General features: G+C 67.4%; 56 protein-coding genes, 1 tRNA gene and 1 pseudogene (1 of these 58 cut by a window edge). 31 read left to right on the top strand and 27 right to left on the bottom strand.

All coding sequences use genetic code 11. The features are described 5' to 3' along the window. From A5752_RS14150 to A5752_RS14135, 4 genes and pseudogenes are all read right to left on the bottom strand, one after another. Window positions 1-468 (bottom strand): annotated as a pseudogene (locus tag A5752_RS14150) (hypothetical protein); the annotation flags it as partial. A gap of 184 nt (window positions 469-652) precedes the next feature. Next, a complete protein-coding gene (locus A5752_RS14145; RefSeq protein ID WP_067086449.1) occupies window positions 653-1267 on the bottom strand; it encodes a pyridoxamine 5'-phosphate oxidase family protein in 615 nt (204 codons plus the stop codon). Window positions 1268-1312: 45 nt separating this feature from the next. Further along, window positions 1313-2413 carry an o-succinylbenzoate--CoA ligase gene (menE, locus tag A5752_RS14140; RefSeq protein WP_286159389.1) on the bottom strand — a complete coding sequence of 367 codons (1101 nt, stop codon included), beginning with the start codon at window positions 2411-2413 and terminating at the stop codon, window positions 1313-1315. Window positions 2414-2463: 50 nt separating this feature from the next. Continuing rightward, window positions 2464-2766: a DUF3349 domain-containing protein gene (locus tag A5752_RS14135; RefSeq protein WP_067086400.1), complete on the bottom strand. Its 303-nt coding sequence runs from the start codon at window positions 2764-2766 to the stop codon at window positions 2464-2466. Window positions 2767-2989: 223 nt separating this feature from the next. On the opposite strand from A5752_RS14135, the gene A5752_RS14130 reads away from it, so the two are divergent. Genes A5752_RS14130 through A5752_RS14120 form a run of 3 tightly spaced genes read left to right on the top strand, consistent with a single transcriptional unit; the run spans window position 2990 to window position 4872 of the window. Then, window positions 2990-4249 (top strand): inorganic phosphate transporter, encoded by a 1260-nt coding sequence (locus A5752_RS14130; protein WP_067086399.1) that lies wholly within the window; start codon window positions 2990-2992, stop codon window positions 4247-4249. Window positions 4250-4268: 19 nt separating this feature from the next. Further along, window positions 4269-4553, top strand: coding sequence for a hypothetical protein (locus tag A5752_RS14125; RefSeq protein WP_067086358.1), 285 nt, complete (start codon window positions 4269-4271; stop codon window positions 4551-4553). 13 nt (window positions 4554-4566) lie between these two features. Beyond that, entirely contained in the window at window positions 4567-4872 is a 306-nt protein-coding gene (locus A5752_RS14120) for a DUF3349 domain-containing protein (protein WP_067086442.1), read from the top strand. Window positions 4873-4876: 4 nt separating this feature from the next. On the opposite strand, the gene A5752_RS14115 is transcribed toward A5752_RS14120, so the two are convergent. The 4 genes from A5752_RS14115 to A5752_RS14100 all read right to left on the bottom strand — a co-directional run bounded on the left by A5752_RS14115 (window position 4877) and on the right by A5752_RS14100 (window position 8336). Next, the gene (locus tag A5752_RS14115) at window positions 4877-5248 is read right to left on the bottom strand and encodes a VOC family protein (protein ID WP_067086355.1); all 372 of its coding nucleotides are present in this window, start codon (window positions 5246-5248) and stop codon (window positions 4877-4879) included. Window positions 5249-5271: 23 nt separating this feature from the next. After that, window positions 5272-6813: a long-chain-fatty-acid--CoA ligase gene (locus tag A5752_RS14110; protein WP_067086352.1), complete on the bottom strand. Its 1542-nt coding sequence runs from the start codon at window positions 6811-6813 to the stop codon at window positions 5272-5274. Window position 6814: 1 nt separating this feature from the next. After that, complete coding sequence (locus tag A5752_RS14105; protein ID WP_067086350.1) at window positions 6815-7699, bottom strand: SDR family oxidoreductase; 885 nt, start codon at window positions 7697-7699, stop codon at window positions 6815-6817. A gap of 70 nt (window positions 7700-7769) precedes the next feature. Continuing rightward, the gene (locus A5752_RS14100) at window positions 7770-8336 is read right to left on the bottom strand and encodes a TetR/AcrR family transcriptional regulator (RefSeq protein ID WP_067086347.1); all 567 of its coding nucleotides are present in this window, start codon (window positions 8334-8336) and stop codon (window positions 7770-7772) included. A gap of 146 nt (window positions 8337-8482) precedes the next feature. Between A5752_RS14100 and A5752_RS14095 the strand changes: the two genes are divergently transcribed. Continuing rightward, window positions 8483-9433 carry an oxygenase MpaB family protein gene (locus A5752_RS14095; RefSeq protein WP_067086345.1) on the top strand — a complete coding sequence of 317 codons (951 nt, stop codon included), beginning with the start codon at window positions 8483-8485 and terminating at the stop codon, window positions 9431-9433. Here the strand turns inward: A5752_RS14095 and A5752_RS14090 are convergent. The 4 genes from A5752_RS14090 to A5752_RS14075 form a co-directional block, all read right to left on the bottom strand. After that, complete coding sequence (locus A5752_RS14090) at window positions 9430-10341, bottom strand: 1,4-dihydroxy-2-naphthoyl-CoA synthase (RefSeq protein WP_067086342.1); 912 nt, start codon at window positions 10339-10341, stop codon at window positions 9430-9432. The two genes, A5752_RS14095 and A5752_RS14090, sit on opposite strands and share 4 nt — an antisense overlap. Beyond that, window positions 10338-10787 carry a nitroreductase family deazaflavin-dependent oxidoreductase gene (locus tag A5752_RS14085; RefSeq protein ID WP_067086340.1) on the bottom strand — a complete coding sequence of 150 codons (450 nt, stop codon included), beginning with the start codon at window positions 10785-10787 and terminating at the stop codon, window positions 10338-10340. Before A5752_RS14085 ends, A5752_RS14090 begins: the two co-directional genes overlap by 4 nt. Window positions 10788-10848: 61 nt before the next feature. Next, complete coding sequence (locus tag A5752_RS14080; RefSeq protein ID WP_067086338.1) at window positions 10849-11535, bottom strand: HAD family hydrolase; 687 nt, start codon at window positions 11533-11535, stop codon at window positions 10849-10851. Window positions 11536-11545: 10 nt separating this feature from the next. Next, window positions 11546-12748, bottom strand: coding sequence for an RNA polymerase sigma factor (locus A5752_RS14075; protein WP_067086439.1), 1203 nt, complete (start codon window positions 12746-12748; stop codon window positions 11546-11548). A gap of 129 nt (window positions 12749-12877) precedes the next feature. Between A5752_RS14075 and A5752_RS14070 the strand changes: the two genes are divergently transcribed. After that, on the top strand, window positions 12878-13087 hold the full coding sequence (locus A5752_RS14070; protein ID WP_067086333.1) for a hypothetical protein: 210 nt from the start codon (window positions 12878-12880) through the stop codon (window positions 13085-13087). Continuing rightward, window positions 13071-13673 (top strand): nucleoside/nucleotide kinase family protein, encoded by a 603-nt coding sequence (locus tag A5752_RS14065; RefSeq protein ID WP_067086330.1) that lies wholly within the window; start codon window positions 13071-13073, stop codon window positions 13671-13673. Before A5752_RS14070 ends, A5752_RS14065 begins: the two co-directional genes overlap by 17 nt. 80 nt (window positions 13674-13753) lie before the next feature. Here the strand turns inward: A5752_RS14065 and fadD8 are convergent, their stop codons facing one another. Next, window positions 13754-15355, bottom strand: coding sequence for a fatty-acid--CoA ligase FadD8 (gene fadD8 / locus A5752_RS14060; protein ID WP_067086327.1), 1602 nt, complete (start codon window positions 15353-15355; stop codon window positions 13754-13756). Window positions 15356-15447: 92 nt separating this feature from the next. On the opposite strand from fadD8, the gene A5752_RS14055 reads away from it, so the two are divergent. Then, on the top strand, window positions 15448-15696 hold the full coding sequence (locus A5752_RS14055; RefSeq protein ID WP_067086436.1) for a DUF3253 domain-containing protein: 249 nt from the start codon (window positions 15448-15450) through the stop codon (window positions 15694-15696). 6 nt (window positions 15697-15702) lie between these two features. Here A5752_RS14055 and A5752_RS14050 read toward each other — a convergent pair whose 3' ends face one another. Continuing rightward, the gene (locus A5752_RS14050; RefSeq protein WP_067086324.1) at window positions 15703-16167 is read right to left on the bottom strand and encodes a YciI family protein; all 465 of its coding nucleotides are present in this window, start codon (window positions 16165-16167) and stop codon (window positions 15703-15705) included. A gap of 173 nt (window positions 16168-16340) precedes the next feature. Between A5752_RS14050 and A5752_RS14045 the strand changes: the two genes are divergently transcribed. Genes A5752_RS14045 through A5752_RS27510 form a run of 3 tightly spaced genes read left to right on the top strand, consistent with a single transcriptional unit; the run spans window position 16341 to window position 20709 of the window. After that, on the top strand, window positions 16341-17519 hold the full coding sequence (locus A5752_RS14045; protein WP_067086322.1) for a PA2928 family protein: 1179 nt from the start codon (window positions 16341-16343) through the stop codon (window positions 17517-17519). Continuing rightward, a complete protein-coding gene (locus tag A5752_RS27515) occupies window positions 17509-19113 on the top strand; it encodes an amidohydrolase (protein ID WP_067086320.1) in 1605 nt (534 codons plus the stop codon). Before A5752_RS14045 ends, A5752_RS27515 begins: the two co-directional genes overlap by 11 nt. 30 nt (window positions 19114-19143) lie before the next feature. Next, window positions 19144-20709, top strand: coding sequence for a long-chain-fatty-acid--CoA ligase (locus A5752_RS27510; protein ID WP_067086317.1), 1566 nt, complete (start codon window positions 19144-19146; stop codon window positions 20707-20709). On the opposite strand, the gene A5752_RS14030 is transcribed toward A5752_RS27510, so the two are convergent. Beyond that, the gene (locus A5752_RS14030) at window positions 20706-21329 is read right to left on the bottom strand and encodes an SOUL family heme-binding protein (protein WP_067086315.1); all 624 of its coding nucleotides are present in this window, start codon (window positions 21327-21329) and stop codon (window positions 20706-20708) included. The two genes, A5752_RS27510 and A5752_RS14030, sit on opposite strands and share 4 nt — an antisense overlap. After that, window positions 21326-21811 carry a TspO/MBR family protein gene (locus A5752_RS14025; protein ID WP_067086308.1) on the bottom strand — a complete coding sequence of 162 codons (486 nt, stop codon included), beginning with the start codon at window positions 21809-21811 and terminating at the stop codon, window positions 21326-21328. The genes A5752_RS14030 and A5752_RS14025 overlap by 4 nt, the downstream gene beginning before the upstream one ends. 101 nt (window positions 21812-21912) lie before the next feature. On the opposite strand from A5752_RS14025, the gene A5752_RS14020 reads away from it, so the two are divergent. The 5 genes from A5752_RS14020 (at window position 21913) to A5752_RS14000 (ending at window position 26367) form a co-directional block, all read left to right on the top strand. Next, window positions 21913-22869, top strand: coding sequence for an o-succinylbenzoate synthase (locus tag A5752_RS14020; RefSeq protein ID WP_502686730.1), 957 nt, complete (start codon window positions 21913-21915; stop codon window positions 22867-22869). Window positions 22870-22942: 73 nt separating this feature from the next. Beyond that, window positions 22943-24064, top strand: coding sequence for an LLM class flavin-dependent oxidoreductase (locus tag A5752_RS14015; protein WP_067086434.1), 1122 nt, complete (start codon window positions 22943-22945; stop codon window positions 24062-24064). A gap of 68 nt (window positions 24065-24132) precedes the next feature. After that, the gene (locus tag A5752_RS14010) at window positions 24133-25092 is read left to right on the top strand and encodes a GlxA family transcriptional regulator (protein ID WP_067086431.1); all 960 of its coding nucleotides are present in this window, start codon (window positions 24133-24135) and stop codon (window positions 25090-25092) included. 14 nt (window positions 25093-25106) lie between these two features. Beyond that, on the top strand, window positions 25107-25832 hold the full coding sequence (locus tag A5752_RS14005) for a DJ-1/PfpI family protein (protein WP_067086303.1): 726 nt from the start codon (window positions 25107-25109) through the stop codon (window positions 25830-25832). Window positions 25833-25863: 31 nt separating this feature from the next. Beyond that, window positions 25864-26367: a nitroreductase family deazaflavin-dependent oxidoreductase gene (locus tag A5752_RS14000; protein WP_067086296.1), complete on the top strand. Its 504-nt coding sequence runs from the start codon at window positions 25864-25866 to the stop codon at window positions 26365-26367. 3 nt (window positions 26368-26370) lie between these two features. Here the strand turns inward: A5752_RS14000 and A5752_RS13995 are convergent, their stop codons facing one another. Both A5752_RS13995 and A5752_RS13990 read right to left on the bottom strand, forming a co-directional pair. Further along, window positions 26371-26889, bottom strand: a complete 519-nt coding sequence (locus A5752_RS13995) for a MarR family winged helix-turn-helix transcriptional regulator (protein WP_231983407.1) — start codon at window positions 26887-26889, stop codon at window positions 26371-26373. Window positions 26890-26891: 2 nt separating this feature from the next. Beyond that, window positions 26892-28091, bottom strand: a complete 1200-nt coding sequence (locus tag A5752_RS13990; protein WP_067086293.1) for an FAD-binding domain — start codon at window positions 28089-28091, stop codon at window positions 26892-26894. A 141-nt stretch (window positions 28092-28232) separates the two neighbouring features. Between A5752_RS13990 and A5752_RS13985 the strand changes: the two genes are divergently transcribed. The 3 genes from A5752_RS13985 to A5752_RS13975 all read left to right on the top strand — a co-directional run bounded on the left by A5752_RS13985 (window position 28233) and on the right by A5752_RS13975 (window position 31278). Beyond that, a complete protein-coding gene (locus tag A5752_RS13985; protein WP_067086291.1) occupies window positions 28233-29015 on the top strand; it encodes an alpha/beta fold hydrolase in 783 nt (260 codons plus the stop codon). A 2-nt stretch (window positions 29016-29017) separates the two neighbouring features. After that, window positions 29018-30643, top strand: coding sequence for a 2-succinyl-5-enolpyruvyl-6-hydroxy-3-cyclohexene-1-carboxylic-acid synthase (gene menD / locus A5752_RS13980; protein WP_067086425.1), 1626 nt, complete (start codon window positions 29018-29020; stop codon window positions 30641-30643). A 134-nt stretch (window positions 30644-30777) separates the two neighbouring features. Then, complete coding sequence (locus A5752_RS13975; protein ID WP_502686731.1) at window positions 30778-31278, top strand: DUF3592 domain-containing protein; 501 nt, start codon at window positions 30778-30780, stop codon at window positions 31276-31278. On the opposite strand, the gene A5752_RS13970 is transcribed toward A5752_RS13975, so the two are convergent. After that, window positions 31265-31936 (bottom strand): DsbA family protein, encoded by a 672-nt coding sequence (locus A5752_RS13970; RefSeq protein WP_067086290.1) that lies wholly within the window; start codon window positions 31934-31936, stop codon window positions 31265-31267. The genes A5752_RS13975 and A5752_RS13970 overlap by 14 nt on opposite strands. 133 nt (window positions 31937-32069) lie before the next feature. On the opposite strand from A5752_RS13970, the gene A5752_RS13965 reads away from it, so the two are divergent. Further along, the gene (locus A5752_RS13965) at window positions 32070-33197 is read left to right on the top strand and encodes a glycosyltransferase family 4 protein (protein ID WP_067086288.1); all 1128 of its coding nucleotides are present in this window, start codon (window positions 32070-32072) and stop codon (window positions 33195-33197) included. 111 nt (window positions 33198-33308) lie between these two features. On the opposite strand, the gene A5752_RS13960 is transcribed toward A5752_RS13965, so the two are convergent. Continuing rightward, window positions 33309-34133: an SDR family oxidoreductase gene (locus tag A5752_RS13960; RefSeq protein WP_067086284.1), complete on the bottom strand. Its 825-nt coding sequence runs from the start codon at window positions 34131-34133 to the stop codon at window positions 33309-33311. Window positions 34134-34201: 68 nt separating this feature from the next. On the opposite strand from A5752_RS13960, the gene A5752_RS13955 reads away from it, so the two are divergent. Then, window positions 34202-34894, top strand: coding sequence for a demethylmenaquinone methyltransferase (locus A5752_RS13955; protein WP_067086282.1), 693 nt, complete (start codon window positions 34202-34204; stop codon window positions 34892-34894). Window positions 34895-34934: 40 nt separating this feature from the next. Continuing rightward, entirely contained in the window at window positions 34935-35990 is a 1056-nt protein-coding gene (locus A5752_RS13950; RefSeq protein ID WP_067086280.1) for an alpha/beta hydrolase fold domain-containing protein, read from the top strand. Here the strand turns inward: A5752_RS13950 and A5752_RS13945 are convergent. Continuing rightward, window positions 35987-36244, bottom strand: coding sequence for a hypothetical protein (locus tag A5752_RS13945; RefSeq protein WP_067086274.1), 258 nt, complete (start codon window positions 36242-36244; stop codon window positions 35987-35989). The genes A5752_RS13950 and A5752_RS13945 overlap by 4 nt on opposite strands. Window positions 36245-36351: 107 nt before the next feature. Further along, complete coding sequence (locus A5752_RS13940; RefSeq protein WP_067086271.1) at window positions 36352-36792, bottom strand: hypothetical protein; 441 nt, start codon at window positions 36790-36792, stop codon at window positions 36352-36354. Between the two features lie 21 nt (window positions 36793-36813). Here A5752_RS13940 and A5752_RS13935 point away from each other — a divergent pair, with 21 nt between their 5' ends. Continuing rightward, window positions 36814-37059 (top strand): hypothetical protein, encoded by a 246-nt coding sequence (locus A5752_RS13935; protein ID WP_067086269.1) that lies wholly within the window; start codon window positions 36814-36816, stop codon window positions 37057-37059. Here the strand turns inward: A5752_RS13935 and menJ are convergent. Further along, window positions 37056-38276, bottom strand: a complete 1221-nt coding sequence (gene menJ / locus A5752_RS13930; protein WP_067086267.1) for a menaquinone reductase MenJ — start codon at window positions 38274-38276, stop codon at window positions 37056-37058. The genes A5752_RS13935 and menJ overlap by 4 nt on opposite strands. Before the next feature lie 21 nt (window positions 38277-38297). On the opposite strand from menJ, the gene grcC1 reads away from it, so the two are divergent. From grcC1 to A5752_RS13915, 3 genes are all read left to right on the top strand, one after another. Beyond that, window positions 38298-39305 carry a nonaprenyl/(2E,6E)-farnesyl/geranylgeranyl diphosphat synthase gene (gene grcC1, locus A5752_RS13925; RefSeq protein ID WP_197500615.1) on the top strand — a complete coding sequence of 336 codons (1008 nt, stop codon included), beginning with the start codon at window positions 38298-38300 and terminating at the stop codon, window positions 39303-39305. Between the two features lie 69 nt (window positions 39306-39374). After that, a complete protein-coding gene (htpX, locus tag A5752_RS13920) occupies window positions 39375-40256 on the top strand; it encodes a zinc metalloprotease HtpX (RefSeq protein ID WP_067086263.1) in 882 nt (293 codons plus the stop codon). Between the two features lie 99 nt (window positions 40257-40355). Then, window positions 40356-40892 carry a hypothetical protein gene (locus tag A5752_RS13915; RefSeq protein WP_067086420.1) on the top strand — a complete coding sequence of 179 codons (537 nt, stop codon included), beginning with the start codon at window positions 40356-40358 and terminating at the stop codon, window positions 40890-40892. A 25-nt stretch (window positions 40893-40917) separates the two neighbouring features. Here the strand turns inward: A5752_RS13915 and A5752_RS13910 are convergent, their stop codons facing one another. Together A5752_RS13910 and A5752_RS13905 are read right to left on the bottom strand one after the other, a co-directional pair. Further along, window positions 40918-41943 (bottom strand): NAD(P)H-dependent glycerol-3-phosphate dehydrogenase, encoded by a 1026-nt coding sequence (locus A5752_RS13910; RefSeq protein WP_067086261.1) that lies wholly within the window; start codon window positions 41941-41943, stop codon window positions 40918-40920. 141 nt (window positions 41944-42084) lie between these two features. Further along, window positions 42085-42576 (bottom strand): YajQ family cyclic di-GMP-binding protein, encoded by a 492-nt coding sequence (locus A5752_RS13905; RefSeq protein ID WP_067086258.1) that lies wholly within the window; start codon window positions 42574-42576, stop codon window positions 42085-42087. A 106-nt stretch (window positions 42577-42682) separates the two neighbouring features. On the opposite strand from A5752_RS13905, the gene A5752_RS13900 reads away from it, so the two are divergent. Beyond that, window positions 42683-42768, top strand: a tRNA-Tyr gene (locus tag A5752_RS13900). A 538-nt stretch (window positions 42769-43306) separates the two neighbouring features. On the opposite strand, the gene A5752_RS13895 is transcribed toward A5752_RS13900, so the two are convergent. Next, on the bottom strand, window positions 43307-43879 hold the full coding sequence (locus A5752_RS13895; RefSeq protein ID WP_082963888.1) for a TetR/AcrR family transcriptional regulator: 573 nt from the start codon (window positions 43877-43879) through the stop codon (window positions 43307-43309). Window positions 43880-43958: 79 nt separating this feature from the next. On the opposite strand from A5752_RS13895, the gene A5752_RS13890 reads away from it, so the two are divergent. Further along, window positions 43959-45473, top strand: coding sequence for a carotenoid oxygenase family protein (locus A5752_RS13890; RefSeq protein WP_231983406.1), 1515 nt, complete (start codon window positions 43959-43961; stop codon window positions 45471-45473). Window positions 45474-45639: 166 nt separating this feature from the next. Next, the gene (locus A5752_RS13885; protein ID WP_067086251.1) at window positions 45640-46494 is read left to right on the top strand and encodes a phytanoyl-CoA dioxygenase family protein; all 855 of its coding nucleotides are present in this window, start codon (window positions 45640-45642) and stop codon (window positions 46492-46494) included. Window positions 46495-46509: 15 nt separating this feature from the next. Here A5752_RS13885 and A5752_RS13880 read toward each other — a convergent pair whose 3' ends face one another. Then, on the bottom strand, window positions 46510-47241 hold the full coding sequence (locus tag A5752_RS13880; protein ID WP_502686729.1) for a hypothetical protein: 732 nt from the start codon (window positions 47239-47241) through the stop codon (window positions 46510-46512). Window positions 47242-47359: 118 nt separating this feature from the next. Between A5752_RS13880 and A5752_RS13875 the strand changes: the two genes are divergently transcribed. The 3 genes from A5752_RS13875 to A5752_RS13865 form a co-directional block, all read left to right on the top strand. Further along, complete coding sequence (locus A5752_RS13875; protein ID WP_231983405.1) at window positions 47360-48211, top strand: class I SAM-dependent methyltransferase; 852 nt, start codon at window positions 47360-47362, stop codon at window positions 48209-48211. Window positions 48212-48387: 176 nt separating this feature from the next. Continuing rightward, window positions 48388-48609, top strand: a complete 222-nt coding sequence (locus tag A5752_RS13870; RefSeq protein ID WP_067086413.1) for an MbtH family NRPS accessory protein — start codon at window positions 48388-48390, stop codon at window positions 48607-48609. 39 nt (window positions 48610-48648) lie between these two features. Beyond that, a protein-coding gene (locus A5752_RS13865; RefSeq protein WP_067086249.1) for a non-ribosomal peptide synthetase crosses the window boundary here: on the top strand, window positions 48649-50616 show its 5' end (the start). It continues 28047 nt past the right edge of the window; the window shows 1968 of its 30015 coding nt (coding positions 1-1968); its start codon is at window positions 48649-48651; the stop codon falls past the right edge of the window.

The raw sequence follows: 50616 nt of genomic DNA, 5'->3' as shown, positions 1-50616 counted from the left end.
GGTGATCCACGAATCCGGTTGATAGTCAAGGATTCTGTCCGAGAAGGTCCGTAGGGCATGCGGTATGTCGGTGACGGTGGGGACCTGTCGCAGATATTCGTGGCGGGCGGCCAGGCGCCCGGCGAAACCGCGCTGCCAACCGTCGATCATCGCCAGCGAGAACGCCCACGCGCAGGCCGTCGCCCATGTCGCCCAGGGCACGGCGCGCCACACCAGGCGTTGTGCGACCGTGGGTCCCCACAACACCGCGGCTGCGCCGATCACGACCGCCGGGACCGTGCCCCACCCGACGTGCGTGTTCCACCACCCGAAGATCGGCGCGGTGTCCGCGAACTGGTGGAAGCGCGCAGACGTGGCGTTGATCAGCGGTGTGACGATGCCCAGGTTCAGGTGCGGCACGACGAACGCGGCGACCACCAGCACCACGCCGATGGCGACCGCCACGATCTCCTTGCGACTGGCCCGCATTCCGTCACCCTATTCGCCGCGTCGACCCTAAGGTGACCTCCGATGAGCGTTCAAGATCAGCCGCTGTTCGCCGGCACGCCGCTGGCCGATCGCCTCGAACGCGCCGAGACCCAACTCATCAGCGCGGTCACACATTCGTCATCCCCGTCGCCGGTGGCATCAACCAGATCTGAACGGTGCGCGGTCAGTACAAGCGCTCGCGCGTCTTGGCCTCGCTGTAGTAGTCCTCGAGTTCGGCATCGCTCCAGTCGTACCGGAGCGCCTTGAGTAGCTGCGCGACACTCGGCAATGCCGATGGGTTCCAGGTCGACGGATCCCAGGCATCCGAACGCAGAAAAGCCTTGGCGCAGTGGAAGAACACCTCTTCGATCGCGATTTCGAGCGCGAGGATCGGACGCTTGCCCTTGACGGCGAGACCATCGAAATAGTCGGCGTCCGAGAGGATCTTCGCCGTGCCGTTTATGCGCAACGTGTCGCCGCGACCGGGGATCAGAAACAGCGTGCCGACATGCGGGTTCTGCAGCACGTTGAGATAGCCGTCAACCCGCTTGTTGCCGGGCCGCTCGGGGATCGCGATCGTGGTGGCGTCGATGACGTGGACGAATCCGGGTGGATCGCCCTTCGGTGACACGTCGACGCGACCGCGCGCATCCGTCGTCGCGACCAAACATAGCGGCGAGTGCGCGATCCAGTCACGCTGTACCGGTGACAGGCGGTCCTTGACCTTGTTGGCGACGTAGTGGTCGGGTTGCCCGACGACGGCCCGTAACTGGTCGACGGTGCTGACTTCGCAACGCATGGGTCCATCATGCTCGACGTCGTCCACGCCGACGCCGCAACGGTCTCAAGCGTGCGGGTCGGTGAACCGCGCCGTCAGCGCTCGCCGGTCGATCTTGCCGATCCCGCGCCGCGGCAGTTCGTCGACAATGTGAACCTCGCGCGGTGCTGCCGTGGCGTCGAGCGCCGCGGCCACGTGCTCGCGTAGCTCGGCGGGCGTGGGCGCGACGCGACCAGCCGTGAGCACGACGGCGGCGACCACCCGCTGACCCAGCCGCTCATCGGGCACACCGAACACCGCGCACTCGGCGATCGCATCGTGGGTCGCCAGCACGCCCTCCACTATCTGCGGCATCACCGTCAGCCCGCCGCTGCTGATCGCGTCGTCGATACGGCCGAGCACCGTCAACCGTCCCGCGGAGTCGAGCGCGCCCACATCGCCGGTGCGGAACCACCCGGCATCGGCGAACGGGTCCCGGTCGGTGGGATTGCGGTACCCCTTCGCAAGCGTTCGACCGCCCAACATGATCCGGCCACCGTCGACGATGCGGACCCGCACCCCGTCCAACGGCACGCCGTCATAGACACAGCCGCCGGCCGTCTCGCTCATCCCGTAGGTGCGCACCACCGGAATGCCCGCCACCGCAGCGCGTTCGGCGAGCCCGGCCGGCATCGGACCGCCCCCGATGAGAACCGCGTCCAGCGTGGCCAGCGCCTCCGCGGCCCGGTCGTCCCGCAACGCCTTGTCCAGTTGCACGGCCACCAGCGACGCGTAACGGCGGCCCGATCCCAATGCGTCGATCGCAGAGGGCAATTCGGATGGCTCGAACGTCGGCGCCAGCGTCACTGGTGTGGTGCCCGCGACGACGCTGCGAACCAGCACCTGGAGCCCGGCGATGTGGTGGGCCGCCAACGCCAGCAGCCAGCTGCCCGGCCCGCCGAGCCGGTGGTGTGTCGACTCGGCGCTGGCGGTCAGCGCGGCGGCGGTCAGCAACGCGCCCTTGGGAATTCCGGTGGTGCCGGATGTCGGCACCACCACCGCCACGTCGTCGTCGATGTCGGCCCCGGCGCGCAATGACGTTGTCAGAAGCGAGGCTTCGCGCTCGTCGTCAGCGGGCACCGGCAAGACGGACACGCGGCCGGCCAGCATGTCGTGCACGACGGGCACGAACTCCAACGCCGCGGCACCGGACCCGACGGGGACCGGCCGCAGGACGGCTATGAGTCCCCCTCGGCGTCACGCGGATCGTCGAGCGGCCATCCGCGAACCGCCAGCCGTTTGCGCACCCGTTCGACGTCCTCCGAGGTCGGCAGCGCATCGGTGATCTGGGTGATGAGCACACCGATGTCGGCGTCGTCGAACTCGCCGTTGCGTTTAAGCTCCACCGCGACGGTTCGGACCTCATCCTCGGTGAGGCGCCGGCGCAGAAGCGAGATCAAGGGAACCCGGTCCGGACCGGGCACTCCTTCGGGGTAACCCGCTGTGATCCACGCGACAATTTTGGCCAGAAACTTCGTCACTGTGCCCTCCCGCGTGTCGCATCGGGTCTACCCACTCTCAATTGGATGATGCTAGTGCGCGACCCGAATAAGACGAGTTTGGCGCTGGTGGGAAACGCTCGACCGCCGGCGGGTGAACAATGGATGAACACATTGCCCGAGACGGCAAAAGGCCTGATGACACACCGGTCGAATGTGGCCGAGAATTAGGTGAAACGACCGCTATGGCCGCAGAATTAGCGCTGTGAGCGCTGAGTTGATCGTCCTCGTGCTGTTGATCACAACCGCACTGGCATTCGACTTCACCAACGGCTTCCACGACACCGGTAACGCGATGGCCACCTCGATCGCCACCGGCGCCCTCAAACCCAAGACCGCGGTCCTGTTGGCCGGCGTGCTCAACCTCGTCGGTGCGTTCCTGTCCGTCGAGGTCGCGGTCACCGTCACCACCTCGGTGCTCAAGCTCCAGGACGGCAAGACCGGCGCCCTGCTGCCGTCGATCGACGCGTCTACCGGTCTGACGATCATCTTCGCCGGGCTGATCGGCGGCATCCTGTGGAACCTGCTCACCTGGTTGTTCGGCATCCCGTCGAGTTCGTCGCACGCGCTGTTCGGCGGGCTGATCGGCGCAGGCCTCGCCGCGATGGGCACCGCGGGCGTCAACTGGGGCGGCATCAGCCAGAAGGTGCTCATTCCCGCCGTCGCCGCGCCCGTCATCGCCGGACTGGTCGCGGGGTGCGGCACCTGGCTGGTCTACCGGATCACCCGCAACGTGGTGGAGAGCCGCCGCCGCGAGGGCTTCCGCTGGGGCCAGGTAGCGACCGCTTCGCTGGTTGCGTTGTCGCACGGCACCAACGATGCCCAGAAGACGATGGGCGTCATCGCGCTCGCGCTGATCACCACCGGCCACCTGACCGGCGACGTCAAGGAGAACGGCCTGCCGTTCTGGGTCGTCTTCAGCTGCGCGGTGGCCATCGGCCTGGGCACCTATCTCGGCGGCTGGCGAGTCATCCGCACGCTGGGTAAGGGGCTCGTCGAGATCCAGTCGCCTCAGGGCTTCGCCGCCGAAGCATCGTCGGCCGCAATCATTCTCAGCTCGAGCGCCGCGGGCATGGCCCTGTCGACCACCCACGTCGCCACCGGCTCGATCCTCGGCAGTGGCGTCGGCAAGACCGGTGCTGAGGTCCGCTGGGCGGTCGCCGGTCGGATGGCCGTTGCCTGGCTGGTCACCCTGCCGGCTGCGGGACTCGTTGGCGCGCTGTCGTTCTGGCTGTCCCACGGCATCGAGGTGCTCACCGGCTCCGACCTGGCGGGTGACAGTCTCATCTTCCTCGTGCTCGTCGGCCTGTCGTTCTACATGTGGAGGCGCGCACAGCAGCAGAAGGTCGACCACAACAACGTCAACGCCGAATGGGACGACGCCACCAATTCCGTGGTGCCCGCAGAGCTGCGGGCGGCCATCGAGGAAGCGATGCCCGAACCCAAGCCGGCCGCGACGGTTTGAGGCCGAGAAGGAACATTCGATGATTCATCTGGAGAGCATCGTCAAGGTGCTGGTGGTCGGGCTGCTGCTCGGTGCGGGCCTTCCCGCACTGTTCGCGGCGGGGCTGATGGCCTTCTCCAGCGGCGCGGGCGGCGAGGCGGCCGACGGCACCGTGACGGCGCCGAACCCGGTTCGCAAATACCTCGGTGTAGCGCTCTTCGTGTTCGTCGGGTGGGTGATCGTCACCGCGGTGCTCTGGATCACCAGGGCCACGATCATTCACCACACGGGAATCGACTTGTTTCCCTTCATGCCCCGGAAATGAGTTGCGCGACATCATGAACGAGAACCGCAACGTCTTGGACAGCGTGCTCAACTGGCTGCGCCGCGGATATCCGGAGGGCGTTCCTCCCACCGACTACTTCCCGCTGCTCGCGCTCCTCAAGCGCTCGCTGGCCGAGGACGAGGTGATCAGCGCTGCGCAGGCGGTGCTGAAGGGCGCGACCTCCGACACCGTGACCGAAGACGATATCCGCGCGGCGATTCATCGGGTCACCGCCCAGGAGCCGAATCCCGAAGAGATGCACCAGGTTGCGTCGCGGCTGGCGTCGGTCGGCTGGCCGCTGGCCAGCCCCGCACGCTGATCCGTCACTGCCGGGTGTCGCGACGCAGCGGGTGGGTCTCAGGCACCTGAACGAAAATCAGCAGCACCCCGTCGGGGTCGTTGACGTGCATCTCGTGCAGACCCCACGGCTCCTCGCGGGCCTCCCGCGCGATCGGCACGCCGCGACCCCTCAGTTCCTCCTCGGTGGCGTAGACGTCGCGTACCTGCAGCCACATCGTGCCGCCCGCGCGCGGTCCGCCGTGCCCGGCGAGTTCGATCAGTGACTGGCCGGCGTAGAACACCGTGCCCGCACCGTAGTCGCGGGCTATCGCCAACCCGAGCTCGTCGCGGTAGAACCGCAGCGAGCGCTGGTAGTCCGCCGGCCGAATGAGCATCCGGCTGGCCAGAATCTCCATGCCCTCGTGTCTATCACGCCGGTTCAGCCGATCCGCCGCCCGACACCTTCCCAGTACGGCTCGCGCAGTGCTCGCTTGAGGATCTTGCCGCTGGGGGTGCGGGGCAGGTCGTCGGCGAAGGACACCGACTTCGGCAGCTTGAAGCCCGCGAGCCGGCGGCGTGCGTAGGCGATGAGGTCGGCCTCACCGGGGGAGGAGTCGGCGGCGGGAACGACGATCGCCTTGACCGCCTCGCCCCACGCCGGGTCCGGCACACCGATCACCGCGACGTCGGCGACGTCCGGATGCGTCATCAGCACGTTCTCGATCTCGGTGGGGTACACGTTCTCGCCGCCGGAGACGATCATGTCCTTGACGCGGTCGTGCAGGTACACATAGCCCTCGCGGTCGACGTAGCCGGCGTCGCCGGTCTTCAGCCATCCGTCCGGCGTGATGGTGGCGGCCGTCGCGGCGGAGTTGTTCCAGTAGCCGCGCATGTTCTGCCGCGAGCGGGTCCACAGTTCACCGACCGTGCCCGTCGGCACATCGCGTCCGTCGTCGTCGACGATGCGCACCTCGACCCACGGAAACGGCTTACCGCAGGAGCGCAACAGCTCCGGGTCGTGGCGGTCGAGTTGCGTGATGGAGCCGGTAGTTTCGGTCTGCCCGTAGACCTGCAGCAGATCGCAGTCGAACCGCTCCAGCGCGCGGACCAGGACGTCGTCGGTGATCGGCGATGCGCCGTAGACGATCGCGCGCAGCGCGGAGAAGTCGGTCACCTCGACACCGGGGGTGTTCAGCAGGCGCTGGATCACCACCGGTACCAGCAGCATGTTGGTGATGCCGTGCCGCGCAACGGCATCGAGCACCGCGGCGGGGTCCACGTCGCGCAGCACGACCGTGCGCGCACCTTCGCACAACCCGACGAAAGCCCAACCCGAGCCCGCCATGTGGAACATCGGCATCACGGCCAGGCTCACACTGTCGGCGTCGAAGCGCCATTTGTCGGCGATTCCGGTGGCCTTGCAGAAATAGTTGTCGTTGGTCAGCATGACGCCCTTGGGCGACCCAGTGGTGCCTGAGGTGTACATCAGGAAGGCGAGGTCGTCGGGTTGCGTTGTGACACAGGGGTCTTCGGCCGGGTAGTTCGCCGTCCACTCGCCGAACGCGGGCCAGCGTGGGTGCGCACCCACGGCGACGAGGGTGGCGGTCAATCGATCCTCGATGGCTTCGACGTGACCGAAGAACTCGGTGCCGACGATCACCACCCGCGCGCCGGAGTCGTCGATGATGTGCAGCATCTCCGGTGGTGCCAGCCGCCAGTTGACGGGCACCACGACCGCACCGAGTTTCGACAGCGCGCAGGCGACTTCGAAGAACTCGATGCCGTTCTTCTCGATGAACGCGACCCGGTCGCCGAACCCCACGCCGGCGGCGCGCAACGCCTGGGCGACCCGGTTGGACCGGGCGTCGAGTTCGGCGAACGTCGCGGTGCGCTCACCGGCGATCAACGCGGTCGCGTCCGGGCGTTCGGTGCCGAAGACGCGTGCGATGTCCGCGACGGTCGCGATGTCGGGGTGCGGCATCTTACTTGTTCGGTTGCACGCGTTGACGTTTCATCACCGCATCGACCACCGCGGGTGCGAAGCTGTTGAGCACCTGGGCGCTGACAGCCATTCGCGGAGCGATCCGCACGGGCCGCGTCTTGGCGGCGGTGACCATCCAGTCGGCGGCCTCGTCGGCGGTCAGACCGGGCAGTCCGTCGTAGGCGCGGGTAGGCGCGATCATCGGTGTGCGCACCAGCGGGTAGAACAGCGTCGTCGAATGCACTCCGTCGGAGCTCCATTCGGTTTCGATGACGCGGCTCACCGCGGTCAGCGCGGCCTTCGACGCGTTGTACACCGAGAACAGCGGCGACGACTCGCTGAGCACACCCCATGTGGACACGTTGATGATGTGGCCGTCGCGTCGCTCGCGCATACCCGGCGCCAGGCCGCGGATCAGCCGCAGCGGCCCGTAGTAGTTGAGCGCCATGGTTCGTTCGACGTCGTGCCAGCGATCCAGCGACTCGGCCAGGGGTCTGCGGATCGACTTGCCGGCGTTGTTGATCAGGATGTCGACGCCGCCGAGTTCTTCGGTGACCCGTTCGGCGAGGCCGTCGACCGCGTCGAGGTCCGACAGATCGCACGCGTGGGCCCAGGCGTCCCCGCCGTTCTCGGTGATCCGGTCGACCAGCGCGTCGAGCAGTTCCTGTCGCCGCGCCGCCACGACGACGGTGGCCCCGCGGCGGGCGAACTTCTCCGCGGCCGCCTCGCCGATGCCCGATGACGCTCCGGTGAGCAGGATCCGCTTACCCCGCAGGTCGACGACGTCGCGGCCGGGCTGATACTGCAGCAACTCGGGGACGACGGGGGGACGCATAGTGGTCAGGACGAGTTGGTCGGCCAACCGCCGTAACGGGCTCTTGCTCACGAGCGGAGTCTAGGTGAGCGGTTTGCGAGTGAAAACGTTCGCTCACCGATCGAAATCACTCACAAATCGCTCAGTCGCGGCCGCCGGCCAGCAGGCCCAACGAGGCGAACTTCAGCCCGGCTCGCAGCTCGTCGAGCCGGATCGGGTCGTCGGACTCGATATAGCGCAGCGTCGTGGCCACTGCCATGTTGAAGAACAACCACGCCAACGCTTTTGGGCTGAGTTCATTGCGGTACTGGTCGTGGTAGTGGTTCATGTGCAGCGTCGACATCGCGACCAGCGTCGCGTTCAGGCCTGAGATGTTTTCGAACGTGCGCACGTGATCGGGGCGTTCGGCCAGATAGCGGAGCAGGCCTCGGTTGGCGATCGTCACGTCGATGAGGATGTCGATGGAGGCCGCCATCGCCTCGGCGGGTTCGGCGAGCGTCACGGTCCGCAACCGTTCCTCCAGCGCAGGGGCCTGCGTCAGCGCGAGGTGTTCGATGGCGGCGCCAAGGATCTCCTCCTTGTCGGAGAAGTACTGGTAGATCGACCCTTTGCTGACACCCGCCCGATCGGCGATCAGGTTCGTGGTCACCTGAGCGGGGTCCGTCGTCAGCAACAGGCCTGCCGTCGTCTCGACGATTTTTGCGACCATGGCACGAGACCGTTGTTGCTGCGGCGCTTTCCTACGCTCTGAACTGCGGTTATTTGTGCTCACAGCTGTCCCTTATGCGACTTGAATGCGACCTGACGGTCATATTAACCTCGCCGCACTACCTGGATAGGAGGTGGGCGCCGCCCATGACCGCCACTTCGGACATCGATCTCTCGTCGCCGATCGACGACGGACCGATCGAACTGGTCCCGCCGGATTCGCTGACCGCCGAGCACACCGGACGGTGGACGTTCCTGATCTTTGAGGGCGCGGCGTTCATGATGCAGGCGATGCACCCCGTCATCGCCGAGGTCACCGGCCGCTATTCCGCGGCGTTCCACGGTGATCCGGGCGGACGGGCGATCCGGTCCATCGACTCGGTGCTGCAGTGGACGTACGGCGGCACGGAAGCCGCGGCCGAGGGGAATCGGGTCAGGGCCATGCACCGGCCGATGACGATGAAGAGCGAGACGACCGGAAAACAGGTCAGCGCGCTGAATCCCGAGGCGTACCAGTGGGTCATCTGCACCGGGTACATCGTCAACGTCCACGGCGCGCGCCTGCTGATCGGCCGTGACTTCACCGACGACGAGAAGGCGCAGGTGCTGCGCGACAACCGCCGACTGGCGCGACTGCTGCACGTGCCGATGCGCGACTATCCCGAGACGGATCAGGAGATGACCGACTACTTCGAGTCGATGATCGACAAGCTCGAGGCCACGCCGCAGGCGCAGAAGCTGATGGACGACCTGATCACCGGCACGATGGAGATGCCGCCGTCGGTGCCCAAGCCGTTCTATCCGCTGATCAAGGCCATGCTGCGGCCCGTGCTTCGGTTGAACTACCTGTCGATCGTCGGCCTGCTCGACCCCCGTCTACGCACCAAGCTCGGCGTGAGTTGGAGCCCGGAGGAGCAACGTCAGCTCAACCGCCTCTACAAGGCGATCCGCATCGCCTACCGCGTGCTTCCCGACCGGCTGACGTACTTCCCGCTGGCGTACCACGCCCGCAAGCACCACCAGTGCCTGGAGAAGATGAAGGAGCGGCAGAAGAAGTCGTTCGCGTACCGCGTCCCGGGCGCCGTCTCCCCGTCTTAGAAGTAGCGCGGGAAAGAGCTCCAGTCCGGGTCGCGCTTCTCCAGGAAGGCGTCGCGGCCCTCGACCGCTTCGTCGGTCATGTACGCCAACCGCGTCGCCTCACCGGCGAACAACTGCTGGCCCACCAGCCCGTCGTCGGTGAGGTTGAACGCGTACTTGAGCATCCGAATCGCTTGCGGCGACTTGCCGTTGATCTCCGACGCCCACTGCAGCGCAACCGTCTCGAGCTCGGCGTGGTCGACGACCGCGTTGACCGCACCCATCGCGTGCATCTGCTCGGCGGTGTAGGGCCTGCCGAGGAAGAAGATCTCGCGGGCGAACTTTTGACCGACCTGCTTGGCCAGATACGCGCTGCCGTACCCGCCGTCAAAGCTGCCGACATCGGCGTCGGTTTGCTTGAACTTGGCGTGCTCGCGGCTGGCCAGCGTCAGATCGCACACGGCGTGCAGGCTGTGCCCGCCGCCGGCGGCCCACCCGTTGACCAGACAAATCACGGGTTTCGGCATGAACCGGATCAGCCGTTGCACCTCGAGGATGTGCAGGCGTCCGGCACGTGCGGGGTCGACGGTCTCGGCGGTCTCGCCCGATGCGTACTGGTAGCCGCTGCGTCCGCGGATCCGCTGGTCGCCTCCGGAGCAGAACGCCCATCCGCCGTCCTTCGGTGATGGCCCGTTACCGGTCAGCAGCACGACGCCGACGTCCGATGACATCCGGGCGTGGTCGAGGACCCGGTACAGCTCGTCGACGGTGTGCGGACGAAAAGCGTTGCGCACCTCCGGCCGATCGAACGCCACCCGCACCGTCGGCTGCCGTACGCCGTCGACGACGTGGCGGTGGTAGGTGATGTCGGTCAGGTCGAAACCGTCGACGGATTGCCACTGCGACGGGTCAAAGGGGTTGTCACTCACGGGGATACCTTATCGATGCGGAAAACGGGGCACCGCCCCGCGAGGGCCTCGAACTCGTCGGGGTTGGGCCCGGTGACCAGTCCGGCGTTCTTGATGAAGTCGACGCCCGTGGGCACCTTGGTCGGGAACTGCCGCAGCAGCGGGCGTGCCTCCTCGGTGGACATCTCGACCATCCGCACCCGCTCGCCGCGGCGGCCGATGTGCAGCGTGGCCTCGCCGGCGGCCCGCACGTTGGCGGCCCAGTCGGAGCCGGGCACGCCGCCGACCACGTAGCGCTGCCCGTCGACCTCCATCGGCGTCACCGGGGTCTTGCGCGGTTTGCCGGTCTTGCGGCCGGCAACCTCGAGCACGACGGGGCCCTTCTCGCCGAGGACGCCGAGCGTCTGCAGACCGATCATCACCTTGTTGACGTACTTGAGCCACCACGGCAGGCGAATGTCGGACATGCTCGAAACGCTACGTGATCGCCTCGACGCGGAACACCGGCGGCCGCGCGGTGGGCCCGGCTCAGACCGTGACGCCGAACTCCGACAGTGCGGTGCGCAGGCCGTCTGGCCGCTCGGTCGTCGGCAGCGGATCGACCAGCGCAAAGCCGCACCCCACCGCGCGGGCGCCGCCGTCGGCCTCGTCGCTGTCACCGATCATCAGCGCCGACTCGGCGGCCACGCCCAGGCGGCTCAGGGCGGTCTCGAAGATGGCCGGGTCGGGCTTCACCGCACCGACTTCAAAGGACAGCACGAATTCGTCGACGAACTCGGCAGCACCGATCGACGTGAACGCCGGCCGCACGTCGAAGGCGATGTTGGAGACGACCGCGGTCCTGATGTGCTGGCGTTGCAGGCCGCGCAGGACGTCGGTGGTGTCCGGATACGGCGTCCAGTTCAGCGGGTCGATCAGCAGCCCGTACAGCGACTCCGCGTGTTCGTCGGCCAGCCCGGACTCGCGCAGCACATGCAGATACGCCTCGCGGTGCAGATGCGGTGCGAGGTCGCGGTTCACCCACACGTGGTGGGCTTCCGGCGTCATCTCGACGTGGTGGCCCGTCGGCGCGGTCATCCGGCGCATCAACTCGGCCTGGACGTGGCTGTCGACCTCGCGGTCGTCGACCTCCATCCCGTGAAACCAACTCTCGTCCTCCTCGAGCCGAAACAGCGTGCCTGAGTAGTCGAACAGGACCGCCTTGATGTCACCCATTCCGACGACCCTACCGGTGAACTCGACTTGCCTTGTCGTACAGCACTTCTCGTTCGCGCTCGTTGTCGGTCAGGGCGGCGGCCCGCTCGAACTCCGTCGCGGCCTCGGCGCCCCGGCCCAGCCGGGCCAGCAGTTCGCCGCGCACGCTGGGCAGCAGGTAGGAGCCGTCCAGACCCGTCAGCTTGTCGACGATCTCCAACCCGGCGGCCGGGCCGCTAGCCATCGCCACCGCGACCGCCCGGTTGAGCGCAATTACGGGCGACGGCGCCGCTTGAATCAATCCGTCGTACAGCGCGACGATGCGCTGCCAATCGGTGTCGGCGGCCGTTGGCGCCGTGGCGTGGCATTCGGCGATCGCGGCCTGCAGTGCATACGGTCCCCAGCCGGTACCCTTGCGCCGCAACGCGTTAGCGGACCGCTCGAGCGCGGCCACACCACGCTGGATCTGCGCGCGGTCCCATTTGGCGCGGTTCTGGTCCTCCAACAGGATGGGCCTGCCGTCCCCGTCGGTGCGCGCCGCGAAGCGCGACGATTGGAGCTCCATCAACGCCACCAGGCCGTGAACCTCGGGCTCGTCGGGCACCAGCGCGGCGAGCACCCGACCGAGACGCAGCGCCTCGGCGCACAGCTCGTCGCGGATCCAACGCTGACCGAACGACGCCGAATATCCCTCGTTGTAGATCAGGTAGATCACGCTCAGTACCGCCGAGAGCCGCTTCGGATACTCGGAGCGGTCCGGCACCTCGAACGGCACGTTCGCGGCCGACAGCGTCTTCTTGGCGCGGGTGATGCGCGCGGCGACCGTCGGAGTGGACGTCAGGAAGGCGCGGGCGATCTCCTCGGTCGTCAGGCCGCCGACCACCCGCAGGGTCAGCGCGATCCGGCCTTCCCGCGACAGCACTGGATGCGCCGAGATGAAGATCAGCCGCAGCACGTCGTCGTCGATGCGGTCGGGGTCCCACGGCTCGTCGACGTGGGTCTCGAGTTCGCGAGCCATCGCGGCGTATTTGCTGTCGAGGTTGTCCTGTCGCCGCCACAGGTCGATGGCCTTGCGTTTGGCCACGGTGGTCAACCATGCCCCGGGGTTGCGCGGAACACCCAACGCCGGCCACTGCTCGAGCGCGTCGACGAGCGCGTCGGCGGCCAGGTCCTCGGCGGGCCCGACGTCGCCGACCGAACGTGTCAGTGTCGCGACGATTTTCGCCGCTTCCATGCGCCACACTGCGTCGACGGTGGCCTGCACGTCGGTCACGTCTTCATTGTGCCGAGCCGATGCAAACGGGCGTTTTCCTGCGGCGTGTCGCGGTGCATTCGGTGAGGTCGCGACGGAAAGTTAGAAGGTATGACCCACAGGTTGGTCACCGCGTATTGGGAAGGCCGCAAGGCGTTCCCGCACACGCTCGTCAACCCGTATGCGGGGTTGGGGGACCGGGCGATCGCGAGGATGTGGCGGTTGGGCTGGCAGCGCGCCGCCGACGAGCAGGAGGGCATCCCGAGCGAAGAGGAGCGACTCGCTCGCTTCGCCGCGGAAATCGATGCCCTCCTGGACTAGTCGCCTCGACGCGCTGCGGCGCCGTCACCCTCGCGCGGTACTCGGTGTCACCGGTCCGCCCGGTGCGGGCAAGTCGACACTGGCCGAGGCGATCGCATCCGCGGTCGACGGCGCGGTGTCCGTGCCGATGGACGGCTTCCACCTCGCCGACGTTGAGCTCGAACGGCTCGGCCGCCTCGACCGCAAGGGCGCCATCGACACGTTCGATGCCCACGGGTATCTCGCTCTGCTGCAACGCATCAGGGCCCAGGGCGACGAGATCGTCTACGCGCCGGCGTTTCACCGCGATCTCGAACAGCCGATCGCGGGCAGCATTCCCGTTCTGCCCGAGCATCGGCTGATCGTGACCGAAGGCAACTACCTTCTCGACGGCGACGACCCGTGGCCGAAGGTGCGTGCGCTGCTCGACGAGGTCTGGTTCGTCGACGCCCCGACCGACGAGCGTCGTCGCCGCCTCATCGCGCGTCACATCGCCTTCGGCAAGTCGCCCGAGCAGGCGCAGGCATGGGTGCACACCGTCGACGACGTCAACGCCACCCGCATCGAACGCGCTAAACCGCGCGCGGACTGGGTGCTCACTTCCTAGCGCGAGCAGACGCTAACCTGCCCAAAAATCCGCGAAAAGAGGCAGTTTCGCGTCTGCTCGCGGGAGAAGGAGGAGCGGGATCAGCCGACCGCGCGCTCCGAACCCGCCCAGAACTGTGCGCGCACGGCCTTCTTGTCCGGCTTGCCCAGTGCGGTCACCGGTACCGAGTCGACGACGATCACCTGCTTCGGCGACTGCACCGAACCCTTGCGTTCCTTCACCGCGGACTGGATCTCCGTGGTCATTCGCGCAACGGCGTCGTCGGAGCGGTCGGCGTCGGGGCGCAGCACGACCACCGCCGTCACCGCCTCACCCCACTTCTCGTCGGGGGTGCCGATCACGCAGACCTGGGCGACCGAAGGATGTTCGGCGACAACGTCTTCCACCTCACGCGGAAACACGTTGAAGCCGCCGGTGACGATCATGTCCTTGGTCCGGTCGACGATGTAATAGAACCCGTCCTCGTCCTCGCGGGCCAGGTCGCCGGTGTGCATCCAGCCGTCGCGGAACGTTTCGGCGGTCGCCTCGGGCTTGTTCCAGTAGCCGCCGGACACCAGGGGACCGGACACACAGATCTCGCCGACCTCGCCCTGCGGCACCGGCTTGTCGTCGGCGTCGAGCAGCGCGACCCGGGCGAACACCGTCGGTCGCCCACACGACGTCAACCGCTTCTCGTCGTGATCCTTCTTGGCAAGGTAGGTGATCACCATCGGCGCCTCGGACTGGCCGTAGTACTGCGCGAAGATCGGACCGAACCGGTCGATCGCCTCCCGCAGTCGCACCGGGTTCATCGCCGAGGCGCCGTAGTACACGGTCTCCAGCGACGACAGGTCGCGCGTGCGCGAATCCGGATGGTCCATCAGCGCGTAGATCATCGACGGCACCAACATGGTCGCGGTGATCTTCTGCTCTTCGATCACGCGCAGCACCTCGGCGGGATCGAACTTCGTGAGCACGAACAGCTGGCCGCCCTTGATGATCGTCGGCACGAAGAACGCCGCGCCCGCGTGCGACAGCGGGGTGCACATCAAGAACTTCGGATTCTCCGGCCATTCCCACTCGGCCAACTGGATCGTCGTCATCGTCGTGATCGACTGCACGGTACCGATGACGCCCTTCGGCTTACCGGTGGTGCCGCCGGTGTAGGCCATGCCGCCGATGTGGTCGGGCGGCAGGTCGGCGGCCGCCAGAGGCTGCGGCGAGTATTTCGCGGCCTCGGCGGTCAGGTCGACGGCGACGCCTTCCAACTCCTCGGGCACCGGCCCGATCGTGAGGATCTGCTTGAGCTCCGGCACCTTGTCCAGTAGCCCCCGTGCCCGCTCGACGAACATCGGGTTCGGGTCGATGATCAGCGACGTGACGCCGGCGTCGTTCAACACATAGGCGTGGTCGTCCAGAGAGCCGAGAGGGTGTAGTGCGGTGCGGCGGTAGCCCTGGGTCTGCCCGGCACCGATGATCATCAGCACCTCCGGCCGGTTCAGCGACAGCAGCCCGGTGGCCGTCCCCGACCCGGCGCCCAGCGCCTCGAACGCCTGAATGTACTGGCTGATGCGCTCGGCGAGCTGCCCGCCGGTGAGCGTCGTGTCGCCGAGGAACAGCACCGGCTTGTCCTTGTTCCGCTTCAGTGCTCCGACCGTGAGGTGGCCGGAATGGATGGGATGGCGCAGGAGGGCATCACTCATGCCGATCAGACTAGAACGTGTTCCAATTCCAGTCACCAAGTCCCCGGAATCGACACCTCGTGCGGCAGGCGCGGGAGCGTAGATTCGGCGAAGTGAGCGACCGGCAGCGGCTGCGCGAGACGATCCTGAAGCTGTCGCGCGAACGGGGGCCGGACAAGACGATCTGTCCGTCGGACGCGGCCCGCGCGATCGGCGGCGACGACTGGCGCGACCTGATGGACGACGCCCGCGAGACCGCCCGCGACCTCGCGCGCGACGGCGACGTCGAGATCACTCAGAAGGGCGAGGTGCTCGACCCGAACGCGACGTGGCGCGGACCCATCCGGATCCGCGCCACCTAGCGATCGTCACGCCAACCGGTCGGCCTCCGCGCGGGCCTGCGCGGCGACCTTTTCGGCGAGGTCGGCCTTCCACTGGATCTCCTTCTTGACCCACGGATTGTCCTGCGGGAACTGGTCGGTCTCGCCGACCAGACGGACCTCGAGCCGGACGCCGGGCCCCAGCGGACACTTCTGGGCCCACTGCTTGGCCTCCTCCTTGGAGGACACGTCGATGATCCAGAAGCCGTTGAACAGCTCCTTGGCCTCGGTGTACGGGCCGTCGGTCACCACCGGCGGGTCGTTGTCGAAGTCGACGACGAAGCCGTCCTCCGGCCCGGTGAGGCCCTCGCCGGCGAGCATCACCCCGGCCTTGATCAGTTCCTCGTTGTAGCGGCCCATCGACTCGATGACCTCGTTGAAGTCGATCTCGGCGTCGGCGAACGCCGCCTCACCCTCGGGGGTGACCCGCATGATCATCATGTATCGCGCCATCAGTTCATCTCCTGTTATCGGTTCGGTCGGGCCGGTCTTTCGTGCCCTCACCACCACGTCGAACGGGATCCCACTGAATTCGACACGTGCCGCGAACTTTTTTCATCGGAGTTTTCGGAGAATCTTTAGCGCCGGGCCAGAGCAGGCTTAGAAGCCCCCGCTGACAATCGGTCATGAGGATCGCGCGCTCGATCGCTGTCGCGGTGGTGGCCTGCGGCACCCTGCTGGGGATGTACGCCGTGCCGCGGGTGCTCGATCGCCCGCTGTCGAGCATCGGCGCCGTCGTCGGCTACGCAACCGTCCGCGACCATCCCGCCGTGCTGGCCGCCTACGGTCGCATCGGCGGTGCGGGCTCGGCGCCGATCGGCGGCGGCGACCGCTGGCAGGAACGGTTGGCCGCGGTGTCGCTGCAGACGGGTGAGCTGCTCTGGGACATCCAGTTGCACGGCAAGAGCGGGTGGTACCGCGCCGTACTCGCCGTCGCCGATGGCCTCGCCTACATCGCCACCGACTATGGGCTGTCGATCGTGGCCGTCGAAGGCGGACGGATCGTCGCGCAGAACGACCAGATCCCCGGCCTCGGCAACGACTACGCCCGGGCCTATGCCGCCTATCACGTTGACCCGCAGACGCGAGCCGTCGTCGCGCTCACCCAGACGGGTGACATCGTCCAAATCCCGCTCGGCACAGCGGAAGCCGAACCCGCACCCGACGAGGTCGCCGCGGCCTGGCGGGGCACACTGATCGCCGACTCGGCGCCGAGGCGCGACGCGACCTTCGAGATGATCGACGTCGACCCGGCCGCGGCGCCGAAGCGCATGGCGCTGCCCGACGGCGGTGCGGTCCGGTTGTCCCGGCAGACGGGCGTCTTGATTCGCGAATGGCCCGACGGACGTAGCGACCTCATCACCCGCATCGACGATCTGGGCGACCCCGAACTCGTCTACGAGATCGTGCGCACCCCCGCGGCGCTGGCCACCGCCGAACAACTCGCCGAGGGCACCGGCATGTTCACGAAGCATCATTCGGCGGCGAGGCCACTGGGTACCGTGAGCGGCGTCGTGCTCGTGCGCGGCGACGACCCGAACGATGCTGGGCGAGAGTCGCTCCGGCTGATCGACGTCGGGTCAGGGGAGACTGTGGCGGTGGTGGCCGACCTCGACGACTGCAAACGGGCCACGGCCACGCCCGACGGAGACATCCTCATCATCGCCACGCCCGCCTTCGACGCCTCCAGCGACAACCGCCTGATCGTGCTGCGCCCCGACGGCCGGAGCGTTTCGACCGACATCGGGCTGACCGACTTCTGGGGCCGTGCCAGAGCCGACACGAGGAGCGCCGATGCCCGCTGACCTTGTCATCCGCGGAACCGTCCTGACTGTCGACGAGAATCGGCCGACCGCCGAGGCGATCGCGGTCACCGACGGCCGCATCGTCGCGGTCGGCACCCGCAGCGAGATCGACGGCTGGGTGGGCACGGGCACCGAGATCCACGACGTCGACGGCTGCGTGATGCCGGGCTTCGTCGAGGCGCACGGCCACCCGTTGATGGAAGCCATCGTGCTGTCCGAGCGGATGGTCGACATCCGGCCGGTCACGCTGCCCGCCGCCGATGACGTGGTCGCCGCGATCCGGTCGGAGGTCGCCAAGCGTGCTTCGGACGGGGCCTACCTCAACGGCTGGGATCCGTTGCTACAAGCCGGTTTACCGGATCCGACGCTGACGTGGCTCGACGGCGTCGCCCCCGACGACCCGCTGGTGATCGTGCACAACTCTGGACACAAGGCCTACTTCAACAGCGCGGCCGCGCGGCGCTTCGGGCTCACCCGCGACACCCCCGACCCCAAGGGCGCACGCTACGGCCGCGACGCTCATGGCGACCTCGACGGCACCGCCGAGGAGACCGCCGCGGTGTTCAGCCTGTTGGCCGGGGTGATCGACCCGACCGACTACCCGGCGATGCTGCACGCCGAACTGCAGCGGCTCAACGCGGCCGGGCTGACCACGTGTTCGGAGATGGCGTTCGACCCGGTGTTCCGCCCGGTGATCGAGGGGCTGCGCGGCGATCTCAGCGTGCGGCTGCGGCTCTACGAAATCTCCAACGCCCAGATGTCCACCGACGCGACACCGGGCAACGGTGACGATCTACTGCGCCAGGTCGGGATCAAGATATGGGTCGACGGCTCACCGTGGATCGGCAACATCGACTTGTCGTTTCCGTACCTCGACACCGACGCCACCCGCAACATCGGCGTCGCGCCCGGTTCGTGCGGATGCGCCAACTACACCCGCGAGCAGCTCACCGAGATCGTGCACGCCTACTTTCCGAAGGGCTGGGCGATGGCCTGTCACGTGCAGGGCGACTCCGGCGTGGACACGATCCTCGACGTCTACGACGAGGCGTTGCGGCTCTGGCCCCGCGACAACCACCGGCTGCGCCTCGAACACGTCGGCGCCATCCGCGACGATCAGCTACAACGCGCGCACGGCCTCGGCGTCGTGTGCAGCATCTTCGTCGACCAGATCCACTACTGGGGCGACATCATCGTCGACGGCTTGTTCGGCGCCGAACACGGAAGCCGTTGGATGCCTTGCGGATCCGCGGTCGCCACCGGTATGCGGATCTCGCTGCACAACGATCCGCCAGTGACCCCGGAGGAACCGCTGCGCAACATCAGCGTCGCGGTCACGCGCACGGCGCCGAGCGGACGCGTGATCGGACCCGAACAGCGCATCTCCGTCGAACAGGCGATCAGGGCACAGACGTTGGACGCCGCCTACCAGTTGTTCGCCGACGACGTGGTCGGCTCACTGGAAGTGGGTAAGTACGCCGACCTGGTGGTGCTCTCGGCCGACCCGCGCGCCGTCGCGCCCGAGCAGATCGCGGGCCTCGAGGTCCGCGCGACCTTCCTCGCGGGACGCCAGGTTTACCCGAAAGCGGTCTGAGCCGACGGCGGTCATGGCACCCTTCATGGCATGTCTGACCTGCATGACCCGCGATTTCTCGACGAACGGCTCGCGCACTGGGCCAAGGCCAAGCCCGACGCCGAGGCGATGACCTATTTGGACCGCACCTGGACGTGGGCGGAGTGGAACGACCGGGTCCGCCGGCTGGCCGGCGCGCTTCAACAAGCCGGCGTCAAACGCGGTGACGTGGTGGCGTTCCTGGACAAGAACCACCCCGCCTGCGTCGAGCTGACCGTGGCCGCGGCGTCGCTGGGCGCGGCGAACGCGATCATCAACTTCCGCTTGGCCGCCGACGAACTCGACTACGTGCTCAACGACTCGGGCGCCAAGCTGCTGATCGTGGGCACCGAGCTGAAGCCGACGATCGACAAGATCCGCGACAAGCTCACCAACGTCGAAAAGATCATCGAGGTCACCCCGGAGGGCGGCGACGGCGACGAATACGAGGCGTTGCTCGCCGACGCGACGCCGGTCGGGCGCGCCGACGACGTCCAGCCCGACGACGTCGCGATCATCATGTACTCGTCGGGCACGACGGGACGCCCGAAGGGCGTGCAGATCACCCAGGCCAACCTGATCGCGCACACCATCAACGCGCACAACGGCTGGGGTTTCGACGAGGGCGACAAGAGCATGGTGTCGATGCCGCTGTTCCACGTCGGTGGATCGTCGTACGTGCAGTTCGGCATTCACGACGGTGTGCCCAGCGTGATGACGCGCGAGGTCGACGGTGCGGCGCTGGCCGGCGCAATCCTCAAGGGCGCCAACCGAACCTTCCTCGTACCCGCCGTGCTGGCCAAGGTGCTGGAGTCCGGCGATGATGCGGTCAAGTTGTTCGGGGCCCTCAAGACGTATGTCTACGGCGCGTCGCCGATGCCGCTACCGCTGCTGAGGGCGGCGTTGGAAGCCTGGCCCAACACCGATTTCATCCAGGTGTACGGGTTGACCGAGGTGTGCGGGGTGATCAGCCAGCTGCTGCCCGACGACCACCGCTCCGGCACCGAGGAGCGGCTCGTCAGCGCGGGCCGTGTGATCCCCGGTGCCGAGGTCCGGGTCGTCGACCCCGACACGCTACAAGACGTACCCGCCGGCCAGCAGGGCGAGTTATGGTTCCGCACACCGCAACTGATGAAGGGCTACCACAACAAGCCCGAGGCGACGGCCGAGGCGATCACCGACGACGGATGGTTCCGCACCGGAGACATCGGCCGTATCGACGAGGAGGGCTACATCTTCGTCGAGGACCGGCTCAAGGACATGATCATCTCCGGCGGCGAGAACATCTACTCGATTGAGGTCGAGCGCGTCATCGCCGAACACCCCGCGGTGACCGACGTCGCGGTGATCGGCGTCCCCGACGACAAGTGGGGCGAGGTGGTCAAGGCCGTTGTGTCGGTCGAGGATTCGGTGACGCCGGAGGAGATCATCACCTGGTGCCGGGAGCGGCTCGCAGCCTACAAGTGCCCGAAGACGGTCGACATCACCGACGAGTTGCCCCGCAACCCGACCGGCAAGATTCTCAAAAAAGAACTGCGCAAACCGTACTGGGAGAACCGCGACCGCGCGACGGTCTAGTCGGCCGGCCGCACCGGGATCGCGATCTCGTTGCGGCGGCGGAACGGCAGCGTCCAGGGCGGGTCGTAGAACCAGGACTGCGCATTCCCGATGGCCTCGATTCCGTTGGCGCGCAGGGTATCCGAGAGCTCTCGTGTGCGTTCGGCAACGGCGCGCGGGCTGCGGTCGCCGGTGAAGCGCAGCACCGCGACGGTCTCACCGGGTACCTCGATCAGCCGCACCTTGTCGTCATCCGGCGTGGGCAGCGTGTCCAGCATCCACTTCGACGGCATGTAGAAGCGGATCGTCGAGTTGCCGTCCTCGTGGGCCTGTGCGACCGGCGCCGTCATCGCGATCTTCTCGCGGGACTGCTGGCTGACCGGGGCGGTCATCGCGATCGTCTCGTCGCGGTGGTTACCGCCGAAGATGTATCCGGCGAGCCGGCGGAAGCCGATGTTCCTGGCGCGGTCCTCGTCGGCGTCGACGGTGGTCTCGGCCGCGATGCGGGGGCCGTAACGGCGGATTTCCACCCGATCGGACAGCTTCGTCGTCAGGTGGTGCGGTTCCTCGGTGCCCACCCGGATGCCGACGAGCGAGAACACCGACTCCGCGACCTGGCGCGGGAGATCCAGTAGCTTCATCGGCGTCGGTTCAGGAACCAGATGTGCGACGACAGCACGGTCGCGAACGCACACCACAGCGGATACAACGCCAGCGGCGCCGCTTGGGCCCCCCGCACCTGTACGGCACGGCGCGTGAGGTCGGCGCTGCTGACGGCGAGCGCACCCGCCGCCACGGCCGACGTGGCGAGCTTGCCCTGGTTGAAGAACAACCACGACCAGCCGCCGTTGAGCACGAGGTTCACCCCGAGCGCGGCGATGTAGCGGCGACGCTCGCGGGTCTGGCCGCGGCGCTCGAGCTCGTCGAGGGTCGCCGCCGACGTTGCGGCGATGTCGGCGTACAGGATCGGCCAGACGATCGGAAACGCCTGCGCCGGTGGCTGATACGGAGGCTTGCGCAGTTTCGCATACCAGAAGGACTGCGAGTCCTTGCTGGCCAACCCGCCGACGACAGCCGTCGCCGTCACCGCCAGCGCGGTCGGGGCCAAGGTCTTCACTTGCACGATGTGCTCCTAGGACGAATCACAATTAGTTAAGCAACTGAAAGGTAGCCGGGAAACGTGATCGGTAAACCTCCCGATCCCGAACCGGCAGGATGGTCCGCATGCGGCAGCTCGACGACGTCCTCGATCGGATGCATGTGGTCGCGCTTCCGATGCGGGTCCGGTTCCGTGGCATCACGGTCCGCGAGGTGGCGCTGATCGACGGTCCGGCCGGCTGGGGTGAGTTCGGGGCGTTCCTCGAATACGAGCCGCCCGAGGCGGCGCATTGGCTGGCGTCCGCCCTCGAGTCGGCCTACGAGCCGGCCCCAAAGGTGCGCCGCGATCGGATCCCGATCAACGCGACCGTGCCGGCCGTGGAGGCCGTGCGGGTGCCAGAGGTGCTGGCCCGCTTCCCGGGCGCGCGCACGGCGAAGGTCAAGGTCGCCGAGCCGGGCCAGTCCCTGGCCGACGACGTGGCGCGCGTCAACGCCGTGCGCGCGGTGGTGCCGACGGTGCGGGTCGACGCCAACGCCGGCTGGAGTGTCGACGAAGCGGTCGCCGCGGCGACGGCGCTGACCGCGGACGGACCATTGGAGTACATGGAGCAGCCGTGCGCCACGGTTGCGGAACTGGCCGAGCTGCGACGCCGGGTCGATGTTCCGATCGCCGCCGACGAGAGCATCCGCAAGGCCGAAGACCCCCTGCGCGTGGTACGTGAGAAGGCCGCGGACGTCGCGGTGCTCAAGGTCGCGCCGCTGGGTGGGGTGCGGTCGCTGCTGGCAATCGCCGAGCAGATCGACATCCCCGTCGTCGTGTCCAGCGCGCTCGATTCCGCCGTCGGGATCGGCCGCGGTCTGCTGGCCGCCGGGGCGCTTCCGCAGCTCCGCCATGCGTGCGGCCTGGGTACGGGCGGGTTGTTCGTCGACGACGTGGCCGAACCGGTGCCCGCAGAGGACGGATATCTGACGATCGGTCCGGTGGTGCCCGACCCGGCGCGCCTTGCGGCACTGGCCGCGACGCCCGACCGGCGGCGATGGTGGGTCGACCGCGTGCGCAGGTGCCTTCCATTGACACGTTGACACAAACCACCACCTCGCCCCGCTCGTGTGGTGAGCTGACGCCGTGAAACAGCGGCACTTGCGGCTCGGCGTCATGGACCCGCTCGTCCCGACGGTCAGCGCCCCGGAGGCGCTGACCCGGCTCGACTATCTCGGCGCCGCCGCGGCCCGCGTCGACTCCTTCTGGGTTCCCGACCATCTCAATTCGCTGCTGCCGCGCGCGCTGTGGACTCCGGAGCACTGTGGCGCAAGCCGATTGGCTCCCCGCATCGACGCCGTCTTCGAACCGTGGACGATGCTCGGGCGCATCTCCGCGCGCAATCGGCTCGCCGGGCTCGCGCTCGGTGTCGGGGTGACCGATACGTCGCGGCGCCATCCGGCGGTCACCGCGCAAGCGGCGGCCACGCTCAACTTGCTCACCCGCGGCCGGATGATTCTCGGCATCGGCGCGGGGGAGCGTGAGGCCAACGAGCCGTACGGCATCGACTTCTCGGCACCCGTCGCACGCTTCGAGGAGGCGCTGGCCACCATTCGCACGTTGTGGGACTCCAAAGGTGCTCTGGTGAACCGTGATTCGCCGTGCTTTCCGCTCCGCAACGCGGTCTTCGACCTCCCGTCCTACCGGGGCCGGTGGCCGGACGTCTGGGTGGCCGCACACGGTCCGCGGATGCTGCGGGTCGCGGGGCGGTACGGGGACGGCTGGTTTCCCGCCTTCACCCAGCGGCCGGCCGACTATGCGCGACGACTGGACGCCGTGCGCGCAGCGGCGTCGGACGCGGGCCGCGACCCGCTCGCCGTCACGCCCGCGCTCTGGATGCCGGTGATCACCGGGCGCACACGCGACGACGTCGACGAGGCGATGGCGTCACCTCTGGTGAAGTCGTTCGCGCTGAACGCCTCCGACGACTTCTACCGCTGTCACGGCACCGAGCACCCGCTGGGCGCGGGTTTCGCCGGCGCGCTGGACAACCTGCCGTTCACGCTGACCCGAGACGCGGCCCTCGCTGCGGTCGAGCGCGTTCCGGACTCGGTGGTGCGCGACGTGTTCCTGTGCGGCACACCGGACGAGATCGTCGACAGGGCCGCGGACTGGCGCGACCACGGGGTGCGCTACCTCGTCGTGGCCAACCAGAGCCCGAGTCAACGCCGAATCGGCAAGTCCCTGGCGTCCTCGCTCGTGTTCCAGCGGCTGCTGGGCCGCCTCAAGCGGCTCTGAGCCCCCATGTCCTGATCTGTGGGATACATGGCGTAGACGCCACGGCGCTGGTGGCCAACACTGGTTTCATGCGATCGGTGGTGATTCTCGGTTTCGGCGGTGTCCAGGCTCTCGACCTGGTCGGACCGTTCGAGGTGTTCACGGGTGCGTCCCGATATGTGCAGGAGCACGGGCGCGAGGGATACGACGCCAGGGTGGTGACCCTCGACGGTGAACCCGCGACCACCGGCACCGGCCTCGCGCTCGTCGCCGAAGCCCTGCCGGATCCGCGGCAACCGATCGACACGCTGGTGCTGCCCGGCGGGGTCGGTGTGCACGAAGCCCGCGCCAACCTCGACGTGGTGAACTGGATCCAGACGGTCGCGCCGAACACCCGGCGGATCGTCAGTGTGTGCACCGGCGCCTTCCTCGCCGCCGAGGCCGGCCTGCTCGACGGCTGCACCGCCACCACGCACTGGGCCTACACCGAGCGGCTCGCCCGCGAATTTCCCACGGTGACAGTCGATCCCGAACCCATATTCGTGCGCAGCAACGAGCGCACCTGGACCGCGGCCGGTGTCACCGCGGGTATCGACCTCGCGCTGTCGCTGGTCGAGGACGACCACGGCACCGACGTTGCCCAGACCGTCGCCCGCTGGTTGGTCATGTATCTGCGCAGGCCGGGAGGCCAGACGCAGTTCGCCGCGCCGGTGTGGATGCCGCGCGCCAAGAGGGCGCCGATTCGCGAGGTGCAGGAGGCGATCGAGACCGAACCCGGTGGGGCGCACAGCATCACGGAGCTGGCACGCCGCGCCGCGATGAGCCCGCGGCACTTCACGCGGCTGTTCACCGAAGAGGTCGGTGAGGCGCCGGGCGCCTACGTCGAACGGATCCGCACCGAGGCCGCCCGCCGCCAGCTCGAAGAGACCGACGACACCGTCACCGTGATCGCCGCGCGATGCGGGTTCGGCAGCGCCGAATCGCTGCGACGCAACTTCGTTCGCCGCCTAGGCATCTCGCCCGATCAGTACCGCAAGACCTTCGCCTGACAAGGAGACAACCCATGACCCAGATCGCGATCATGTTGTACCCCGGGTACACCGCGCTCGACTTCATCGGCCCCTACGACGTGCTGCGCAACCTGCCCGACGCCGAGGTGCGCTTCGTCTGGCACGAACCGGGACCGATCGAGGCGGACTCCGGCGTGCTGCTCGTCGGCGCCACGCACTCGTTCGACGAGACGCCGTCGCCCGACATCATCCTGATCCCCGGCGGGCTGTCGAGCTTCCAGCACGCACGCGACGAGCGGGTGCTCGACTGGGTGCGCAAGGCGCACGAGACATCGTCCTGGACCACGTCGGTGTGTTCGGGGTCGGTCATCCTGGCCGCGGCCGGCCTGCTCGACGGGCGCCGTGCGACGTCACACTGGATGGCACTGCCGATGCTCAAGCCCTTCGGCGTCGAGACCGTCTCGGATCAGCGGGTGGTCCACGAAGGCAAGATCGTCACCGCAGCCGGGGTGTCGGCCGGTATCGACCTGGGCCTGTGGCTGTTCGGGCAGATTGCGGGCGAGGCCAAGGCCAAGGCGGTGCAACTCGTCATCGAATACGACCCGCAACCGCCCTACGACTCCGGGCACATGTCGAAGGCGTCGGCCGCGACCAAGGCGACCGCGTCGACCTTGTTGAGCCGCGACACCGTCAAGCAGGGGCAGCTTGCGCCGACGGTGGCGCTTTTGTGGACCGCCGCGCTTCAACGGGTGCGCAAGAAGGCCGTCTCGGCGCGCTGACACCCGGCGTATCTGAGATACCGTCGCGAGCATGGGGATACCCGAAGTCCGACCCGATCCGCCGACACCGCTCGTCCGCGCAGGCGCCCGTCTCATGGGCACAGCGCCCGCCCGATGGTTCCTGGGCCGCATCGGCTGGCGGATCGACCGCGCCGTGATCAAGCTGACCAACGGCCACGTGTCGATGTCACTGGTGCTCCCTGAGGTGCTGTTGACGCACACCGGCGCAAAGTCGGGCCAGCAGCGCAGCACACCGCTGACCTATTTCACCGACGCCGGACGCGTGATCGTCATCGCCTCCAACTACGGCGGCGACCGGCATCCGGCGTGGTTCCACAACGTGAAAGCCAATCCGCGGGTGACGCTGTCCGCGCGCGGTTACCGGGGCACGTTCGTCGGCGAGGAGGTCACCGGGGCCGAGCGCGACCGGCTGTTCGGGCTGGCCAAGCAGTTCGTGCCGAACTACGCCGACTACGAGAAGCGCGCCGGAAAGCGGCGCATCCCGGTCGTCGCATTCACCGAAGCGGAGGCGTAGTCCTCAGCCGTCGGCGTGTGAGCGCTCGGTCAGCTCCTCGAGGGCCGCAGTGAAGGCGCGGGCACCTTGCATCAGCGCCGCGATGTCGGCCTCGGTCATGCGCTGGGTGACCGCGCCGAACGCCTCGACGCGCAGCCCGATCAGCTCGTCGAGTACCGCGCGTCCCGCGTCGGTCAACTCGAGCAGCGTGGCGCGGCGGTTGGTGGGAGCGACGCGGCGAGTGATGTAACCGGCGTCGGCGAGGCGGTCGCTGAGCCTGCTCGCGGTGGACGGCAGGAGTCCCAGTTCGTCACCCAGTTCGGTGACCAGGCTCGGGCCCAGCCGATCCAGTGCCTGCAGCGCACGCAGCGGCGCGAGGCCGATCCGCTGCTCCATCTGTTCGAGCGCGGATACGTTCAGCGCGAGGAGCCCGCGGGTGGCGCGCTCGAGCTCCGATAAGTTGGCCTCGGCGGGTCTGTTGGTCGACGGCATCGCTTCCTTCCGTCCCGCAACGGTATTCGACCGCGCGCCGTCGTGCGTCATCTTCATCTTCGTGGCTTGAGCTCCGGCAGCTCGTACTCCGGCAGCGTGATGTCGTCACGCAGGGTCCGGCTCATCACCAGGTTTCCGACCGGCGGGAAGTCGAAAGTGCGTATCGCCAAGTTGCGCAACCAGATACCGAGCTTGGTGCGGGTCGCGAAGAAGGAGACGAACCGCTGCGCGCCATCCTGCTTGGCCTCGATGAAGCCGCGCAGCCGATTCTCGTACGCCTTGAACGCGGCGCCGATGTCGTCACCCGCCCGGGTCAGCTCACCGGCGAGGACGTATGCCTCGGCGATGGCCAGTCCAGTGCCCTCGCCCGCCAGTAACGAGACACACGCCGCCGCGTCGCCGATCAGTGCGACGCGTCCTGCCGACCAGCTGTCCATGCGAATCTGGCTGACCACGTCGAGATAGATGTCGTCGACGCCGTCGAGGGCTTCGAGAATCCGCGCCGACTCCCAACCGGCGTCAGCGAACTCCCTGCGCAGCAGCGCTTTACAGGAATCGAGGTCTGCGGGCAGGGTGGGCGTCGGCGAGCGGAAGATGAACAGCACCAGGGTGCGGTCGCCGCGCAGCGTGAACCTGCCGATCTGACGGTCGGGCACGTTGTGCGTCACGTACACGAGGTCGTCGGTTGGGTGGTAACCGTCGAGCACACACGCCGCGACCTGGCAGCCGAGATAGTGCTCGTAGCGTGCTTCGGGGCCGAAGGCCAGCGCCCGGACATTGGAGTGCAACCCGTCCGCGCCGATCACCATGTCGAATTGCCGCGGCGGGCCGTGCTCGAACTCGACCGTGACGCCATCGGGTCGGTTGTCCAGAGCGGTGATGCTTTCGGAGTAGACGGTCTCGATGTCGTGCTCGACGGTCCGGTAGATCGCGGCAGCCAGGTCGCCACGAGCCAGGCTGACATAGCGGTCGCCGACCGCGCGGCGCAGCGGATCGACCCGCAGCCGCGCCGACGCCCGGCCCTCGTCGTCGACGATGCGTAGTTCGCGCACGCGGTAGCCGGCCGTGAGGAGGTCATCCTCGATGCCCATCTTCTGGGTGATGGCGTAGCCGAGGCCCCAGAAGTCGATCAGATAGCCGCCGGTGCGAAAGGTCGGCGCCTTCTCGATCAGGGTGATGTCGTGCCCCGCGCGCATCATCCAGTGGGCGAAGGCGGGTCCGGCGACACCAGCGCCGCTGATGGCGATCTTCATTTCGCATTCCTCCTCGGAATCGTCGAGGGTGGGTGGTAATTGATGCTACGCGCATATCATGCGAAATGCACGATCATCCCACGGCCCTCCCACGGCCCCCGGGCCGCGCCCCGCGGAGGGAACTTGAGTACCGTCATGCGAGTGAATCTGGCCTACGACGATCGCGGAAGCGGCCCATCGGTCCTGTTCATCGCCGGTCATGGCGGTGCGGGCAGAACCTGGCATCTGCATCAGGTGCCCGCGTTCCAGCGCGCCGGATACCGCTGTATCACGTTTGACAATCGCGGGGTTGGCGCGACCGAAAACGCCTCGGGCTTCACCACCGAGACGATGGTGGCTGACACGGCGGCGCTGATCGAGAAGCTTGACGCCGCGCCGGTGCGCATCGTGGGGGTTTCGATGGGGTCGTTCATCGCGCAGGAGCTGATGGTGGCGAGGCCCGATCTGGTGGAGCGGGCGGTGTTGATGGCCACCCGCGGCCGCGAGGACAGAACCCGCGAATTCTTCCGCAGCGCCGAGCGCGACTTCGTCGACTCTCGAGTCGAGCTACCCCCGATGTACGACGCGAAAATCCGTCTGCTGGAGAATTTTTCGCCCAAGACGCTTAACGATGATACGAAGGTCCGCGACTGGATCGATATGTTTGTCATGTGGCCCACCAAGGCCACACCGGGCGGGCGTGCGCAGATCGAGGTGCGGCCGCAGGGCAACCGGCTGCCCGCTTACCGAAGTATTACGGCGCCGACGTTGGTCATCGGGTTCGCCGACGACCTGGTGCTCCCGCCGCACCTGAGCCGGGAGGTCGCCGACGCCATCCCGAATGGCCGCTACCTGGAGATTCCCGACGCCGGTCACCTCGGCTTCCTCGAGCATCCGGAGGAGGTCAACAAAGCGGCGCTCGATTTCCTCGCCGATAGGCTGTAGTGGTGAACCCCTCGACCGCGCAGGCCCGCGTGGTCGTCGACGAACTGATTCGCGGCGGCGTACGGGATGTTGTGTTGTGCCCGGGCTCGCGCAACGCCCCGCTGGCCTTCGCGCTGCAGGACGCCGACCGCGCCGGCCGGTTGCGACTGCACGTCCGAATCGACGAGCGCACCGCGGGCTTTCTGGCCATCGGGCTGGCGATCGCCGAACGCGCCCCGGTCTGCATCGCGATGACGTCGGGGACCGCGGTGGCCAACCTCGGACCGGCCGTCGTCGAGGCGAACTACGCGCGGGTCCCGCTGGTCGTGCTGAGCGCGAACCGGCCTTATGAACTGCTGGGCACCGGCGCTAACCAGACGTTCGAACAGCTGGGGTATTTCGGCACGCAGGTGCGGGCGTCGATCAGCCTGGGCCTGGCCGAGGAGTCGCCGGAACACCTCGATTCGCTCAACGCGCAGTGGCGTTCGGCGGTGTGCCGAATCCTGGTGGCCGCCAGAGGTTCTCGATCCGCGAATGCGGGCCCGGTGCAGTTCGACATTCCGCTGCGGGAGCCGCTTGTGCCCGATGCGGACGAGTCGGTGACCTACGTTCCGGAGGGCAGGGCGGGCGGCAAGCCGTGGACGTACACCCCGCCGGTTACCTTCGATCAGCCGCTCGACATCGACCTGACGCCGGACACCGTCGTGATCGCCGGGCACGGTGCGGGCGAGCACCCGAACCTGGCCGCGCTGCCGACTGTCTCCGAGCCGACGGCACCGCCCGCCGACAACCCGCTGCACCCGTTCGCGCTACGGCTGGTGCGGCCCAAGCAGGTCATCATGCTCGGTCGTCCGACGCTGCACCGGCCGGTTTCGGCGCTGCTGGCCGACCCGTCGGTGCCGGTCTACGCGCTGACCACGGGACCCCGCTGGCCCGACGTGTCGGGGAACTCCCAGGCCACCGGCACCCGCGCCGTCACCACGGGCGCTCCCGACTCCGCCTGGCTGGACCGGTGTGCCGAGGTGCACCGGCACGCGATCGAGGCGGTCCGCTCTCAGCTGCGGGCGCATCCGCTCAAAACCGGTCTGCACGTGGCCGCCGCGGTGGCCGACGCCGTCCGGCCCGGCGACCAGCTGGTGTTGGGGGCGTCGAACCCGGTGCGCGACGCCGCGCTCGTCGGCCTGGACACCCACGGGCTGAAGGTGCGTTCGAACCGGGGCGTGGCGGGTATCGACGGGACGGTGTCGACGGCGATCGGCGCCGCGCTCGCGCACGACGGCCGGACGATCGCGCTGCTGGGTGACCTGACGTTCGTCCACGACAGTTCGGGGTTGTTGATCGGTCCGACGGAACCGGCGCCGCGCAACCTGACGATCGTGGTGTCCAACGACAACGGCGGCGGCATCTTCGAACTGCTCGAACAGGGCGATCCGCGCTTCTCCGACGTGTCGTCGCGGATCTTCGGCACGCCGCACGACGTGGACGTCGGCGCGTTGTGCCGGGCGTATCACGTGGAGAGCCGACAGCTGGAAGCCGACGATTTGGTCGAGGCGCTCAACGAACCGCACGACGGGATGCGGGTGTTGGAGGTGAAGGCCGACCGCTCGTCGCTGCGAGCGCTGCACGCATCGATCAAGGCTGCCCTGTGAGCGGAGCGAACGATTCAGCTCCTGTGAGCGGAGCGAACGATTCAGCTCCTGTGAGCGGAGCGGACAAGCTTGCTCCGTTGAGGGCCGCCGTCGTGGACCGCCTCGCCACCTCCACCCGATGGGCGCGCCGGTTCCTGCCCCGGCTCACCGCCGACCCGAACGAGTCGCGCCGACAGCGGGTGTTCCGCCGGATCCGGGTGGGCATCGTGATCGTCGCGTGCCTGGTGACGCTCCAGTCGGTGCTGATGGTGTTGGGCGCGTGGCGCAATGACCGCCAGATCTCGCGGCACATGGGGGTGGCCGCCGCCGAGGTGCTCGACGCCGGACCGCGCCGGTCGACGATCGAGTTCGTCACTCCGGACCGCGTGACCTATCGCCCCGAGCTCGGAGTGCTCTATCCGTCGGAGCTCGAGACGGGGATGAACATCTACGTCGAATACGACAAGAACGACCCGGATCTCGTTCGCGTGCAACACCGCAACGCGGCCTTGGCGATCATCCCGGCGAGTTCCATCGCGGTGGTGGGCTGGCTGATCGCGAGCGCCGCGCTGGCCGGGGTGACGCTCATCGAGCGCCGACGACCGCAGCGCACGACCGCTGATCCGGAGCCGGCCGCCGAAGTCACGACTGGATGAGCTTGTCGAGCCAGTCGTTGTCGTAGATGTCGAGCTTCTCGCTGGAGACCAGGTCGTAGACCGTCGGTGTACCCGCGGCCCCGGGATCGACGTCGAACAGGAACCCGAAGTTGTTCTCGTCCATCTCCGGAACGTTGACCGCCGACCCGCCGCTCCCGATCCGCTTGATGGCCTTGTCGGGCATGCCCGCTGCGCGCGCCATGTCGGCCATCTCGTCGTCGCTCGGTCCGGGCCCGCCCGGATCCTGGTGGGCCCAAAGCTCTTCGACGAACCGCTGGAACTGCGTGCCCGTCGCGCCGCTACCGGTCGCGAGGAACAGCGCGTTGCTCACCCGTGCCGAGTACCCATGGCTCACTTCGTCGAGGAAGATCAACGGCCGGTAGGTGACGTTGAGTTGACCGACGCCGATGTAGTAGGCGAGCTGATCGCCGAAATCGGCTTGCAGGTCGGCGCAGTGGCTGCACTGCGGTTCGGTGAAGATCTCGATGCGGGCCGGGGCGTCGTCGAAACCGGCGACCACGCCGTAACCGTCTTCGCTGACCTTCAGCGGAGGTTGCGCCGGGTCACGCTGCGCGGTACCAGCGACGTGGCTGGTGCAGCCGACGGCGGCGAGCGCCATGATGAACGCCACGGCCGCTAGTGCCCGGGAGATTCGCATGTCAACCGCCCTTTCTCTGGTCCGCACGATACTCGACGGAAACGCTTCGCAGCGCCCGTTGGCGCACCAGCTTTTCGTGTGCCATACGCCCGCGTGCAACCTTCGCGACAGGTCGCGCTGAGACGATTCGGGCGTGCGCGTGGCAATCGTCGCAGAATCGTTCCTCCCGAATGTCAATGGCGTCACCAATTCGGTGCTGCGGGTGATCGAACACCTGCGTCGCACCGGACATGAAACCCTCGTCATCGCTCCCGACAACCCGCGAGGGCAGGCGCCTGCGGACCGTGTGCATGACGGCGTCCGCGTGCACCGTGTGCCGTCACGGATGTTCCCGAAAGTCACGTCGCTACCGCTCGGCGTGCCGCGGCCCCGGATCGTCGGTGTGCTACGGGGATTCGGCCCCGACGTCGTGCATCTGGCGTCACCGGCGCTGCTCGGCTACGGGGGCCTGCACGCCGCACGCCGGCTCCGCGTGCCCACCGTGGCCGTATTCCAGACCGACGTAGCCGGATTCGCAGAGAGCTACGGCGTCGGCTTCACCGCCCGCGCCGCATGGGCGTGGACGCGGCACCTGCACAGCCGCGCCGACCGGACCCTCGCGCCGTCCACCGCCGCGATGGAAGACCTGACGACGCACGGCTTTCCGCGGGTGCACAAGTGGGGGCGGGGTGTCGACATCACGGGGTTCGCACCCTCGGCGCGCGATGAGGCCCTGCGGCGTCGGTGGTCGCCCCTCGGCAGGCCGATTGTCGGGTTTGTCGGGCGGCTGGCTCCGGAGAAGCATGTAGAGCGTCTGGCAGTGCTCGCACGCCGGGACGATTTGCAGCTGGTCGTCGTCGGCGATGGCGTCGATCGGCCGAAGCTCGAAAAGCTCTTGCCTTCAGCGGTTTTCACCGGTGCGCTGTACGACGCCGAGCTGGCCGCAGCGTACGCCAGCATGGACGTGTTCGTGCATCCCGGTGAACATGAGACCTTCTGTCAGGCGGTTCAGGAGGCGATGGCGTCCGGGTTGCCGGTCGTCGCCCCGAACGCCGGCGGACCGCGAGACCTCGTCGCTCCTTACCGCACCGGGCTGCTGCTCGAGGTCGACGAGTTCGAGGCCCGCCTGGCCGATTCCGTCGATCATCTGATCGCCGAGCGGCAACGCTATTCGATCGCCGCGCGCCGCAGCGTGCTGACCCGGACGTGGCCGTCGATCTGCGACGAACTCCTGGCGCACTACGAAGCCGTCATCGGCCAACGGCACCGCCGCGTCGCATAACCGCACCCCTTGCGGCGGGCCCCCCTTCCCGGCGAGCAGACGCGAAACTGCCGCAATTCCGCCGAAAAGAGGCAGGTTTACGTCTGCTCGCGCAAGGAGTCGGGCACGCCCCTAGCCCTGCGCGTCGACCGCGACCGGCTGCCATTCCTCCCACGTCTTGAGCCGGTTCTCGTAATCGGCCTTGGCCAACTGCAGCGGCAACTCGCCGAAAAACACCCGCAGCGGCGGGTTTTCGGCGTCGACGACCTTGAGCAGCGCCCGCGCCGACGCCTGCGGATCACCCGGCTTGGCCACCCGCTGGCTGCGGATCCGATCGGCTTCCTCGTGCACCTCTTTGTAATCGGGCAGCGGTGTCGACCGGCGCGACGACGAGCCCGCCCAGTCCGTCGCGAAGCCGCCCGGCTCGATCAACGTGACATGCACCCCGAACGCCGCCACTTCCTGGGCCAGCGCCTGCGAGAACCCTTCCAGCGCCCACTTCGACGCGTGATAGATGCCGACGTTCTGGAACGCGACGATCCCGCCGATCGACGACACCTGGATGATGTGCCCGCTGCGCTGCGCTCGCAGATACGGCAACGCGGCCTGCGTGACCCACAGCGCACCGAAGACGTTCGTCTCGATCTGGTCGCGCGCCTCCTGCTCGGTCACCTCCTCGATGAAGCCGAAGTGCCCGTAGCCAGCGTTGTTGACGACGATGTCCAGTCGGCCGAAGTGATCGTGGGCCTGCTTGACCGCCGCGAAGTCCGCGTCGCGGTCGGTCACGTCCAGCGCCAGGGGCAGCAACGAGTCGCCGTACTTCTCGACCAGATCGTCCAGCGAGGAGACGTTGCGGGCCGTGGCCGCGACCTTGTCGCCGCGCTCCAGCGCCGCGATCGTCCATTCGCGTCCGAAGCCCCGCGATGTCCCGGTGATGAACCAAACCTTTTCGCTCATGCTCCTATATCCCCTGTCGACGGGCTCTGCATTCCCGCTTGAAGCATCTTCACAGCTACGGTGGCCTCATGAGCCGCGCGACGCTGGAGAAGGACCCCCGCGATGTGGCGTCGATGTTCGACGCGGTGGCGCGGCGCTATGACCTGACCAACACCGTGATGTCGCTGGGTCAGGACCGGTTCTGGCGGCGAGCGACGCGTGCCGCACTGGGCATCGGCCCGCAGGACAAGGTTCTCGACCTCGCGGCGGGCACCGCTGTGTCGACGGTCGAGTTGGCCAGTTCGGGGGCGTGGTGCGTGGCTGCGGATTTCTCCGTCGGCATGTTGGCCGCCGGGGCCGAGCGCGACGTGCCGAAGGTCGCAGGTGACGCGACGCGGCTGCCGTTCGGCGACGGTGTGTTCGACGCGGTGACGATCAGCTTCGGTCTGCGCAACGTGGTCGACCACGTGGCTGGTCTGCGCGAGATGGCGCGCGTCACCCGGCCCGGCGGACGGTTGGTGGTGTGCGAGTTCTCCACGCCGACGAACGGGTTGTTCGCGACGGTGTACAAGGAGTACCTGATGCAGGCGCTGCCGAGGATCGCCCGTGCGGTGTCCTCCAATCCGGAGGCCTACGTCTACCTGGCCGAGTCGATCCGCGCATGGCCCGACCAGACGCAGCTGGCGCGTCAAATCGCCGATGCCGGCTGGTCGTCGGTGCGCTGGCGCAACCTTACCGGCGGCATCGTCGCCCTGCACGCCGCCACCAAGCCCCTGCGCTGATTACCGGTCGGGCGCCGCGACGCCGCGCTACGGTCTCGGCATGCACGGACGCCTGATCGACCCCGACGCCACCCTCGCCACCGATCCCCGCGCAGACCCGCGAATGGTGAAGGCATTCGCACAGTTCGGCCTCGATGGCCGGCTGCCCGCCGCACCACTGACCGTCGACTCTCCGCTCGAAGAACGCATCGCGTTCGCGACCATGAGCGAGCAGGGGATGGGCGCGATCCTCGAAGCGTTGGCCAAGGACCTGCCCGAGGTGTCCGGCGTGGCCACGTCGACGACGACGATCCCCGGGCCCGACGACAACGACATCACGCTCTACATCAGCCGCCCCGACGATGCGAGCGGCCCGCTGCCCGCGGTCGTGCATCTGCACGGCGGCGGGATGGCGCTGGGCAGCGCGGCCGACATCGGCTACATCAGGATCCGCGAATGCCTCGCGGCCACCGGGCTCGTCGTGGTCGGCGTCGAGTTCCGCAACTCCGGAGGCGAACTCGGTCCGCATCCGTTTCCGGCCGGTCTCAACGACTGCGCCGCCGCGGTGCGCTGGGTGGCAGCCAATCGCGCCGATCTCGGTGTCGCCCATCTGATCGTGTCGGGGGAGTCCGGCGGTGGCAACCTCACTCTGACCGTCGCGCACAAAGCCAAACGTGAGGGCTGGCTGGCCGAGATCGCCGGGTTGTACGCGCAGTGCCCATACATTTCCAACCGCTGGCTCGAGGAGTGCGAGGACCTGCCGTCACTGGCCGAGAACGACGAGTACTTCGTCAGTCGCCAACAACTCGCGCTGCTGGGTTCGATCTACAACCCCGACGGCTCCCATGCCGACGACCCGACGTGCTGGGCGTCGGTTGCCACCGATGAGGATCTCAACGGCCTTCCGCCCCATGTCATTTCGGTCAATGAACTGGACCCGCTCCGCGACGAGGGCCTGGCCTACTACCGCCGCTTGGTGCGGGCGGGCGTTCCCGCGGTGGGTCGAGTGGTCGCGGGCACCTGTCATGGCGGCGACTTGCTCTGCGGCGCTCACATGCCCGAGGTGTTCGACGCATCCATCCGCGACGTCAGCGGATTCGCGAAATCGTTGGGTTAGCCCTCGTCGACCGCGATCGCGGCCTGCTGGCCGCCGTTGGCCGGGGGAGCGCTGTTGACGGCCGGCAAGGGCGGTTCGGACTTGGCGTTCGACGACGGCTTTCCGGTCGCACCTCGATACGGTGTGCACACCCCGACGTAAGACACGTCCTGACACGGTCCTTGCGGCAATGCGGGCGCAACGGGGGCAGAGAACAGCGCGGCAGCGCCGACCGCGAACGCGGCGACCGCCGACCGAACCGTGAGACCGAGCATCGTTGGTTTCCTTCCGCCGATGCCTATGTGAACGCCCTTGCGCTTCAGGGTAATCCCTGCGCGCCGCTGAAAATAGGTCATCTAGCTGGGCTTACAGTTAGCCTGCTTTACGAATCCTGGGCGCTGCGGGTGTCCCAGAGTCGCTCTGTTTGCGGCCCGACGTCGGGGTCGTGCGTCTGCTGGAAGTTGCGTCCACCGCGGCCGAAGGTCGCGAGAACCGCTGGGGGAACGTCGGGTTCGAGTATCGGCTCGCCGAGCCAGCGGCACGGCCGCACATGCACCAAGTCGACCGCAACGGCGTCCGCGTCGTCGTCGCGGCGGTACGGGCCGTCGATGCGCCCCAGCCAGTACAGCCCGTCCGCATCGCGGGTCCACACGAACGCGCCGTTTTCGACATCGGCGAACCGTTCGATACGCCGAGCCAGCCGCTCGCCGAACCCCACGTCGCCGAAACCGACGACGCCCGTCGCCAGCGCCCTGTCCAGCGACGTCTGCGGGTCGATGTCGTCACCGCGGGATCGCATCGGAGCCCGGTACACGGCGGCCATCCGCGTTATTCTGCCTGCGACATGGAGACGTTCAAGCGCTACCTGATGTTTCAGGGCATGATGTTCGTCTTCGGCATCGTCGGCCCGATCTTCCTCGTCATGTACTTCGCGTCCCAACCAGATCCGACGGTGCGGTGGGCGTACTGGATCGGGCTCTTCATCACGACCGCCGATGTCCTGATTGCCCTGGGGCTCACGGCTTCTACCCAGACGAATGAGAAGTCCGGCGTCGCGGTGAAGCTGCTCGAGCGGGACCGGGGCGACTAGGTGAACGGCGCCCGCTCGTCGATACGCCGCGACAGCCGGCCGGCGCCGCGCCACACCCTGGCGGTCCAGTCCTCGTCCTCGTCGGTGACGAAGTTGCCCATCACCCGCACCGCGATGTTCATCAGAGCCGCCGACCGCATGGCGAGCGGTCCCGTCGACGGCAGGAACCGCGGAAACGTCAACAGCAGCGCGAGCCGTCGGGCCACCGAGAACCCGCGGGCGTAGTGCGCGGAGAGCACCGCGGGCCACGCCTGCGAGAGGTCACCGGTGCCCAGCAGTTCGGCCGCCAGCCGTCCGGTCTCCAGCCCGTAGTCGATGCCCTCGCCGTTCAGCGGATTGACGCAAGCCGCAGCGTCGCCGATCAACATCCAGTTGGGCCCGGCCACACCGGAGACCGCGCCGCCCATCGGCAACAGCGCCGACAGCCCGGCGCGCGGCTCCCCGACGAAGCCCCACTCCTCGCGACGCAGGCCCGTGTAATAGGACATCAACGGCCGCAGCGCGGCGTCGGCTGGTCGCTTCGCCGTCGCCAGCGCGCCGACGCCGATGTTCACCTCGCCGTTGCCCAGCGGGAAGATCCAGCCGTAGCCCGGCAGCACTTTGCCCTCCGGCGAGCGCAGTTCCAGGTGCGACGTGATCCACGGTTCGGCGGCGCGCGGCGTGGCGATGTAGCCGCGGATCGCCACGCCGTACACCGTCTCCTGATGCCACTCGCGGCCCAGCACGCGACCCAATGTCGAGCGGGCGCCGTCGGCGACGATCAGCTCGGCGCATCCGATCTCGGCACCCGAGTCGAGCACCACCGACTCCACGCGACCGGAGGAATCATGGCGCACGTCAACGGCTTTCACGCCGAGCATCATCTTGGCGCCCTCGTCGACAGCGACCATGCGGATGCGGTCGTCGAGTTCGGTGCGCGGAACGGCGCTCGAGGTGGAGGGGAACGACGGGCCCGGCCACGCGATTTCGACGTCGGCGCCGAAGCCGGACAACCGCAGACCCCGGTGCCGTACCCGCCCGTCCAGCCACGAGCCCAGGCCGAGCCGCTGCATCTCCAACACCGCGCGCGGGGTCAGCCCGTCGCCGCAGGCCTTGTCGCGCGGGAACTGCGCCTTGTCGATCACGAGCACCTCGCGGCCGGTGCGCGCCGCCCACGCAGCGGCGGCCGAACCCGCGGGCCCGGCCCCGACCACGACCACGTCCGCTCGGGTGTCCATGGTTCCCAGTATGTTGGCAGGGTGAGGACGCCAGCGACGGTGGTAGCCGGGGTGGACTTCGGAGATCCCGAATTTGCGCAGGAAGTGCGTGACGGGGTCGCCCGCATCGAGGACCTGATGGCCACTGAGCTCGGCAAAGCCGACGAGCTGATGGCCGAGGCGGTGCAACACCTGTTCCAGGCCGGCGGCAAGCGGTTCCGCCCGCTGTTCACGGTGCTCTCAGCCCGGCTGGGACCGGACCCGGACGCCTGGCAGGTCACCGTCGCAGGCGCGGTCATCGAACTGGTCCACCTGGCGACGCTCTATCACGACGACGTGATGGACGAGGCGCAGGTCCGCCGGGGTGCTGACAGCGCCAACGCCCGCTGGGGCAACAACATCGCGATCCTCGCGGGCGACTACCTGTTCGCCACCGCGTCGCGCCTCGTCAGCCGGCTCGGTCCGGAGGCCGTGCGCATCATCGCCGACACGTTCGCCCAGCTGGTCACCGGTCAGATGCGCGAGACCCGCGGCGCGGCCGAACACGTCGACTCCGTCGAGCACTACCTCAAGGTCGTCTACGAGAAGACCGCCTGCCTGATCGCGGCCTCCGGACGGTTCGGGGCGACGTTTTCCGGCGCCGACGAGGAGCAGATCGAGCGGTTGAGCCGCCTCGGCGGCATCGTCGGGACCGCCTTCCAGATCAGCGACGACATCATCGACATCGACAGCGATCCGGAGGAATCCGGCAAGGTGCCCGGCACCGACCTGCGGGAAGGCGTCCACACGCTGCCGGTGCTGTATGCGCTGCGCGACGACGGCCCCGAGGCCGACCGGCTGCGCGAACTGCTGGCCGGGCCGGTGGAGAACGACGACGACGTGGCCGAGGCGCTGCGGCTGCTGCGCACCTCGCCCGGTATGGCGAAGGCCAAGGAGACGGTCGCGCAGTACGCGGTGCAGGCCCGCGAGGAGCTCGCGCATCTGCCCGACGGACCCGGTCGCCAGGCCCTGGCGACGCTGGTGGACTACACCGTGAACCGGCACGGCTGAACAGCCGGAACTTGCGGAGCCCGACTAAGCGTTGACTCTTCGGAGTCTCTGGGTCTGAAGGAGGAAGCGATGACTTGGCATCCGCACGCGAACACCGCCAAGACGTTCGCTCTGCTGGTGGGGTTCTCGGCGCTGATCGTGTTCATCGCCTCGCTGTTCCGCAATACCGCGCTCATCGGCCTGGCGGTCCTGTTCGCCGTCGGCATGAACGCCTATATGTACTTCAACAGCGACAAGCTCTCGCTTCGTGCGATGCACGCCCAGCCGGTCACCGAGATGCAGGCCCCGGTCATGTACCGGATCGTGCGGGAACTGGCGACGACGGCGCGCCAGCCGATGCCGCGGCTGTACATCAGCGACACCGACGCCCCGAACGCGTTCGCCACGGGCCGCAATCCGCGCAACGCCGCGGTGTGCTGTACGACCGGCATCCTGCAGATCCTCAACGAACGCGAACTGCGCGCGGTGCTGGGTCACGAACTGTCGCACGTCTACAACCGCGACATCTTGATCTCCAGCGTCGCCGGCGCGATGGCCGCGGTCATCACCGCGCTGGCCAACATCGCCTACTTTGCGACACTGTTCGGCGGTAACCGGGAAGGTGGCGCGAATCCCTTTGCGATTCTGCTGGTTTCGATGCTCGGCCCGATCGCGGCGACCGTGATCCGGCTGGCGGTTTCGCGCTCGCGGGAATACCAGGCCGACCAGTCGGGTGCGGAGCTGACGGGCGACCCGCTGGCGTTGGCCAGCGCACTGCGCAAGATCAGCGTCGGCGTCGAGCAGGCGCCGTTGCCGCCCGACCCGAAACTCGCCGATCAGGCGCACCTGATGATCGCCAACCCGTTCCGGGCCGGCGAGAAGATCGGCAAGCTGTTCTCGACGCACCCGCCGATCGGCGACCGCATCGCGCGCCTGGAGTCGATGGCCGGCCGCGGACCGGGCTACTACTGACCGTCGCCCGGAGCCGGAGCGCCCCGTAACAGCGCGCCGACCTGCGGCGATGTGATCTGTGTGCTGCGATTCTCCTCGCCACCCCTTAGGGTGTGGACCGTGTTGAACAGGGTGTTGATCGGCGTCGTCGGGTCTGCGGGGGCGGCCCTCATCGGCGCGCAGGGTATCGCCGCGGCGCAGCCGACGGAGCCGCCTGCGCCACCGGCGCCGAACGTCAACGCGTTCGCGCCGGTGAAGCTGTCGGAGTTCGCGAAGATGGACGGCAACTGGTACGCGTTCAAGACGCCGGACGGGTTGACCTGCGTGCTGCAGCGCAACGGCGGCTACGGCTGTAGCGGCGCGATTCCCGCAGCGCCGAACGGTGCGAACTTCGTCAGCGGCGGCCCGGGTGTCCCGCAGTTCTCCGTGACGACGGGTGACGTATTCGCCGTCGTCGCCGACGCCCAACCCCTTCCGGCCGGCTCGCGCATCAGCTTCCAGACCGTCAGCTGCGGCAGCGATGGCGGCGTCACGACGTGCTCGGACAGCCGCAACCAGTCGGGCTTCGTGTTGAGCCCGGCGGGCAGCTACATCATCAACGGCGGCAGGGATCCGCTGCTGGAACGGCCCGAGGGCACCAACCCGTTCTTCAACTGACGACGCTTGGTGAACCGGCAGGCGGCTAGAACCCGGCGCCGTGCACCTCGTGGCCGGGCTTTTCGACCATCAGGCCCCGGTAGGCCTCCTCGACGGTGGAGCCGTGGTTGACCACGGAGTCCACCTCGCGCGCGATCGGCATCGAAATGCCGTACTGGTCGGCGAATTCCATGATGACGCTCGCGGCCTTGACGCCCTCGGCGACCTGGTTCATCGACGAGATGATCTCGTCGATCGGCTTGCCCGCTCCCAACTGCTCGCCGACGTGCCGGTTGCGGCTGCGCTGGCTGGTGCAGGTGACGATGAGATCGCCGATGCCGGCCAGGCCGGCGAACGTGTCGCGGTGCTCGCCTGTCGCCTCACCGAGCTTGGACATCTCGCGGATCGCGCGGGCCATCACCATCGCGCGGGTGTTCTCACCGATGCCCAGTGAGTAGCCCATGCCGACGGCGATCGCGTAGACGTTCTTCAATGCCCCGGCCATCTCCACGCCGACCACATCGTCGGTGGTGTAGGTGCGAAAACGCTTGGTGCGGAACAGTCTTGCCAGGTCGGCGGCGAGTTGCTGGTCGGGCATGGCGAGCACCGCGGCCGCGGCGTACCCCTCGGCCACCTCGCGCGCGATGTTCGGCCCGGCCAGGATCCCGGCCGGATGCCCGGGCAGCACCTCGGCGACGACCTGGCTCATACGGAAGTTCGTGCCCTGCTCGAGGCCTTTGACGAGCGACACCACCGGAACCCACGGCCGCAGCTCCTTCGCCAGTTCGGTGAGCACGCCGCGGAAGCCGTGGGACGGCACGCCCATGACGATGACGTCGGCGCACGAGGCCGCCTCGGTGAAGTCCGTGGTCGCCTTCAGGCTCTCGGGAAGCGCGACCTCGTTGCCCAGGTACTTCGAGTTGCGGTGGTTGACGTTGATGTCGTCGGCGGTCTCCTGGGAGCGCACCCACTGCAGCGTCGGCCCGCGGCGAGCGCAGATGGACGCCACCGTGGTGCCCCACGAGCCTCCACCGAGAACGACGACTTGGGGTACGCGTTGCTGAGGTGCCATGCCGATCAGGGTAGGTCGGACGGGTCGTCGCGAGGGCCGATTCGGGAACGCCGCAACAGCGCGTCGATTTCTACGCCAGGGCTGCGGTCGCCCGGAGGAGCACAGCCCCGGTGCAGAACTCGCGAAGCGGGCCCGCGCCGCTCAGCGGTAGTTGACGAACTGCAGCGCGACGTCGAGGTCGGCGCCCTTGAGCAGTGCGATAACGGCCTGCAGGTCGTCGCGCTTTTTGGAGCTGACGCGGATCTCGTCGCCCTGGATCTGCGCCTTGACGCCCTTGGGTCCTTCGTCACGGATGATCTTGGTGATCTTCTTGGCCTGCTCGCTGGTGATGCCCTGCTTGATCTGGCCGCTGACCTTGTAGGTCTTGCCCGATGCCTGCGGGTCGCCGGCGTCGAACGCCTTCATCGAGATGTCGCGGCGGACCAGCTTCTCCTTGAAGACGTCGACGGCGGCTTTGACGCGCTCCTCGGTCGAGCTGGTGATGACGACCGTCTCCTCGCCCTGCCACTCGATCGACGTATCGGTGCCGCGGAAGTCGTATCGGGTGGCCAGCTCCTTGGCGGCCTGGTTCAGAGCGTTGTCCACCTCCTGGCGGTCGACCTTGCTCACGACGTCGAACGATGAATCCGCCATTGGATCCGTCCTCCCTGATGGTCTGGTGCCGTTTTCGTCTTAGGCCCATCCTCGTTGTACCCTGCAAGTCGCACCAAACCGGGTCGCCCGGCCGGTGCAGCACCCAGGCAGGTTGCCCGAGCGGCCAATGGGAGCGGACTGTAAATCCGTCGGCTTACGCCTACGCAGGTTCGAATCCTGCACCTGCCACCATGCATGTCAGGTCCGCCTTCGAGCGGGCCTGATTGCGCTTCTGAGGCAACGACCGAACGCCTCCTAGCAAATGAGAGTCGCCAATCATAGGGAAATCCCTGATTCCCGGTCGGGAATCGAGGCTGCTCCGGACACCTCGCCCGCGAGCTCGGCGGCAGATGCGGTCATGGCACGAGTCCAGGCCTACCGCGAGATCAAGAGCCAGATCCAGCTCGCCCGCGATTCATGCTGAGCATCGGCGACTCCCGGGCAGAACGACTACGTCAAGGGCGGGCCCTGACGCCCGTGTGGTCGCGAAAAACATAGCTGCATACGGAGACTCGCGGCTATCGCGACGCAACGTCCGGCTCACAGTGCGTCGGCGGGGAAGACCTCGTCGGCCAGCGTGAGCCAATCGATGCTGCCCGTCTCGGTCGTCTCGTCGACGGTCGAGACCTTGGTCGTGACGGTTCTGGTCATGCCATCGATCGTCGCGCCCGACCGGTGTACCGCGGAATCGCCGGAAAGCCAGACTTCACGCCCCGCAGGTCAGCTTTTCCTATCCTTCAGGTAAGCCCGACGCCCGTGTGATGGCGCGGCTGACCACCTCGGCCACGTCATCGTCGGTCAACGCGCTGTCCTCGATCAGCGTGTGCGACAGGACAGTCCGGACGACGACTTCGGCCGCGGCGACCGGGGTCAGCGCGAGCTGGTCGGAATCCGGAATCGCCTGCGCAACCATCGCCGCCACCGTCCGCACCAGATTCAGTCGATCGTTGCCGACGGGCAGCCCGGCATCGAGCAGCCAGTGGGGTTCGTGATCGCGGATGTAGAGGAACGCCCGGTGATTGCGCAGGTACCGCAGCGTCGTGGTGACGACAGCGGACGTCTGCGCACTGGGATCGGCGTCGGGGTCGAACGCCGCGAGCGTCGCGGCGATCATCGCACCGATCTCCTGCTCGGCGATCGCGCCCAGCAGGCCGTCCTTGTCGCCGAACTCGCGGTAGGCCGTTGCGCGCGATACGCCGGCGCGCTCCGCGACCTGGCTCAGCGTCAGCCGATCCAGGCCGGATTCGCTGATCAACTCCAGTGCGGCCTGCACCAGTTGTGACGACGAACGAGTCCTGGCCACCGACTCTTTGTACCGCACCATTGCGCCCGCCCCCGAACTGAGACTAGATTCCGGATTAGTCTCAGTAGAGGAGCGACCGTTGACCCAAACGTCCATGCCCAGCGCGTCGACCGGCGGGCCCCATCTCCCCGAACTCCACCGCTATCTCGGGACCCTGCAGGTCAGGGAGCGCGACCAGCTGATGACCCAACTCGCGACCCTCAACGGTGCCGACCTCCGAAGCCTCGGCGTCAGCGAGCCGCAACTAACCGAATACGACTACCGGGTCGACGACATCGGCGGGACCATCCCGGCCGAGCTCGACGGAACCCTGTACCGCAACGGCCCCGGCCGCTGGCAGGACCACAGCGGTCGGCCTCTACATCACCTCTTCGACGGCGACGGCATGCTGTCGGCCTTCACCATTGCCGACGGCGCCGTTCACTACAAGAACCGGTACGTGCGGACCAACCACTATCTCGGCAAGACCGGGCTCAACCACATGGGCACCGCCGCGCCCGGCGGCATCAAGTCCAACATCGGTCGCCTCCCGCCGAATCTGGCCAATACCAACGTCGTCGAGCACGCCGGCCGGCTGTACGCCTTGTGGGAAGGCGGGCCACCGCACGAGATCGACCCCGAGACACTGGAAACCATCCGTGTCCGCCGATTCGGCGGCGAATTGCGCTGGGTGGGTTCGTATTCGGCGCACCCGTGCTTCTGCCCGCGATCCGGCGAGATGTTCAACTTCGGCGTCGAGTTCATCCCGAGGCCGCACCTACGGATCTATCGCACCGATCCGACGGGTCGGCTGAAGCACTTCCGCTCGGCGCGGCTGCCCTACGTCGCCATGGTGCACGACTTCGCGCTGACGGAAAGCCATCTGGTGTTCGTGGTCTCGCCCATCATCCCGGCTGCGCTACCGGTGCTGCTGGGGCTCAAGCCGATGGGCGACGCCATGCGGTACCGGCCCGAGCGGGGCAGCGTGTTCGTCCTGGTGCCGCGGGACGGCGGCAAGATCCGCACCATCGAATACGACGCTGTCCTGATGTTCCACCTCAGCAACGCCTACGACGACGACGGCGACACCGTCATCGACGCGATCATTTACGACGACGGCCGACTCCTACAGCGGCTCAACCGCTTCCACGTCGCACCCCTCGACGACGCCCCTTCGACGTTCATGCGCTACCGCCTCACACGGTCGGGACGCGTCATCGCCGAAGCGCTGTCCGATCTTCCCTGCGAATTCCCCCGTCACAACGACGCAGTCGAGGGTCGTCAACATCGGTACGCCTACGTCAACACGCGCCACCATCTGGTGTCGTTCTACGACTCGATCACCAGACTCGACCTGAGCGACTCCTCCGCGTCGACATACACCACACCCGAGGCCGGAAACAGCTTCTGCGAGCCGGTGTTCGCCGCCAAGCCCAAGGCAACCGCAGAGGACGACGGGTGGGTGCTCTCCGTCGAATACCAGGCGCGCACGCACACGTCGCGCCTGGTGATCTTCGACGCCGCCGACATCGCCGCCGGTCCGATCGCCGCCGCCCACCTGCGCCACCACATTCCGCAGGGCTTTCACGGCAACTTCGCCCCGCGCCCCCGCTGAAACCGTTGTAGCGGGCGCCGTTTGTGAATCTGACGACGTTTTCGCACCCGAGTCCGTCGCCATATTCACAAACGAGCCCCCAGGCCCAGCCCCCGAGGTCCTTGACCCGTGCCCCAGCGAGGTTCAGTGTTTGCATAGGCCGACCGAACGCAGGGGAGGGCTGCTGATGAGCATCGACGACGAACCCGTCACCACACTCGAGGACCTGCGCGGCGATCTGGCACGCCGATACAAGTGGACACCGACCGGCGGCGCCGAGGTGGACCCGGCGGTCGTCGACGCCGACATGGCGTCCCTCGACCGCGACGGCTATCTCATCTGGGAGAACCTGCTCAGCGCCGACGAGTGCCGGCAGATCAAAGAGACGGTCGCGCCGTGGCTCGCGCATACGGGGCGCAACGCGTTCGAGGGGCGGCACACACAGCGCGTGTACAGCCTGCTGAGCAGGACGCGGGTCTGCGACGGGCTGGTCGACCATCCGCGGGTGCTGGCGGTTCTCGACCGGCTGCTCATGGACAACTACCTGCTGTCCGCGTTGCAGGCCATCAACATCCAGCCCGGCGAGACCGCCCAGATGGCCCACCACGACGACGGCTTCTATCCGATCCCGCGGCCGCGCGACCCGCTTGCGGCCGCGACGATCTGGGCGATCGACGACTTCACCGCCGACAACGGCGCCACCGTGCTCTATCCCGGCAGCCACCGCTGGGGCAGGCGCCGCCCCGAACCGGACGACCCCGCGATGCCCGTCGTCATGCCCGCGGGCTCATGCGTCTTCTTCGTCGGCACGCTCTGGCACGGCGGCGGCGCGAACACCACCGACACCGACCGACTCGCCGTGACCGCCCAATACTGCCAGCCGTGGCTGCGGCCGATGGAGGCGTTCACGCTGTCGATATCCCGCGACACCGCGCGAGAGGTGTCCGACGACATCCGCCGAATGATCGGATACAGCATCCACCCGCCGTTCGTCGGCGCGGTCGACGGGCTGCATCCCCTGAGGCTCCTCGAAGAGCCCTGACCGCAACCCAATTCGCTACGCGGGGGTGAACCGCACCGCGGCCATCCGCTCCCGGCGAACCACGTCGGCGAAATCCTCGACCGACGGGATGCCGCCGTCGCGGAACTTCAGCCCCATCATCGCCGGCGCGCGCTTGGGTCCCCAGGCCTTCGCGCAGCGGTGCGACAACTCGGCGACGAGCGCGGTGTCGGTCAACAGTTCACCGCGCATCTTCGTCGTCCGGCCGTCGAGCACCACGTCGGCGGTGGCCCCGTCGCGGAAATTGTTCTTCCACGGCGCCGACGTCAGCGCATACAGTTCCCCGTCAATTCTGTGCGCGCTCACCGGAATTGAGTACTGACGCCCGCTCTTGCGACCGACGACGTCGATCAACATCATGCGACTGCGCAGCGACCCGACCAGGGGAGTGCGCAGCAACCCGCCAATCAGCGGATTCACGATTCGCAGCACCTTGTCCGGTGGATGCGACGGCTCCACAGCGGGAGATTGTTCTGCCATGGGTTCACGGTAGGACGGGCCGGTCGCTATGACGGCGTTCTGGCAAAACTCGGCTACAGAGACCCCGGGGTCGTCGGGCACGTCGACGGCGTGTTCGGGCAGCGCCTCGAGCGAGACGATCTCGAGTGTGCGCTCGTGCGTCGACACCAACACCGCCGACCGGTCTCCTTGTCTCCACCGCTTGCCGGTGACGGCACCGACAAAGTCGACCGTGTCATCAATGCCGGTGATCAATGAATAGCCTGTCACCGGCGACTGAAGGCGGGTTCGGCGCAAGTACCAGCCGCCGTCGACCGTAAGCCGTTAGGCTGGCCGCGCGGCAAGCACGTCGAACGCCGACGAACCGGAAGCGTAGCGCGGACTGGGGGTGGACGTGACGAACCCGGAAACGCCAGAACCGGTCGACGCTCGTCGCGGCAAGGTTGACTTCACCGGCGTACGTTGGGGATCGGTCGAGTGGACACTGCTGTGCATGCTCTACCTAAGGGCCTGTGAGAGCCGATCCGGCCGACCCATACTGGGTGACCAGGTCGCTGCACAGCACGTCGCACGCATCGAGTACGACTGGGAACGTGTCCACCGTGCGGTGCGCCCGGCGATCAATCAGTTCGGTGTGGCATTGCGTGGCGCGCAGTTCGACGCACTCGTCACTTACTACCTATCGGCGCATCCGAATGCCACGGTGTTGCACCTGGGTTGTGGATTGCACAGTCGCGCAGTACGTTTGGCAATACCGCCGGACGTGAGATGGTTCGACGTCGACTTACCGCAAGTGATCGCGTTGCGCCGGAAGCTGTACGCGGAGTCCAGTCGCTATCAGATGATCGGGTCGTCGATCACCGATCCGAGCTGGCTTGACCAGATCCCGACGGGCGGTCCCGCGCTGATCGTCGCAGAGGGTGTTCTGATGTATCTCACCCAGCAGGATTTAGCGCGTCTGTTGCCTGAGCTGCTCGATCGCTTTGATACCGGAGAGCTCCTCGTCGACCTCCTGTCGCCGTGGGGACCTCGACTGTCGAGATCCGGCATCATCAAATGGGGCACCCGCGACGGCCGCGAGATCACCTGGTGGGATGCCCGACTGCGCCTCGTCGATAACAGCTCGGTCATTTCCGGATTCGAAAAAATCCCGCTCACGACCCCGCGGCTTTTGTACCGGGTACAGAGCCTGATCCGCACGACCCGAAATTATGACCGTATCTTCCGATACGCGTTCTAGACCCCCAGCGCAGCGCTCCCCGCATGTCCTCGCGTTTGGTAGCCCATATAACAACAAATCGCTGATCAAACGTTTCTTACGGCCACGATAATTTTTTGCCGAAACTGCGTGGTCGCGTGTGACGACGAGTTAGCGTCGAACCGGTTTCACTCAAGCGGGGTTTGGGAGAGAACCAGATGAACGGGAGCCCGTTCGACGACGACAACCGCAGTTTACTCGTTCGGGTCACCGGCGAGGGGCGGCACATCGCGTGGCCGGCCTTCACGAAGGGGCCAGCCGGCTGGTGGGTGGTTCACGGGGAAGCGGACCGCGCTAGGTGTCTGGTCTTAATCGAGCAGAACTGGTCTGACACACGGCCGAAGAGCCCGCGCATGCGGCTCAGATCGCGGCAGGCCTGATCGGGCTTTCCTTCAATATCTTCTGGATCGAGGGCTCGAATGGAGCTTGACAACCAGGCATTGCCGTTGACACGCCGGCAACTTGACATATGGCTTGCCCAGCAGACGGGCCACTCCGGCACCGAGTGGCAGCTCGGCATGTTCGTCAAGATCGAGGGCACCATCCAGCCGGACGTCTTCGAACAGGCGATCAGGCTCGGGCTGCAGGAGGCCGAACCTATTCGCGCCGCCTTCTTCGAGGAGGACGGTCAGATAGTCCAGCGAGCGATCGACTACGCCGACCTCGAATTGGCTCGCTACGACCTGATCGGCTCCGACCGCGCTGAGCAGGAAGCCCGGCGGATAGCGACAGCGATCGAACGCACCCCGATGCCGTTCGACGGCAAGCTGATGAAGTTTGCGCTGTTTGCGACGCGCCCTGGCGAATATTACTGGTTCGCATGCTGTCATCACATTGTCATCGACGGCATGAGCATGGGACTGGTGGGTCGGCGCATCGCCGCTATCTACTCGGCCCTTATCGCGGGTACGCCCGCCCCGCCCGCCTTCTTCGGTTCTCTTCGGGACTTTGTGCGCAGCGAGTTGGAGTACGAGTCGTCGACCGACTACCTGGAGGACGAAGCGTACTGGCGGGAAAACCTCCCATCGGAAATCGCACCAGGATTTCGGCTACCGCGAGATGCAGGCACGACCGATTCGCACAGGCCATCGACTCCGATCCACCTGGATCCGGCCGTCGTCGGCTGCGTCAAAGAGTTGGCCAAGGCACTGGGCATCCGGCGGTCGTCGGTCCTCACTGCCGCGTGCGCGCTGCTGGTGCGCGGGTGCAGCTGCGGCGACTCGGAGGTGGTGCTCGACTTTCCGGTCAGCAGGCGGGCCGACGCAAAGACGAAAACTCTTCCTGCGATGCTCGCCGGAGTCGTCCCGCTGGTCCTGAAAATGTCGCCGCAGTCCACTGTCGCCGACCTCTGCCGACAAGTCGACCAGCGAACCCGAGAATTGTTGCGTCATCAACGTTTTCCGGTGCAATCCCTAGAGCTCGGCGGTGACCATCGCCGCTTGAGCCAAGCACCGGACCGGGTCGTGCTCAACTTCGTTCCCTCGCGTCTGTCGCTGAACCTCGCCGGTGCGCCGGCGACGGCAACATACACAACATTTGGCCCGGTGGGGTACTTCGGCTTGTTCTTTGTCGGGGTTGGTGATCAACAGTCGTTCTGCTCGGCCGGGGCGGGGCAACCGTTCGCGAACTTCGCGCCGTCGGATTTGGCTGAACGTCTGCAACGGATGTTGACCGCCATGGCGACCGCTCCCGAAAGTCGGTTGCCGACGTTGACTGTCCTCGGGTCGGACGAGCATGCCCGCCTGGACGAATGTGGTAATCGTGCGGTGCTGACCACGGCGTTACCCACGCCGTCGTCGATCCCGGGGTTGTTCTCTGCGCAGGTGACGCGCACCCCCGATGCGGTCGCGCTGGTATGCGGTGATCGCACGTGGACCTATCGCGAGTTGGACGAGGCGTCTAATCGACTGGCTCGCCTGCTGGTCTCACGCAACGTGCGGCCAGGACAGATAGTGACGCTGCTCTTTTCGCGCAGTGCCGAGGCGATTGTTTCGATCTTGGCGGCCTTGAAAACCCGTGCGGCATACCTGCCGATTGATCCGGCGACGCCCACGGCCCGTATCGCTTACATCATCGAGGACGCTGCGCCCGTTGCCGCGATGACGACCGCTGGCCTGGCCTCTTCGCTCGCCGGATACGGACTGCCGGTCATCAACGTCGACGACGCAGCAACGCATTTACAGTCCGGCGACCCGTTGCCGCCACCTGATCCCGACGACATCGCCCATATCATCTACACCTCGGGCACCACTGGGGCTCCCAAGGGTGTTGCCATCACCCACCGTAACCTCACCCGGCTACTCGGTCCGCCGGACGAGTACCTGTCCCCGCGGGCGTGGGGGCAATGGCATTCGTATGGCTTCGACGCCTCAGTCGAAGAGATCTGG

The sequence above is a fragment of the Mycobacterium sp. 852002-51961_SCH5331710 genome (assembly GCF_001665535.1).
In the GTDB taxonomy this organism is placed as follows: domain Bacteria; phylum Actinomycetota; class Actinomycetes; order Mycobacteriales; family Mycobacteriaceae; genus Mycobacterium.
Note: the sequence above shows the minus strand (reverse complement) of the source record. Positions and strands in the feature narration are given on the sequence as shown.

What these genes read in the sequence shown, in the direction of transcription:
- A5752_RS14145 (WP_067086449.1), bottom strand. Translation starts at nt 1,267, where the DNA reads ATGCGTTGCGAAGTCAGCACCGTCGACCAGTTACGGGCCGTCGTCGGG.
- A5752_RS14125 (WP_067086358.1), top strand. Translation starts at nt 4,269, where the DNA reads ATGATTCATCTGGAGAGCATCGTCAAGGTGCTGGTGGTCGGGCTGCTG.
- A5752_RS14120 (WP_067086442.1), top strand. Translation starts at nt 4,567, where the DNA reads ATGAACGAGAACCGCAACGTCTTGGACAGCGTGCTCAACTGGCTGCGC.
- A5752_RS14115 (WP_067086355.1), bottom strand. Translation starts at nt 5,248, where the DNA reads ATGGAGATTCTGGCCAGCCGGATGCTCATTCGGCCGGCGGACTACCAG.
- A5752_RS14110 (WP_067086352.1), bottom strand. Translation starts at nt 6,813, where the DNA reads ATGCCGCACCCCGACATCGCGACCGTCGCGGACATCGCACGCGTCTTC.
- A5752_RS14100 (WP_067086347.1), bottom strand. Translation starts at nt 8,336, where the DNA reads ATGGTCGCAAAAATCGTCGAGACGACGGCAGGCCTGTTGCTGACGACG.
- A5752_RS14095 (WP_067086345.1), top strand. Translation starts at nt 8,483, where the DNA reads ATGACCGCCACTTCGGACATCGATCTCTCGTCGCCGATCGACGACGGA.
- A5752_RS14085 (WP_067086340.1), bottom strand. Translation starts at nt 10,787, where the DNA reads ATGTCCGACATTCGCCTGCCGTGGTGGCTCAAGTACGTCAACAAGGTG.
- A5752_RS14080 (WP_067086338.1), bottom strand. Translation starts at nt 11,535, where the DNA reads ATGGGTGACATCAAGGCGGTCCTGTTCGACTACTCAGGCACGCTGTTT.
- A5752_RS14075 (WP_067086439.1), bottom strand. Translation starts at nt 12,748, where the DNA reads ATGGAAGCGGCGAAAATCGTCGCGACACTGACACGTTCGGTCGGCGAC.
- A5752_RS14070 (WP_067086333.1), top strand. Translation starts at nt 12,878, where the DNA reads ATGACCCACAGGTTGGTCACCGCGTATTGGGAAGGCCGCAAGGCGTTC.
- A5752_RS14065 (WP_067086330.1), top strand. Translation starts at nt 13,071, where the DNA reads ATGCCCTCCTGGACTAGTCGCCTCGACGCGCTGCGGCGCCGTCACCCT.
- fadD8 (WP_067086327.1), bottom strand. Translation starts at nt 15,355, where the DNA reads ATGAGTGATGCCCTCCTGCGCCATCCCATCCATTCCGGCCACCTCACG.
- A5752_RS14050 (WP_067086324.1), bottom strand. Translation starts at nt 16,167, where the DNA reads ATGGCGCGATACATGATGATCATGCGGGTCACCCCCGAGGGTGAGGCG.
- A5752_RS14045 (WP_067086322.1), top strand. Translation starts at nt 16,341, where the DNA reads ATGAGGATCGCGCGCTCGATCGCTGTCGCGGTGGTGGCCTGCGGCACC.
- A5752_RS27515 (WP_067086320.1), top strand. Translation starts at nt 17,509, where the DNA reads ATGCCCGCTGACCTTGTCATCCGCGGAACCGTCCTGACTGTCGACGAG.
- A5752_RS27510 (WP_067086317.1), top strand. Translation starts at nt 19,144, where the DNA reads ATGTCTGACCTGCATGACCCGCGATTTCTCGACGAACGGCTCGCGCAC.
- A5752_RS14030 (WP_067086315.1), bottom strand. Translation starts at nt 21,329, where the DNA reads ATGAAGCTACTGGATCTCCCGCGCCAGGTCGCGGAGTCGGTGTTCTCG.
- A5752_RS14020 (WP_502686730.1), top strand. Translation starts at nt 21,913, where the DNA reads ATGCGGCAGCTCGACGACGTCCTCGATCGGATGCATGTGGTCGCGCTT.
- A5752_RS14015 (WP_067086434.1), top strand. Translation starts at nt 22,943, where the DNA reads ATGGACCCGCTCGTCCCGACGGTCAGCGCCCCGGAGGCGCTGACCCGG.
- A5752_RS14010 (WP_067086431.1), top strand. Translation starts at nt 24,133, where the DNA reads ATGCGATCGGTGGTGATTCTCGGTTTCGGCGGTGTCCAGGCTCTCGAC.
- A5752_RS14005 (WP_067086303.1), top strand. Translation starts at nt 25,107, where the DNA reads ATGACCCAGATCGCGATCATGTTGTACCCCGGGTACACCGCGCTCGAC.
- A5752_RS14000 (WP_067086296.1), top strand. Translation starts at nt 25,864, where the DNA reads ATGGGGATACCCGAAGTCCGACCCGATCCGCCGACACCGCTCGTCCGC.
- A5752_RS13995 (WP_231983407.1), bottom strand. Translation starts at nt 26,889, where the DNA reads ATGACGCACGACGGCGCGCGGTCGAATACCGTTGCGGGACGGAAGGAA.
- A5752_RS13990 (WP_067086293.1), bottom strand. Translation starts at nt 28,091, where the DNA reads ATGAAGATCGCCATCAGCGGCGCTGGTGTCGCCGGACCCGCCTTCGCC.
- A5752_RS13970 (WP_067086290.1), bottom strand. Translation starts at nt 31,936, where the DNA reads ATGCGAATCTCCCGGGCACTAGCGGCCGTGGCGTTCATCATGGCGCTC.
- A5752_RS13960 (WP_067086284.1), bottom strand. Translation starts at nt 34,133, where the DNA reads ATGAGCGAAAAGGTTTGGTTCATCACCGGGACATCGCGGGGCTTCGGA.
- A5752_RS13955 (WP_067086282.1), top strand. Translation starts at nt 34,202, where the DNA reads ATGAGCCGCGCGACGCTGGAGAAGGACCCCCGCGATGTGGCGTCGATG.
- A5752_RS13950 (WP_067086280.1), top strand. Translation starts at nt 34,935, where the DNA reads ATGCACGGACGCCTGATCGACCCCGACGCCACCCTCGCCACCGATCCC.
- A5752_RS13945 (WP_067086274.1), bottom strand. Translation starts at nt 36,244, where the DNA reads ATGCTCGGTCTCACGGTTCGGTCGGCGGTCGCCGCGTTCGCGGTCGGC.
- A5752_RS13940 (WP_067086271.1), bottom strand. Translation starts at nt 36,792, where the DNA reads ATGGCCGCCGTGTACCGGGCTCCGATGCGATCCCGCGGTGACGACATC.
- A5752_RS13935 (WP_067086269.1), top strand. Translation starts at nt 36,814, where the DNA reads ATGGAGACGTTCAAGCGCTACCTGATGTTTCAGGGCATGATGTTCGTC.
- menJ (WP_067086267.1), bottom strand. Translation starts at nt 38,276, where the DNA reads ATGGACACCCGAGCGGACGTGGTCGTGGTCGGGGCCGGGCCCGCGGGT.
- htpX (WP_067086263.1), top strand. Translation starts at nt 39,375, where the DNA reads ATGACTTGGCATCCGCACGCGAACACCGCCAAGACGTTCGCTCTGCTG.
- A5752_RS13910 (WP_067086261.1), bottom strand. Translation starts at nt 41,943, where the DNA reads ATGGCACCTCAGCAACGCGTACCCCAAGTCGTCGTTCTCGGTGGAGGC.
- A5752_RS13905 (WP_067086258.1), bottom strand. Translation starts at nt 42,576, where the DNA reads ATGGCGGATTCATCGTTCGACGTCGTGAGCAAGGTCGACCGCCAGGAG.
- A5752_RS13885 (WP_067086251.1), top strand. Translation starts at nt 45,640, where the DNA reads ATGAGCATCGACGACGAACCCGTCACCACACTCGAGGACCTGCGCGGC.
- A5752_RS13870 (WP_067086413.1), top strand. Translation starts at nt 48,388, where the DNA reads ATGAACGGGAGCCCGTTCGACGACGACAACCGCAGTTTACTCGTTCGG.